Below are 55,423 nucleotides of genomic sequence, written 5' to 3' on the forward strand. Positions count from 1 at the left end.
CCGTATCTCGCTCGCTCCGCCCTGCGGCGGACTTTCGTCAATCGTAGGCGAATGGCCGCATCGCCCTGCCCAGGTCGGTGTCGCCCCCTGCCCCTGCAGCTCTTGACGGAAACCGGTGCCTCCTGTTTGAGGGTGACCAGGACGTTTGCTGCATGGGGAGATGGGCAAGGGTGGGCAAACAGTGAAGCGCGTTCTTCGGATGCTTGCCGCGGCGATCATCGCGTCCGGGGCGACCGGCTGCACGAGCATTTCCTACTACGCGCAGTCGTTGCAGGGTCACGCGCAGATCATGGCCGCCCGCAAAAATATTGCAAAACTCATCCGTGATCCTTCGACGCCTGAAGCATTGCGCGCCAAATTGACGTCGGCCAGCGCCATAAGACGGTTTGCGACAGATGAGCTGGCACTGCCCGAAAACAACAGCTACCGCAGCTATGTCGACATCCATCGCGATGCCGTGACCTGGGCCGTTTTTGCCGCGCCGCAATTCTCGCTTGCGCCACGAACATGGTGCTTTCCGGTCTTCGGCTGCGTTCCATACCGGGGTTATTTCTCCCGGAAATCCGCGACTGAGAACGCAGTCGAACTTCAAAGACAGGGGCTGGACGTCTATGTCTCGGGCGTCACCGCCTATTCCACGCTTGGCTGGTCGAGTGACCCGCTGCTGAGCACCATGCTGCGTCAGGACGACACCTATCTCGCCAGCCTTGTTTTTCATGAGCTGGCGCATCAGCGCCTCTATGTGGATGGCGATTCCGCATTCAACGAGGCGTTCGCCGTTGCCGTCGAAACCAGCGGCGTCAGGAAATGGCTCCGCGCCGCCGGCGACCGGGCCGGATTGCGCCGCTACGAAGCCGATCGCAAGCGCAGCGCCGATTTTCTTGGACTGGTGGCGAAGACGCGCGACGAGCTAAGGCAGGTCTATGGTAGTCCCCGCACCCCGGAAAAGATGGCGACTGCAAAGAAAGCCGCGATCGAGAGGATGCGGGCGCGCTACCGGCAGATGCGCGACAGGCACTGGGCGGGATACCGGGGATACGACGCCTGGTTCGCTGCCCCGATAAACAACGCCAAGCTCGCGGCAACTTCTGTCTACGGTGAACAGGTTCCGGCCTTTCTTCGCTTGTTCGACCTGTGTTCGGGCAACTATCCAAGGTTTTACGCTTCTGTCCGGCGGATCGCGGATTTGCCCAAATCGTCCCGCGCCGAAGCGCTCAAGGCTGCTGACACGTGCAATTGACTTGAACAAGCACAGGCAGGTCCTGACGATCACCCCAGCGACAGTTCCTTCGTCTGGTGTCTCAAAACGAGGCCGACCGCGCCCAGCAAGGCATCGTTCTCGGTGTGCTTGCCAACGATGATGCGCGTGCGCAGGGCGGGAGCGATATCGCGGGACTTGATCAGCGTATGGCGTTCATAGGACGCGATCAGCGGCGTCAACAGAATGTCCCCTGCCAAAGCCATGTGGCCGCCGATGATGATAAGCGGCGGATTGAGCACCGAGCCGATCAGGCCGAGACCCCGGCCGGCGATCTCGGCGGTATCCTCGATCATCCGCAACGCCCTGACGTCGCCCTGCTCGGCCATGGCGATGACATCGTCCATGGTGACTTGCCGCCCAACGACACGCGAAATCTGTTCCAGCGGCCGGGTAAAACTCGCGTAGAGCTCCAGGCATCCGCGATTGCCGCAGCGGCAAAGGTCGCCGCCGGGATCGATGCTGATGTGCCCGAATTCGCCGGCGCCGCCGGCGACGCCCGTCACCAGCCGGCCATGCTGGACAATGGCGCCGCCGACACCCAGATCGATCTTGAACAGCACGAAATCGTCCTGGCCGACGGCCGCACCCCACATCAGCTCGGCAATGGCCGCGCAGTTGCTCTCGTTGTCGGCGAAGATCGGCTGTTCCAGGACGGGTCCGAACACATCTCGTATGTTGACGCCGGCCCATGTTGGAACCATGCTTGCGCGCAGCACCACTCCATCGCGGCTGACAGGGCCGGAGACGGAGACACCAACCCCCAGGAGCCCCGCCATCGGCAGACCATTTTCCCTGTAGGATTGGGCAATCGCCGATTTGACCGCCTGGGCCGCCTGTTGCGGCTGGTAGTCCAGCGCCATCGGAATATTTTGTTCGGCAATGACGGAATGCGAGACATCGGCGACGATGAGCCGTATCTGCTGAAGAGCCAGGTGAATGCCGACGCAGGTGCCCGCTGTCGGATTGAGCGTCACCGCCGCGGCTGGCCTGCCGATGCCTCTGATGCCGTCGCGGCTGGTCGGGGCTTCGATCACCATTCCAGACTTTTTCAAGCCGTTAAGCGCGGTTGACACCGTCGAGCGCGCCAGACCGGTGGCGCGTGCGATCTGCAACGCCGAGAGTGCGCCGCGCTCGCTCAGGCAGCGCACGATCATGCTCTCCGGCGACGCGGAGGGTCTGTCGATCAGCCAGGTTCTAAGCGAAGGTTTTGTCATGGCTCAACATAAACATCGTTGACTGATAGCTCCAATATGTCATCTTGGAAAGAACTCGAGATTGACGCATCTCGCCGGCGGCGGCTTCAAACCGCGGCCATAAGCGGTCGAGACGAACCGTGCAACACGATATGGGAGTGAAACGATGAAGTCCGTCATGACCGCGCTTGCGGCCGCTGCTGCGTGCACATTTTTCGCCGGGGCAGCCTTCGCCGAACCCAAGACGAACCTTTTGCACCAGTGGGCGACCGGATCGGACGCCCAGGCGATCGCCAAGCTCGGCGAGATGTTCACCGCCAAGGGCGGCAAATGGGAACAGACCTCGATCGCCGGCCACACCGCCAATACGCTGGCCAAGCTGCGCGCCGACGTGATCGCCGGCAATGCCCCGCCTGCCGTGCAGCTCAAGGGCCCGGAAATCGCCGAATGGAACGAGACCGGCATGACCGCCGATCTCGACGAGTTGGCGGCCTCGGAAGGGTGGGAGAAAGTGGTGGCGCCGGAATTGCTTCCGGTGATGAAGCCGACCGGCAAATGGGTCGCCGCGCCCATGAACATCCACCGCATCAACTGGCTCTGGGCCTCGCCCAAGGTCATGCAGGCGGCCGGCGTGGCGGAAATGCCGAAGACCTGGGCCGAGTTCAATGCGGCCTGCGACAAGATCGTCGCCACAGGCAAGATCTGCATCTCGCATTCGACCGCCGACTGGACGGATTCGACGGTGTTCGAGGTCGTGCTCTACGGCCAGGACATCGATCTCTACCGCAAGGCCTTCGTCGAAGGCGATGTCGAGTCCATGCGCAGCCCGGGGATGGTCAAGGCCTTCACGCAGATGCGCCTGATGACGAGCAAGTACATGGATCCGGGCATGGTCGGCCGCGACTGGGATTCGATGTCGGCGCTCGTCGGCAAGGGCGACGCGGCGTTCCACATCATGGGCGACTGGACGATCGGCCTTTTGACCGCCGCTGGCTTCAAGGAAGGCACCGACTATGTCTGCGCCCAGGCGCCGACCGATTGGGGCAAACCCGGCTTCATCCTCAACTCGGACTCGGTCGTGTTCTTCAAGCAGAAGGACCAGGATTACATCGACGGCCAGAAGCTGCTGGCCAGCCTGATCCTGTCGCCCGACTTCCAGACGGTCTTCAACCAGGCCAAGGGCTCAATCCCCGCACGCCTGGATATCGATCTGTCGAAGGGCTTCAATCCGTGCCAGCAGCTCTCGCAGAAGGATCTGCAGGCTTCGATCAAGGAGGGCACGCTGGTCCGCTCGATGGCGCACAACATGACCATCCCGCAGAAGATGCGCGGCGCGATCATGGACTCCATTACCGAGTTCGTGGCGACGCCGGACATGTCGCCCGAGGATGGCGCCAATGCGATGGCCGACGCGGCGGAAGCACAGAAATAGATGGCAACGGCCGGGCGCGATGCCTATCCGCCCGGCCGTCCTCCCTTCCAGTCCCGTGCTCTGCCAATTTCCGTGCCCTGAATGTCAAATCACGACCTGATCCTGTCGGTACCGGCACCCGCCCGCCCCTGGCGCGAGCGGCTGGGCTCCGCGATGCCCTTGCTGGTGCTCGGCCCCTCTCTCGTGGCGAGCTTCGTCTACGTCTTCGTGTTCACCGGCTGGACGCTCTACATCTCTGTCTCGAACTCCTCGCTGCTGCCGACCTACGGCTTCGTCGGCCTGGAGAACTACGCGTCGCTGTGGGCGAACCGGCGCTGGAACATCGCCTACAACAACCTGTTTTTCTTCAGTGCTTTCTACATCGTCGGCTCGATGGCGGTGGGACTGCTGCTGGCGATCCTGATCGACCAGCGCGTGCGCGGCGAAGCGGCCTGGCGCACGATCTTCCTCTATCCGCTGGCCGTCTCCTTCATCGTCACCGGCACGGTCTGGAGCTGGCTCTACAATCCGACCGACGGCATCCAGGCCATGGTGCGCGGTTTCGGCTGGGCGAGCTTCAGTTTCGCACTCGCCAGCGACCGGCACTATGCGATCTACGCGCTGATCATCACCGGTGTCTGGCAGGCCTCGGGCTTTGCCATGGCGCTGTTCCTGGCCGGCCTGCGCTCGGTGGATCAGGACCTCGTCAAGGCCGCGCAGATCGACGGCGCATCGACGTTCCGCATCTATCGCAAGGTGCTTCTGCCAACCATTGCGCCGATCTTCCTGGCGGTCGCCGTCATCCAGATCCAGTTCGCCATCAAGACCTTCGACCTCGTGGCGGCCCTGACCAAAGGCGGCCCGGGGATCTCGACCACCTTCCCCGCCATCTACGTCTATGACCTGATGTTCCAACGCGGCCAGATCGGCGAAGGTGCGGCCGCCGCCATCATGATGCTTGCCGCTGTTGCCGTGGTGCTGGTGCCCTATTCATTCTGGGTGGTCTGGCGCCGGCGCAAGGAAGCCGGCCATGGCTGACGTCTCCCTGGACCAGTCGCTCGACCGTCGCGCTGCCGCAGTCGCGTCGCGCCGGCATTTTCTCACCCGCTTCGCCATCTATGGGCTGCTGGTCGTCTTCGCGGCGATCTACCTGGTCCCGTTGCTGGTGGTGGTGCTGAATTCATTCCGCGACCAGCAGGAGATCGCGCGCAACGGGTTGATCTCGCTGCCGCGCAGCTTCCGCCTCGATGCCTGGGGCCAGGCCTGGAGCACATATTGCATCGGCGGCACCTGCGAGGGCATGCAGCGCAACTTCTACAACTCCCTGAAGATGACGATCCCGGCCACGATCATCTCGACGGCGGTCGGCGCGATGAACGGTTACATCCTGTCGAAATGGCGCTTCAGGGGTTCGGAAGCTTTGTTCACCTGCATGCTGCTCGGCGTCTTCATTCCGGGCCAGATTTCGTTGATGCCGTGGGCGTTCATCCTCGGCAATCTCGGCCTCAGCAATTCGGTCTACGGGCTCGTCCTCATCCACGTCATCCAGGGCATTTCGTTCACCACTTTGTTTTGCCGCAACTACTACGTCAGCATCCCCGACGACCTGATCAAGGCGGCGCGCATCGACGGCGCCGGCTTCTGGCGCATCTTCCGCAAGATCATTCTGCCGCTCTCCTCACCGATCCTGATCGTCACGGTGATCTGGCAGTTCACCGGCATCTGGAACGAATATCTGTTCGGCGTCGTCTTCACCTCCGGGCAGCAACAGCCGATCACGGCAGCGCTCGTCGCGCTGACGGCAAGCGGCACCAATGTGCGCGCCTACGATGTCATGAGCGCCGCCGTGCTGATCGGCGCGCTGCCGCCGCTGCTGATCTATCTCTTCGGCGGCAAGTATTTTGTGCGCGGCCTGACGCAAGGTGCCATCAAATGAGGCGCGATCAAGTGAAGGGCATTGCATGTCGACATTGATCATCCGATCGCTGCGCAAGAACTTCGGCGCGGTCGAGGTGCTGAAGGGCATCGATCTCGAAGCGCGGAACGGCGAGTTCATCGCGCTGGTCGGACCGTCCGGCTGCGGCAAGTCCACTCTGCTGGCGATGATCGCCGGGCTCGAATCCGTTACCTCCGGCGAGATCCGCATCGACGGGCGGCTGGTCAATTCGGTGGCGCCGAAGGACCGCGACATCGCCATGGTGTTCCAGTCCTATGCCCTGTACCCGACGATGACGGTGCGCGAGAACATCACCTTCGGCATGGAAAGCCGCCGCGTCCCGAAGCCGCAGCAGGACGAGGCCGTCAAGCGGGTTGCCGCCTTCCTGCAGATCGAACCGCTGCTAGGGCGCAAGCCCGGACAGCTTTCGGGAGGCCAGCGCCAGCGCGTCGCCATGGGCCGGGCGCTGGTGCGCGATCCCAAACTGTTCCTGTTCGACGAGCCGCTCTCCAATCTCGATGCCAAGCTGCGCGTCGACATGCGCACCGAAATCAAGAAGCTGCATCACCGCGTCGGCAAGACCACGGTCTACGTCACCCACGACCAGGTCGAGGCGATGACGCTGGCATCGCGCATCGCCGTGATGCACCAGGGCGAGGTCCAGCAATTCGACGATCCCGCCACGATCTACAACCGTCCGGCCAACATGTTCGTCGCCGGCTTCATGGGGTCGCCGGCGATGAATTTTTTGGCCGCCGAACTGAGCCAGGAAGGCGGTCGCGCCACTGTTGTGTTGCAGACCGCCGACGGCAAGACGGCCAGCCTGCCGATGGTCCAGGCGCTCCCATCCGACACGCCGCGACAGCTCGTGCTCGGCATCCGTCCCGAGCATATCTACCGCTTCGATCCCGACCTTGCGCGCCGCAAGCCGGGCATCGCGCAGATCAATGCAGTGGTCGAGCTCGTCGAGCCGACAGGCGCGGAGGCCATGGCCGTCCTGCGCCTGGGCGGCAAGGAGATCACCGGCCGTTTCGACCCCGACGGCACGCCGCTTATGGGCGAGACGGTGACGCTCGGCATCGACATGGCGCGGGCGTGCCTGTTCGACCCGACGACCCAACGCCTGATCTGACCCGATCTGACCGAAGCTTGATCTGAAAAGAGTTCCGCCTTGTCCTTCGCCACCTATCCGAGCCTGTCCGAGCGTGTCGTGCTGATCACCGGCGGTGCGTCGGGCATCGGCGCCGACACGGTCCGCGCCTTCGCCGCCAATGGCGCACGAGTGGCGTTTCTTGATCTGCAGCAGGAGGCCGGCGAGGCGCTCGCGCGGGAACTCGCCGCCGCGGCAGCGCACGCGCCCCTGTTCCTGCGCTGCGATGTGACCGATATCCCCGCCCTGCAGGCCGCGATCGGCACGGTGCGCGACCGCCTCGGGCCTGTCGCAGTGCTGGTCAACAACGCCGCCGATGACAATCGCCAGCCGGTCGCCGACGTGACCCAGGCGACATGGGACCATGCCCAGGATGTGAACCTCAGGCACCACTTCTTTGCCGCCCAGGCCGTGCATCCGCACATGCAGGAAGTGGGCTTTGGTTCGATCGTCAATTTTTCCTCGATCGCCTGGCGTTTCGGCGCGTCAGAGATGGCGCCCTATGCGGCGGCCAAGGCTGCGGTGGTCGGGCTGACCTTCGCGCTGGCGCGGGCGTTTGGCCCCGACAACATCCGCGTCAACGCCATCGAGCCGGGCGCCGCCATCACCGACCGGCAGCGGGAGCTTTGGTACAAGACCCAAGGTTCGGTCGACCAGGTCGTGCAGCGCCAGGTGATCCGCAAGGTTCTGCTCGGCGAGGAAATCGCGCGCACGGTGCTGTTCCTCGCCGCCGACGACAGCCGCATGATCACCAAGCAGTCGATCACCGTGGATGCCGGCCTGCGATGACCACACCTGACTCAAAGGATCGCTTCATGCTCGAGGTCGGCCTGAACCCCTACGGCCTGACCTATCATCTCGGCCTCCAGGGCCGCGGCACGCCACGCGCCAATCCTAGATCTGCGGGGCTCGAAGGTTTCATCGCGCTCGCGACCGATCTCGGCGCGCGCGTGCTGGAGATCTGGGTGCCATGGCTGACCGAGCTTTCCGACGACGCGGTGATCGCGCTGCGCGAACGGCTCGCCGGCCTTCGCATCGCGCCGGTCGTCAGCGGCGGCCTGCTGGTGGGCGAACCGCTCGACGATGCGTTTCGGGCCGCGCGCCTGCTCAACGCCAAAATCATCCGGACGGCGCTGACGCCGGTTCTCTGCGGCGACCGCAACGCGGCCGGCGAAAAATGGAGCGAGTACGTCGGCATCATTCGAGAGCGATTGGTGGAATGGGGTCCCCGCGCGAATGCCGAAGGGTATGTCCTTGCGATCGAAAACCACCAGGACTTTACCAGCCGGGAACTCGTCGATTTCTGCGCCCTCGGTGGTGACAGTGTGGGCGTCACCTTCGACACCGGCAACACGTTCCCGGTCGGCGAAGCGCCGCTCGATTTTACGAAGGTGATCGCCCCCTATGTCCGCCATGTCCACCTCAAGGATTACCGCGTGCAGTTCACGACCGAAGGTTACCGGCTGATCCGCTGCGCCATCGGCGACGGTGCGGTGCCGTTTGCCAAGCTGTTCGCCATTCTTGGCCAGCACCACGATCGCATGACCGCCGTTCTCGAACCGGGCGCCTTGGAGGCCCGGCATGTCCGCTATCTCAGCGACGACTGGTGGCGTGGCTATCCCCCGAAGACGGCACGCGAATTTGCCGCCTGCCTGGCGGCCGCGCAGCGCAACCGGCTGCCCGACGATGCCGACTACCGCACGCCTTGGGAGCGCGAAGCCGACGTCTCACTGGTTTCCTATGAGCTCGACATGATCCGGCGCAGCGCCGCCAACATGCGCAAACTGATGGAGAATATCCGATGACGGCACGTGAACTCGATGGATTGACCGCCTTCGTAACCGGCTCCGGCCGTGGCCTCGGCCGCGTGATGGCCGAGCGCCTGGCCGAACTCGGCGCCAATGTCGCGATCCACGACATGGACGAGGAAGCGCCGGCCAAATATGGCGAGTTCGCCAATCTCGGCGAAGTGGTCGAACGCCTGAAGCGGCACGGCACGAAGGTCACGTCGGTAACCGGCAACATTGGTGACCAGAAGGCGGTGGCCGAGATGAAGCGCAAGATCGAGGCCGATCTCGGCGACGTGCATGTGCTGGTCAATTGCGCCGGCGGCGACATCGGCGCCAAGGGCGGCAAGCCGAACCCCAACAACGCCCTCGACATCGAACTGGACGACATCCGCGTGCTCACCGAGAACAATCTGATCGGCACGATGCTGGTCTGCCAGGCCTTCGTGCCGCCGATGAAACGGCGCGGCGGCGGCTCCGTCATCAACATCGCGTCGGCGGCGGCACATCTCGGCTGCTCGCCCGAGGTCGTCTACTCCACCTTGAAGGCCGCGGTCGTGCATTACACGCGCTGTCTCGCCAAGGAACTGATCGACGACGGCGTGCGCATCAACGCGGTCAGCCCAGGCGCCACCAAGACGGCACGCTTCCAGGCGACCCGCGTGGTCGATCCGGAGCGCATGGATTCCAGCCGCAAATCGCTGAACCGCTATGCGGAACCGGAAGAGATCGCGGAGGCGGTGGCGTTTCTGGCTGGCCCGCGGGCGCGGTTTATCAACGGGCAGGTGCTGCGGGTGGATGGCGGGTTTACGATCTTTCCGGGGTGATGGGGGAGGCCTCGAATTTCAATTTCAGGGCCGAAAGCGGAAGGTCCGTTTTCGGGATTCCTGGGTTAAATTGCCCCCTCACGCCTCGAGCTTTTCGCAGCGTCAAAACGGCTGTGGAGGGATTGGCAGGCTATACCGCTGACGAAGCGCACATGTGACGCACCGATGATAAGTAACCCCGCTTGGTCACGAGGGCGCTGCCGACCGGTTGGTCGAAACTGGCGCTGGCACTCGCTATTCACGAAATTGCCGATCACCCTGACGAGGCCCACTAAGCAATGGTGAACGTCATTTCTGAAGTCGCAAGCAACTCGGCCGCCCTACTCCATTGAGGTCAGCCATGCCTTCGCGGAGCCGACGCAAGCTCTGCTGGAGCCTGCATGCTTCTTCAGGCGCGAGCGCTGTGTCTCAGTGCGGCATGAATCCTTTTCTCAGCCAAGCCAATATCTTGCTCCCATTGAGGACCCTGCGGACACGCCCGGCGGCCCAGCCAGCCTGCATGGTGGCGCCGGTGTGGCAACTGCAGACGATCTCATGCAACTGCCAATCGGAGAGTTCGAAGAAGCGTCTGGCTTCCCCGTAGGTATCCGATTGCATGCCCGATGCACGCAGCAGTGGATCGTCAAAGGCGACACTGATCGCCGATCCGACCGCGCGCGCTTCTCCGCGGACAGAGGGATGCAGATGCTCAGTCCCGGTGAGAGCCACAAGGGAGCGCGTCGGATTTCGATAGAGCAGTTCCGCCCACCGCTCTATCCGTTGCGTCCTTGTAGCCAGCAGAGCCGGCGATAGTGGACTGATGTCCGCGACTGACTGGAGTTGATCGAGTGTCTGGTGCTTCATGACTGCCTCCTGTTGGTCGTTCCAATCCCAAGGCCTTTGCTGCAGGATTGGCTCACACGCTAAGCCGCCTCGTAAAGGAGCGGCGGCCGATCAGGTGTTGCCACCAATCGCCCACAGGCACCACGCGGCGGCATCTGCAGCGACCCCAACTGCATTCCTTCGCCAATGTTCCAGCGGGATGAAAAAAACTGTGCGGCCGGCCGACCCGACGGACCCGGCTGGCGCACGCAGGATCCTGAACTGCTGGACGATGATGACGCAGGCCTGGAAAGGCGGCTAGGTTGGACCTTGCTTTTCAGGCTTGACCATGATGTTTCACTACCCGCTCGGTCATCGCGGGAAGGCCAGGAGCAGAGCCGCTGGCAACGGTGAGTTGCGGACGAGGGCGGGCGGTGGAGGACGACGCCCTTGGGCCGCCAGGTCACTGAAGGACCAACCGAAGCGGCGCTTCGGGCGTAAAAGCGATGTCCTTGTAGGTCTGCAATGTCTGCTTATGGAGTAACGGCGGCAAGGCCTCTTTGACCGGCATGGGGCGCATTGCTGACCGGCAGATTTTCGGCCGACAGCAGACCCTCTGCTGCTTGGGTACCCAGCACGCAAGCTGACATGTGAGACCTCGGTGCGAAGGCCGGGACCAGGCCCACTGCGAACGTACGTGTTGGTTCGCATGTTGGCGCTGAAGCGCCTTATCGTTCAGCCTCGCGGCACATAGATCATATGAACCGTATCGTCATCGATCAATGTGCTCGACACCAGTTGCAGCGGAGGCCTTGCCTCGTGGAAGAAAGGCTTGCCCTTGCCGAGCACGAACGGCCTCACGTGCAGGTGATATTCCTCGATCAGGCCCAGCCCGGTCATAAGACCGGCCAGTTCCGGACCGGAAACGCTCAGGATACCCTCCGTGCGGGCCGCGATCTCGCGAATCTGCGTTTCAATATCGCCGGAGATGAGGGTGGCGTTGGGGCCGACCCGTGAAAGTGTGCGCGAAACGACCCATTTGGGCAGCTTGCGCCAGAGTGTCGCGAACTGGCGAAGCGAAGCATCCCATTCCGCGCGATCATCGTCCCAATAGCGCATGACCTCGTACATCCGGCGGCCATACACAGCGCCGGCATGGTTGCGAATCGTCTCGATCCAGTACTCGAAGTGCTTCTGGCTTGGTGCGCCCATGACCAGATTTCCGGCAAGGTCATCGACATAGCCATCGATGGAAACGTTCATTCCCGAGATAAGTTTGGCCATAAGCAGCGCCTTCACATAAGTCGGCTCACGGATTAACCGCTTGTAATTTGCAAGCAGTCAGACGCTATAGCAACTGATTGCAAGTCGCAAGCAGCATGGAAGGAAGCGTTCGTTCCGCAAACGAGCCCTGCCTTGTCCCATCAACCCTGCATCCCGGCTATCGCCCTCTACGCCTGCCTTCCCGAATCAAGCTGCACCCCAAGTCGCTCGTTCCGTCTCCACCGCACCACGGCGCGATAGCTGGTATGATCGACAGGCACGTGAAGGACGAAACGGTCGGGGATTGCGATATCGGCCTTCACCCGCAGCTCCGCACCGTGAGCGTGCTGGTTGCAAACCAGACAATTGATACTGGCGTCGCCAACGCGGATTGTCGCTTCCTTCAGAACAAGATCACGGATATGCGACCGTCGCTCTATCGGTGGGTCAGCCGGCATTGCCTTATCCCTCTGATTTGACGACCTGAAACTCTTCTGAACCCGGAATGAAAAGCGCACTACCGGCCCAGCGGTTGCCTCGAAAGACTGACGAGCTCGGCTTCGTCGACCACGCCGGCCATATAGTTCGCGATAATCCGGGATGCGATGGCGTCGCGTGCTTCGGGCGACTGACCGTCGCGCTTAAGCTGCTCGAATACACGGCCCAACAGCTCGAGTTCGGATGGCTGCAAAACGCCGGCCTCCGTGGCTTTGCGTCGAATGGGCATTTGTGATCCTCCACTGCGGTCAACAACATACGACCGCGGCAGGGAAACTCAACTCACCTGTCGAGGGCGCCGCGCAGGCGGCGCCGACCACAAATCCCGTTTACCCGAGCGGGGAGTTTTTCACTCAAAGCCACAGTGATCTGGCGTCCATACAAAGCCCGCCAGCAAAGCCGGCGGGCGCAATAGTCATAAGATACGCCGCTAGAACCAGCTTCGGTCGCGTTCGTGGCTTTGCCCGAGCAGCATGCCGATCAACAACCCGGCAATGCCGCCAAGCACGAAAGCGCTGCTGATGGTGCCGGGATTTTGCTGGACGGCTTCGGACACCGTCTGCGCCTGCGATCTCAGCTGCTGCGTTGCCCGTGCCGCGCGCTCGGTCGCGCTGCCATACCAGCCGCCGGCTTCGCCAACGGCATCTTCTGCGCGCTCGGCAAGCGTCCGGTTGATCTTGCTGATCTCGCGCTTCAGCGATGCGACCTGCTTCTCCAGGGCCTCCTGGGCATCTCGGGCGGAAATCTTCGGGGTGTCCTTCGGGGTGTCCTTCGGGGTGTCGTTCTCGGCCATGGCTGTTCCTTTCGTTGAGGCAGGGGGAACGGCCAACGGACAAGGATGGTTCCGCTGCCTGCCGTCACGGTCATTCGCCGGGCCGGCCGCCAACTTTGGGAACACTCTCCCGATCCAACGGTTGTGGCTGATGGAGGGCACGCATTTGTCGAATCGATCGAGCCATACTGAAACGCTGCGGACGGTCTCCGACCTGCTCCACCGCGCCCGCCGTGTCATTCGCGACGGCGGCCATGCGGCGGCGATGTTCGAAATAGACACGCTGCTGCAGGTCGCACAAACAGAGGTTGCGCGCCGCCTCGAACGCAACGATCGCTGAACCTCGATAGGCCACCGCGGGCGGTGTTCATTTGCGGGCGGCGAAGGCCTCGTTTCCCTTTGCGATGGACTTGCAAGGCGCCCATCGAGCGGGTCGCCGTCCGCGCCACGCGTCGACATCGCAAAGGCGCAAAAGCCGAGGATGAGGGGCCATCATCGCGGCATCGGCCCTCCCGGTTATAACGCTTGGGCGGCGGAACAAAGCTTGGCCGCACTGGTTAGGCTCACAGCACGATGTGTGCCCCAACGAGGATCTCTGTCCATGAAAACACGTGTTCTTCTAGCTTCGCTGGCCACCGCCACAGCCATGGTCTTCGCCCTGCCCGCCTTCGCCGCCGACAGTGCTCAGGACTTTGTCGACAAGGCTGCCATCGGCGGCCTGTTCGAAGTGGACTCCAGCAAGATCGCAGAAGGCAAGGCCCAGGATCAAGGCGTCAAGGATTTCGCCAAGAAGATGATCGACGATCACGGCGCCGCCAACGCCAAGCTTGCGACCATCGCCGGCGAACAGAAGCTGAAAGTGCCGACGGAGCTGGACGCCAAGCACAAGGCCGATCTGGAGGCTCTGCAGAATGCCAACGATGCCGTCGACAAGCCCTATGTCCAGATGCAGCGCGATGCGCATTCGGAGGCGGTCACGCTGTTCGAGAGCTATGCCAAGGACGGCGACAACGCGCAGTTGAAGACCTTCGCCTCCGAGACCTTGCCGACGCTCAAAATGCATCAGGAAATGGTCGAGAAGATCGCTTCCACCGACAATGCATCGTCGACCACCAGCTCCACCACCCCGGCCGTGAGCACGACCGAAACCACCAATCCGGCCGCCCCGGTCCCGGGTGCCAACAGCTTCACCGAGGATCAGGCGAAGAGCCGCATTCAGGATGCCGGCTTCTCCGGCGTGTCCAAGCTGACCAAAGACGACCAGGGCATCTGGCGCGGTCAGGCCACCAAGGATGGCAAGACCACGACCGTGGCGCTCGATTATCAGGGCAACGTCGTTGCCGGCGCCAACTGAACCTCTGAACCAGATCGAGGAGATCAAGACCATGAAAACCGTAACAGGACTTTTCGACAACTACGATGATGCCTCCGATGCCGTCGGCGAACTGGAGGCAATCGGCGTGCCGCAGGCCGACATCAGCATCGTCGCCAACAATTCGGACGACTGGTACGACGATGGCGACACCTCCAACGCCGCCGAGGATGCAGCCGGCGGCGCCGGTCTCGGAGCCGTCATTGGCGGCGCCGGCGGGCTTCTGACAGGGCTCGGCATCATGGCCATTCCGGGCGTCGGTCCGGTCGTGGCCGCAGGATGGCTGGCCGCCACCGCGGTCGGCGCCGTTGGCGGCGCGGTCGTCGGTGGCGCTGCCGGCGGCATCGTCGGGGCGCTGACCGAGTCAGGCGTCCCCGAAAGGGATGCGCATGTCTATGCGGAGGGCGTTCGCCGCGGTGGCACGATGGTGACCGCCAGGGTCAGTGACGAACTCGCCGACGAGGCCGAGCGTATTCTTGGCGAATCCAACTCGGTCGATCTGCAAGACCGCCGACGCGCCTATGAAGCCGGTGGCTGGACCGGCTTCGATGCCAATGCCGACCCCTACACCGACATCGAGGCCGAGCGCGACAAAACGCGCAACGCCAGCCCACTCTGATCATCGAGCCCCGTCGCCGCACGGCGGCGGGGCCGAAGGTGCTGTCGGCGCAGCAAGCGGCGTTCAAATTCGGCCATAAGGGGCGGTTCTCTTCGGACCTGCCCCTTTTCGCTGTTGCCTTGGCTTGACCGGCTCTTGCCGTGTTAGCATCGAGCCAGCGAAACCAGCCCCAGGAAGGCATGAGCCCGTCCCCGCAACTGATTGCCGAATGGCCGTTGTCGCCGTCAGCGACACTCGGGTCCGCCGTGCGCTCCAAGGGGATCGAACGTGAAGTCAGAGCCCGCCTGCCATGGGCAGTCAGGAAGCACGTCAAGGCCGAGACGGGGCGCATCGCATTGCGAATGTCGAGATCCGAAGCGGAAGCGTTCAAGGCCGCCTCTGCCAGTATCTCCAAAACACTGGAGGGAGTGGAGGCGCTGCCTGTGCTTCCACGCGAGGTCGAGGATATCCTTACGATCTCTTCGCGCGAGCGCCACAAATGGCTCAAGGACGGTCGGCTGCAAAGCACCGGCACACGCACGGTCAAGATGCGTGGGCGATCAAAGTCTGTCACCTTCCACGTTTTCGACCCACGCCACATCGAGGACGTCCTGGACCGCGATCTGGCAACCGTGTGGAGAGAGCAGGATGTCCAGGAAGTCGCCGAGAACAGGCGGCGCGGCGCGGGCAAGGCCGCGTTGACGCGCGCGGGAAAGGGCACCGACCAGGCTCGCACTGCGAGGAAGGCCCGGGACACGGACGGCCCGGCGCCCGGATTGAAGGGCTGGGATGCGTTCGAGGACGAAGGCCTGCTGCGATAATGATGCTGGCGCTTGCCCTTGTATTTTGGGCGTGTGCGGGGCGAGCCTCAGCCTCAGCGCATCAATCCCGCTGCCCGCAGCGCGTCCTCGATGACCTTGGTAATCCCGCCCGCCGGACCGCCTGGCGGATTGACAGGCTCCGGGGCCGGATCGACACGGACGGCTCGCGGTTTTTCCTTCGGCGAGAAAGGCTGCAATGCAGTGCCTGAAGCGGCCTCGGCTTTCGCCGTGCGTCGTACCTCTGGCTTCGTCAGCCCCCAGAAACGGGCGATGTGGCGCGTCGAGGAAATCCCGACATCCAACATGAACGGCCCTGCTTTGCCGAGAGCATTGTCGCCGCTCGCCTGCAATGGTGTGCCATGGCCCATGCCGGCAATGCTGTATGCCTCGACCACGTCGCGGCCTTTGCCATCGGACCAGACTTTTCGGCTCTGACCGTCGACCTTTTCCGTGCGTGTCGGTGCTTGAGCGAGGCCGTGCACGCCCTGCCATTGCGCCAGCACCGCGTCGGCATTGGAAGGCACCACGGTCGTATCGGCCGAGCCCTGCCAGACCGAAATCCTCGGCCACGGCCCCTTGTGCGGCGAGGCCTCCCGCAACAGACGCTGCAGCTCGGATCTGGACGGTCCGCCATGGCCACGCATGCGGTCGAAGGCTTCGGGGATGGTCGAGGCGCTGCCATAGGCAAGCCCGGCAATGATCGCGCCACCGGCAAACACGTCCGGGTAGGTCGCCAGCATCACCGCCGCCATGGCGCCGCCGGCGGAAAGGCCGGTGACGAATATCCGCTTGCGGTCGAGACCGTGGGTGACCACCGCCGCCTCGATCATCTGGCGGATGGACAGCGCCTCGCCGCCGTCGCGGCTTATATCGCCTGGCACGAACCAGTTGAAGCAAAGATTGGCGTTGTTGGCGCGCTGCTGCTCGGGGAAAAGCACGACAAAACCCTGCTCGTCGGCGAGCTCGGTCCAGCCGGAACCATGATCGTACGCGGCTGCAGTCTGGGTACAGCCATGCAGCACCACGACCAGCGCCGCCTGCTTCGGCAGGTTTTCAGGGAGATAAAACCGCGCGCGCAAGGCGCCGGGATTGGACCCGAACCCTGTCATCTCGGACAGGTGGTCGTCCTTGCTCAGCCCTGCACCGGCTGGCCGGCCGCGCATCGCGCTCAGCCGGGCGATCGTATCGGATATGTCTCGCAAATCGCTATCCTTGCGCGCCGGATGGGCAGACTCGTGCACACAACGCACACGCAGCAATATCGTTGCTGCACTGCACAATAACAAGCGGCGCGACCGATTAAATGACCCGGTGAATCACAGGATCCGCTGCACAGCTTGTAACGACGAGCGCAATTTGCGCCCGGCCGACCTCTTGTCAGTCAGCCGGTCGAGGCCGGCAGGCGCTGGTTACCAGCGCTGATGCACGTAGGGCTTGATGTTCTCATCATAGACCGCCTTCACCTTGGCCATCAACTCGGAGGAAAACGGCGCAAGCTCCGCCGCTTCCGCATTGGAAACCGCCTGCGCCGGATTGCGGGCGCCGGGAATGACAACCGTCACAGCGTCGAACATCAGGATCCAGCGCAGAGCGAATTTCGCCATGGTGGTGTCGCCTGACACCAGCGGCCGCACCTTCTCGACCGCCGCCAGCCCGACCTCATAGGGCACGCCCGAAAACGTCTCGCCGACATCGAAGGCTTCGCCATTCCTGTTGAACAGGCGATGGTCGGTGGTCTCGAACTTGGTGTCCGCCCTGAACTTGCCGGACAGCAGGCCGCTGGCCAGCGGCACGCGGGCGATGACGGCGACATCGTTCTTTTTCGCCTGGTCGAAGAACAGCTCGGTCGGGCGCTGGCGGAAGGCGTTGAAGATGATCTGCACGCTGACGACGCCGGGATATTGCATCGCCTTCAGCGCCTCTTCGACGCGCTCGACGCTGACGCCGTAATTGCGGATCTTGCCCTGCTCGGTGAGCTTGTCGAGACGCTCGAACACTTCCGGGTGGTAATAGAGATCGGTCGGCGGGCAATGCAGCTGCACCAGGTCGAGCGTGTCCGTCTCTAGGTATTTCAGGCTGCGGTCGATCCAGCCGGTGAGGTTCTCGACGCTATAGCCTTCGACGCTCTGCTTTGGCAGCCGCCGTCCGGCCTTGGTGGCGATGAACGGGCGCGCGCCGCCACGTTCCTTCATCACCCGTGCGATCAGTTTTTCCGAACGGCCGTCGCCATAGACGTCGGCCGTGTCGAGGAAGCTGACGCCGGCATCGAGCGCAGCATGCAGGGCGGCGACCGCATCGTCATCATTGACCTCGCCCCAGGCGGCGCCGATCGCCCAGGCGCCGAAGCCGATCTCGCTGACTGATCTGCCGGTCCGGCCAAATTTCCGTGACTGCATTTTGCTTCCTGACTTGCGGCTTTGATGACGGTTCTGATTTCGGGAGCCTCATACCGCATGGCAACGCGATTGACATCCCTCTTCCCTGGATTTACCAGATCACAGGGTTGTATGACAACCCGGTAAGATTGCAACGATTTCGAGCCGGAGGAACATGTCGCTGATTCGCGAACTCGATCTCCGACGGGGTCGCCGGATGAGCAGTCCGTCAACCGTGGTTGGCCCCCTAATCGTGAACAGCTTTTTCGCGCAGATCCTCGAAGCGGGCATAGCTCTTGGTCAGATGGCTGCGCATGGCGCGCCGCGCGGCATTGACGTCCCTGGCTTCGATGGCCCCGAGAATGGCGCGATGCTCGCGCTGCATGCGGTCGAGATATTTTTCCCGCTCGGCCTCCGTCATCCGGTCGAGCCGCGTCCAATGGCGCGGGACCATGGCGCTGCCGAACGTGTCAAACAGCCGGGTGAAATTCGGGTTCTGCGTCGCGGCGAGAATGGCGCGGTGGAAGCCGAAATCCTCTTCCGAGCCGGAGCCGCCGGCACGCACCGCCGCCTCCAGCGCGTCGAGCCGCGCGCTCATCTGTTGAAGCGCCGCCTCGCTGCGCCGTTGGGCAGCGAGGCCGGTCGCCTCCACCTCGATGCCCATGCGCAGTTCGAGCACGCGCAGCACCTCGTCGATCGATTCGAGATCGTCGGGCAGCACGGAAAACGTCTTCGGCGGCGGATCCTTGGCGACGAAGGCGCCGAGCCCCTGGCGCGTGGTAATCAGCCCGCGCGCACGCAGCGCCGCCAGCGCCTCGCGCACCACGGTGCGGCTGACGCCTGTGGCAGCAACAATCTCCTGCTCGGTCGGCAGCCGCTGCCCCGGCGCAAGGTCACCGGATTCGATCTGCGCAATCAGCGTGTTGACCAGACCCGTCCGCAGGTTGGGCGCCTGCGGTATGGCGTCGAAAGTCATGGGCTCCGCCATCAGCGCGACTCCGGTTCGATTCTTGTTCAAAGGATTGCATCGACGGGTGCCCGCCGCAAGGTGACGAAAGGTGAGCCCGCCGGTGTGGGTCCAAGGAGAATTACATGAAAGAACCCGAGGATTGCATGAAAGAACGCATCGGCTTCATCGGCCTGGGCAGCATGGGCGCCGGCATGGCCGACAATCTGTTGCGCAAGGGCTGGCCGCTGACGGTCCATGTCCACCGCAGCCGCACCGCCGCAGACCGGCTGATCGCCGCCGGCGCCACCGAAGCGCCAAGCCCGCGCGAACTCGCCGCCGCCTGCGACATCGTGATCCTGTGCGTCACCGGTTCGCGCGAGGTCGAAGCGCTGGTCAAGGGCGCGGACGGGCTTGCTGCGGCCAAGACGCCGCTGCTGATCATCGACTGCTCGACCTCCAACCCGTCATCGACGACAGCGCTTGCCGCCGACCTCGCGGAGCAAGACATAACGCTGATCGACGCGCCGCTGGCGCGCACGCCCAAGGAAGCCACCGAGGGCAAGCTCGACGTCATGGTCGGCGGTGCGGCCGAGATCGTCGCCCGCGCACGGCCGGTGCTGGAAGCCTTCGCTGCGAGAATCGTCCACACCGGCCCGACCGGCAGCGGCCACACCATGAAGCTGCTCAACAACTTCGTCTCGATGGGCTATTCCGCGATCTATTCCGAAGCGCTGAGCCTGGGCGCCAAGGCCGGGCTGACGCCGCAGGTCTTCAACAGCGTGATCTCCGGCAGCCGCATGGATTGCGGCTTCTACCAGGCCTTCTTCGATTTCGTCCTCAACCGCAACGAAAACGCCCAGCGCTTCGCCATCGCCAACGCGCTGAAGGACATGACCTACCTCGCCTCCTTCGCCCAGGCCGCCGGCATCGCCAACCCGATCGGCGCCGCCGTGCGGAATGGATTTGCCACGGCGGTTACCACCGGTCATGGCGAGAAGTTCGTGCCGGCGCTGTCGGATATTGTGGCTGGGCTGAATGGGGTGTCGCTGGTGGAGACGGCGGAGTGAAATCGACCTTGGCGTGAAATCGCGTAAGGCGCTCCCCCCACTCCTTCTCGGCTTCGCCGAGCCACCTCTCCCCACTTTGTACCCACTTTGTGGGGGCGAGGAACCCAGGTTTTTCGGTATTATGGAGAAAACTCACCAAATATGATGACGTTTGCCATTAATTGGGAATCAGCGTAGCGTCTCTGTCGGCACATGAAGGGAGGTGCCGAGCGATGCAGTATAAGAACCTGGTAGCCTTAAACGCGGCCGGCGAACATCAAATTATCGTTTGGGCTTTTCGCGGCGAGTTCAAAGATATGAACGCCGAGAATGGACATGGCTGGGAAGCTAGCAGCGGTCGCTATTTCTTGGGCGATATCGATGGCCCGGAAGTAAAGCGGGTCTCTGAATTAGCTATCGAAAACCCTGCGACGGGCGACATGTTTTCATTGGTAGCTTCTGCCTAGTGATACATAGCACCGCCGCTAAGGATTTCCCGTCGCTGGCGCGCTCGTGCTGGACTGCGTTGGCTGGAATATGAACAGCTTGTCCAGCGTGGATTTTATGTATGGGGACAGCACGAGCAGCGCCACGGTCGCAATTGTCGTGGCGTAGAGCCTAAAGTTCTTTAGCTCGACGATATCGGCTTTCGCAGTCTTAAGCTGCTCTGCAAGTTGATAGGCCGTGGTAAATTCGCCTGATATGGCAGTTATCATATTGGACGGGATTTTATCGTATCCCGTCTTCCATTCAGTCCTTTGCATTTTCTTATCGAGATCGGCGATCCAAAGGGGGAAAACCCTCTCGCCTCTTCGCAAGTGAATCCGGCTTGGTCCCGCGTTGAAGACAGCAAAGATGAGTTTTCCCTTGTATCCGGGGTCAATATGAAACCCAGAGATATTCACCAATCCCAGAAACTTCACGGAAGCCCGGATGGAGATAAATCCTATCTTATCAAACGGGATACGGACTTCCTCTTCAGTCAGGATGAATGCGAACTGACCTGGCTCAATCGAAAAGTCTTCATTATCCTCGAGTTTTTTGACTTTCTTGCCGTCAGATTGGGTGGATAGATAAACTTCCTCCCCCACTGCCAGAAGGTAGTTGGCCCCATCCTTGTCAATTCCAGCTTGCTTGAACGGCCTTACGGGCGCGTTTGCAATATTTAGGGCCTTCCACGTACCGTCGCTCCAAAAGCCGCTGGTCGGCCCAGGTTCAGTCGGCGATGTAGAATTGTCGACCACGTAGCTCCCCCCGTCGCTGCCGTAGCTGTCCTTCGAGATCGATCTGACGCTCGTCAGCCTGATGGAGAGCCCAAGACATTATGTCCGCGTTCGCCTGATGAGCGATCGGAATGAATGCCTCCATATGGTCAATCTTCTCGCAAGCATCCGCGAAGCGGCCGGCGGCATCGGCGTAGGTCCGCAACGGATCGATCTGCCGCGCTTCCTTCGTCAAGGGAGCCGGCGCTTGCAAATGCTGATGCATCGTATTGGCGGCGCTCAGCGACACCAACACGGTATCGATGACGGTCCGCTCATAGGAGATCGGCTCAGCCGAGCTGCGCGCCAATCGCCCCACATACTTCGCAAAATGGAGCCCGTAGTGCTTCAGACGGTCATTTTTGGATAGGTGAAGGATATCGGTATGGTTGCGCGCATCGTGCCGATACTGATCCTGCTGAAGGCGCAGCATGTCTGCGTCTGTAAACATATCAGCTAAACTCCCCTTGGCCGTCCCTGCCGCCCGGCGTTCGACCTGTATAGCGCCGCGAATCACCGCTTGGCCGTCTACGCGAGGTTTTCCACAAAATAAAGGGCATGGGAATCCTAAGAAATTGTCCACGGCAATGGCCGTGCATCACCTTTCACATAGAGCGGATGCCGAGGAGATCGATCTTTATTTACCGCAAGCGCGTAAAGTTGACCGCCATCCTCCTCGATGTTCCGTACAAGCGTCGTGATCCTGGCTCTGGTATCGGCACGCTTCGCCGCCGGCGGGCTGATGCGCCCCCATGCGGCCACGATAATACCGCCGTCCTTTGAAACTTCGGCGACAACAGACCGAATATGGGCGTCATTCTCTGGCCCGATAGGGTCTTCCGCGTCCCATAGGTCACTTGGATCGGTAGCGATACGCGCCCATGGGTTTATGAAGATGAGACGGCCATAGCCAAGGTCTCGGGCGAATCCGATCCCGCGTCTAGATGTCGGGTCATCATTATCCACCCCAGCTGTGCTGGGATTATGGAGGATAAAACCGAGGGGCGGCCCATCGCCAATTCGGCGATCAAGCCGGTAGCGATAGCCCCCGCATTCAGAAAAGATTGCACTCATGCTTCAAGGCTTACCTGTCGGACTCCGATCACATCCATGCACATCATGAAGAACGCGGCGGTGAAGCTGCCTCGGCTTATTTTGTTCGCCAAATTGCGCTCGTTCTCGTGGGCGCCCTTCTCGGTCAGCTTCTCGGCCAACGCTGCATAGGTTATGCCGCGCCGCTTCAACTCGCCTTTCAGTATGTTCTTGGCCTGCTCCTCGTAAGGCGAGGTAATAGAATTGTCCGCCATCATCGTTTCTCCTGAAAAAACATCACAAACGATGATATATACCCTTGCACGTGCGGATTCAACGTCCTATATCCGATGCACAACATCATCCGATTTGATATGTCCCAGCATTTCCTCCTCCCCGCAGCCAAGACCCTCTCTGCCGAAGGTTGAGCCGGCGAATCGCCCATGCTATAAACGAAACGGGCGACTTACGCCGCCCGCCCGTGGTTACGATATTAACTTCCTTGGAACCGATCCTGCCGGTGGTGCGGCAGTCCGGATAACGCCAAGGCGCGGTTTCGTAGTCATCTTACCTCCACTCTCCCGGCATTCGCCATCGTCGGGGTTGGCTGCCCTTGCAAGCAGATAGTTGACCCTGAGGTCTGGAAGGCATTGGCGCCTTCCGGACCTCACGCACTTTTTGGCGCGCACAATCTTTATCGGCAGATTCCGCAGACCTGTCAAGCGTCTGTCTGCGGATGTTTCATATTCCGCAGACAAGAGCCTTGCATTTGCCAAAAGTTCGCTATATGTACTTCTGCGAACGATCCACAATTTTGGCGGAGGCATTCCATGGAAACGGATAAGGTCGGGCCTATCACCGAAGGTGAGAGTGACGCAGGCGATCAGAATGATCCGCGCCGGGAGCGCTCGACAATCGAGTTCCCCTATATGGATCTGGCGATGGCTACCGAAATTGCCGCAGGCGTGTACAACCGAAACGGCGGCGGCGAAGTTCAGGCGGATGAACTCGCAGCTCATTTGAAGCTGAGTTCGAATAGCTCCGGTTTCCGGACCCGGATCGCAACGGCAAAGACCTTCGGTCTTGTTCAGTCCGCGCGAGGGTCTGATAACATTGCTCTCACTGATCTCGGACTGAAGATCGTGGACGGCAAAACGAACCGCCGCGCAAGAGCGGACGCCTTCCTTCAGGTTGAACTTTTCCGGACCATTTATGAGAAGTACAAGGGCGCCCAGCTTCCCCCAGCGGCGGCACTGGAACGCCGCATGATTGAGTTTGGAGTGGCCCCCAAGCAAGCAGAGCGCGCCAGGCAAGTTCTTGAACGGTCGGCAGAAACGGCTGGGTATTTCGAAAGCGGCCGCGACCGCCTAGTCCGCCCCGCCAACATAGGTGTTGAGGATGCCGACAAGCAAAAAACCGGAAATGGTGGCGGCGGCAATGGCCAAGGGGGAGATGGCGGTTCCGGCGACAATGGCAAGGGAAAGCTCCAGCGCGAGATTCATCCAGCCGTGCTAGGGATTCTGGAAATCCTCCCGCCTGTCGGATCACCGTGGCCGATCAGGCAGCGCGCGAAATGGCTTTCCAGTTTGAATAATGTCTTCGAACTCATCTATACCGACGAGGATAGCGCAGAGGTCGAAATCTCGACTGTCGAAATCAGAGATTGAAAAAGGGGCGGCCTACTGGTCGCCCCTTTTCAGTTTCCATAGCTTGTACGGGCCGAATGCGTCTGATCGTCGGTCCAGCCGCAATCCTCGACCAGCCCTTGGACCGACACAGACCTTTATGCAAGCGCCGATGCGCTTCCTTATCGTGGTGACGGTCGCCTCGTCGGCGGCTAGGCCACGGTCAGCAACCCATAGTTCGGTGATCTGGCGCGACGTGAGCGGCGTGGTGGCTTCCCGCATGGTGTTGAGTGCAAAACGCTTCACAGAACCTTTCTCGGCGCGGTGCTTGGTGACGTACGCTTTCAACGGGAAGTGTCGGCGTCTGGGTCAAATAGCCTGATGGCCGCGTCCTTCCATGTCAAACCGCAAGATCGGTCGAGCGCGGCATATCCCGAAGAGCCTATCTGGTGTCGTCACGGAAGAAACACGCAGGATGAAGACGCCACTTGAAAACTACCAAGCCCGGATGCAGCGGGTGCTGGACCACATAGACCAGCATCTGGACGACGATCTGGGCCTGGAAGCGTTGAGCGGCGTCGCGGCGTTTTCGAAATTCCATTTCCACCGGCAGTTCACGTCCACCTTCGGGTTGTCCGTGCATCGCTATGTCCAGCTCGCGCGCCTGAAGCGCGCTTCGTACAGGTTGGCCGAGAGCGGCGCCCAAAGCGTCACCGACATAGCGATGGATGCCGGTTACGACGCACCGGATGCCTTCGCCCGCGCCTTTCGGCAACGGTTCGGGCAATCGCCTTCGTCGTTTCGGAAATCTCCCGACTGGGGGCCGTGGCTCATGGCATTCGGGCCGCTCGACAAAGCAAGGACCACGCTCATGCAGATAATCTTCGAACCCGGCGACGTGATGATCCGCGACGTGCCGCCGACGCCGGTGGCGATCCTGGAGCATCGCGGCGATAGGGCGACGCTTCCTGACACCATCCAGCGCTTCATCGCCTGGCGCAAGGCCGCCGGCCTGTCGCCCGAGACAAGCTCGACTTTCAACATCTTCCGTTCCGAAAGGCAGCCGGCGAATCCGGCCGATTACAGCATGGACATTTGTGCCGGAACCGAGCTGCCGGTAGAGGGCGGGCCGATCGAGGACGTGCAGATGAAGGCCGGCGTCATCCCCGGCGGACGCTGCGCGGTGCTGCGCTATCCCGGCAACACCAACAATCTCGAGCCGGCAGCGCTCTACCTGTACCGCGAATGGCTTCCGGCCAGCGGCGAGGAGGCGCGCGACTTTCCGATCTATTGCCAGCGACACTTTTCGTCGAACGGACCGGTGCGCGAGGTGGTGCTTGAGCTGTTTTTGCCGCTGAAATAGCGCGGTGGGTGGCGGCCTATCTCCGGCCCTGAGCTGGTGAGCCGACGACCGAGTGACATCTGATATGGCGCTCCCCCACTCCGTCTCGGCTTCGCCGAGCCACCTCTACCCCACATTCGTGGGGGAGAGGAAACCCAAGCTTTTGAAGGGCTGCGATCTCGGAGATTGGCATTTCCTCATCCCCATGAAATGGGGGGTCCGAAGGACGGGCGAGACCCGTGGCTCGCCCCGGCAAGGTGGCTCGGCGAAGCCGAGACGGAGTGGGGGTCAGCGCCGCCATAGGCGATTGGCCCAGCGCGCGGACAAGGCAAGGCTATCCCTAAGCCTGCCCGCGCACAGCCTTCCGCAACCGCGAATGCCGTACCGGAGACGCTGCCTCGGGCCCCGGCGCTATCTCCGCAGCTTCCCCCTCATGCAACCCCACCCGCAGCGCCGCGCCCGCCAGATGGTCGCGCATCGCGGCTTGCGCCCCTTCGGCGTCGCCGGCACGGATCGCTCTCAGGATGCGCTCATGTTCGCCGAGCGTGATGCGGGCCATGTCGTCCGACTTTTGCTGGTTGCCGGCGGCGAGAATGCTTTCGCGCACCCGCTCGGACACGAAGACCAGGAATTGGCCCATGTAGGAATTGCGCGTCGCCTCGGCGACGGTGCGGTGGAATTCGAGGTCGCTGCGCAGCCAGGCGACGCTGCCATAGGGGGCGGGGCGCATGCCGGACAGCGCATCGCCCATGGCTTTGAGATCGGCGTCGCTGCGCCGTTTTGCGGCAAGGGCCGCCGCCTGCACTTCGAGGATGCCACGCAGTTCGAACAGATTGCGAAACGAGTCGGCGCGCTGCAGCGTCTCATGGTCGATGGTCAGCACCGTCGGGTTGTTGCTCTCGACCACGAAGGCGCCGCGCCCCTGCTGCGACCAGATTCGGCCTTCCGAGCGCAGCCGCGCGATCGCCTCGCGCACCACGTTGCGGCTGACCCCGAAAGTGGTTGCCAGCGCCGCCTCGGTCGGCAGCTGGTCACCCGGCTTCAGCCGGCCTTGCGCGATCTCGCGCGAGATGGAACTGGCCACCAGAGTGGAGAGGTGTGGGCCGCGATTGACCTTGTCGAGTTTCAGCGTCATCGCTCACCTATAGTCGACGGCGGATGCGGACGCCAGAATGCGGCCGTTGCTGAGAATGTAGCGCGGGTCGAATGCGTCCTTGATGCCGGCGGCGAGGTCGAGCGTCACCGGATCGATGCGTTCGAGGAACGCCTTCTGCTTGACCCGGCCGATGCCGTGCTCGGCGCTGATCGAGCCGCCATGGCGATCGACGACGGTGAAGATCTCGGCTTCCGCCTGCTCGAACAGATGTTCGATCGCCTTGGTGCCCATGCCTTCCGGCGGCACGACGTTGAGGTGGATGTTGCCGTCGCCGACATGGCCGTAGGTGACGGCCAGCGCGTCGGGCCGGGCTTTCTCCAAGGCGGCCAGCGCATCGGTGACGAAATCGGCAAGCCTGGAGATCGGCACCGACACATCGGTGCGCAGGTAGCGCCCGCCCCTGCCCTGCCGCTCGACCATGATCTCGCGGTAGAGCCACAACCGCTCACCTTGAGCCCTGGTCGAAGCGATGACGCCGTCCTCGACGATGTCCTCGACGCTGCCGAGAAACCCCAGCAGCATGTTGGAGAGGTCGATCAGCCCGCCGGAGGACACCTCGATCAGCACATAGACGGGATAGGGCTGGCTGAGCGGATCGGGAAAATCCTGGCCTTCGCGCATGGTGATCTCGATGCCGCCGCGCAGGATCAGTTCGAAGGCGGTGAGCAAATCGCTGCAATCGCGCCGCGCCCTTGCATAGAGTGCCATCGCGTCCTCGACGGAGCGCAGGCCAACCAGCGCGGTTTCGATCTGCGTCGGCTTGGGGAATAGTTTCAGCGCCGCCGCGGTGACGATGCCTAGCGTGCCCTCCGAGCCGATGAAGATCTGCTTCAGATCATAGCCGCGGTTGTCCTTGCGCAGCACTTTCAGCCCGTTCCAGATGCGGCCGTCGGCCAGCACCACTTCGAGGCCAAGCACCAGATCCCGCGTCATCCCGTAGCGCAGCACGTTGAAGCCGCCGGCATTGGTGGCGACATTGCCGCCGATGCGGCAGCTGCCCTGCGCGCCGAAGGTGATCGGCAGCAGGCAGTCGCTCGCTTCGGCCGCGCGCTTGGCGTCCTCGAGGATGCAGCCGGCCTCGACCACCATGGCAAAGTCGATCGGGCTGATCGAACGGATACGGTTCATGCGCTCCAGCGAGATGACGATCTCGCCTCCATCCGCCGCCACCGCAGCACCCACAAGGCCGGTCAACCCGCCTTGCGGCACCACCGGAATGCGCTCGGCATGGCAGAACCTCATCAGCGCCGACATTTCCTCCACCGAAGAGGGCCGCGCCACGACCAGCGGCCGGCCGAAATGGTCGCCCGACCAGTCGCGGCTGTAGCGCGCCAGATCCACTTCCTCGGTCAGCAGCCCGCCATTTGGCAGCAGGCCGGCCAGGGCTGCGATCTGCGATGCGGAGGGTGGCGGCACGGCATTCATGGATTGGCTCTGGGCCCCTCGGCAAAACGGCTGGACAAATACCGGCGTTGTCGTGTTATCATACAACCCTGATTGAGAACATCAAGCGAGGCCATCTTGCCGCCAAGCGTTCGATGTGGATGATCAGACCCGCAAATCACAGAATTCGGAGGACTTCCCCAATGAGCGACGCCCCGGGCTTTCGCTATATGCACACCATGATCAGGGTGCTCGACCTCGACAAGTCGATCGCCTTCTACACCGAGGTGCTCGGCATGACCCTGCTGCGCCGCGACGACTACCCCGGCGGCAAGTTCACCAACGCCTTTGTCGGCTATGGCCCCGAGGACAAGGAAGCCGTCGTCGAGCTGACGCTGAACTGGGGCCGCGAGGAACCCTACGAGATCGGCACCGGCTTCGGCCATCTGGCGCTCGGCGTCAACGACATCTACGCCGTCTGCGCCGAACTGGAAAAGCGCGGCGCCAAGATCCCGCGCAAGCCCGGCCCGATGCAGCACGGCACCACCCACATCGCTTTCGTCGAAGACCCCGACGGCTACAAGATCGAGCTGATCGGCCTCGACACGATGTGATCCGATCGGGCCGGACCGCATCGGCCTCGCGCCGATGCGGTCCCGTCCTGTCCGCGCTTGCCTGGGAGGCGGGATCACTTGATGACCGCGATCTTGCTGCGGTCGATGGTAATGGCGACGGCAGCGATCAGCACCGCGCCGAACACCATGTTTTCCAGGAAGATATTGACGCCGACAAAGGTCATGCCGATGCGCACGATCGAGATGATCAGCGCGCCGACCGCCGTGCGGGCAACGCCGCCGAGCCCGCCGGTGATCGCCGTGCCGCCGACGATGACGGCGGCGATGGCCGGCAGCAGCAGCTGGTTGGCCAGCACCGGCGAGCCGCTCGACAGCCTGGCTGCCAGCACGACGCCGGCGATGGCCGCGAGCATACCCGACGCGGCAAAGGCGATGATCTTGGTGCGGTCGACATTGATGCCCGCCGCCCACGCCGCCGGCTCGCCGGCGCCGACCGCAATCGCCTGGCGGCCGAAGCGTGTGTAGCGCAGCGCCAGAAAGGCGGCGATGCCGATCACCGTCGAAATCAGCACCACCACGGGAATGCCGGCGACAGTGGCGTTGATCCAGGCGGTGTTTTCGCGACCAGCCTCCTCGATGGTGATGGCGCGGCCATTGGAGACCCAGAGCGCCAGGCCGGTGACCACGCCGCCGGTGGCGAGCGTCGCGACGAAGGACGGCACGCGTAACTTGACGTGAACGACGCCGCTCAACACGCCGAAGGCGAGCCCCGACAGGATCGCCACCGGAAAGGCGGCAAGGCCGAGCGAAGGCAGCAATTGCGCCAGGATGACGCTGGCCAGCGATGCCACCGCCTGGATCGACAAATCGATGCCGCCAAGCAGGATGGCGAAGGTGACGCCGGTCGCCAGGATGAACAGCACGGCAGTGTTGGCAAACAAAAGCGCCACGGTCTCGCCGGTCAGGAAGCCGGGCGCGGCGATCTCGATGATCAAAAGCAGGCCGACAAGCAGCACCAGCGGAATGGCGCCTTGCGTCCACTTGCCTTCGAAAACCCGCCTGATGGAGAACGCTTCATTCATCGGCTCACACCATTGCCCTGAGAAGATCGACCTGGTTCGGCTTGTTGCCCGGACTGGCATCGAAGCGCGCGGTGATTGCACCGTCGCGCATCACCAGCACCTGGTGCGACAGGCCGATCGTTTCCTCCAGCGTGTCGGAAATCAAAAGAATCGCCACGCCTTGCGCGGAGAGATCGCGCACTAATTCGTAGACCTCTTCCTTGGCGCCGACATCGAGCCCGCGTGTGGGATGGTCGAGCACCAGGATGCGCGAGCCCGCCGTCATCCAGCGCGCCAGCACCACCTTCTGCTGGTTGCCGCCGCTGAGCTTGCGGCAGGCGGCATCGGGACCGGGCGCCTTGATGCGCAGCCGCTTGATCCAGTCGGCGGCAAGCCGGCGCTCCTTGCCATAGTCGATGGCGCCATGGCGCATGACGCTGGAGAGATCGGCCAGCGAAATGTTCTCCGCGATCGACAGGAACATCACCAGCCCTTCGAGCCGGCGCTCGCGCGGGACATAGCCGATGCCCTTGCGCACCGCCGGTTCCGGCGAGGAGAAGCGCACGGCATCGCCGGCGATTTTCATCTCGCCGGCATCATGCTGGACGAAGCCGCCAACGGTGCGCGTCACCTCCTCGCGGCCGGAGCCGACAACGCCGGCAATGCCGACAATCTCGCCGGCCCGGATCGAGAGATCGACGCCGTGATAGTAACCGTTGGCGCCAAGCCCCTTGGCCTCGACCATCACGATATCGCGCGGCGCCAGCTGGCGAGCCTCGCGGTAATATTCGGCCTGCAGGCCGCGCCCGACCATGATCTCGTGCAGCTCCGGCGCGGTGACTTCAGCTGCGCGGTGCTCGGCGACGACCGCGCCGTCCTTCATCGTGTAGACACGGTCGGAGATGTTGAGCACCTCGTCGAGGCGGTGCGAGACGAACACAAAACTGGCGCGGGATTTAAGCGAGCGCACCCGCGCGAACAGCACCTCGATATCAGCGGCGTTGAGCACCGAGGTCGGCTCGTCGAGCAGGATCAGCAACTGCCGCTCGACCACTTCCTCCAAGGTCAGCGCCTTGGCGAGCTCGACCATCTGGCGTGCGGCGAAGGTGAGTTCGGAGGTGCGCGCGGTGACGTCGATGTCGATGCCGATCTTGGCCAGTTGCCGCCGCGCCGCCGCGTTCATGGCGCGCCAATTGACGAGGCCGAAGCGGGTGAAGCGGTCCTCTTCGCCGAGATAGATGTTTTCGGCAACCGTCAGGTTCAGCACCAGCGACTGCTCCTGGAACACCATGCCGATGCCATGCCTGGCCGCATCACGGGCGTTGCGCATGCGCAGCTGTTCGCCATCCAGCGTCAGCGAGCCGCTATCCGGCCGGTAGCCGCCGGCCAGCACCCGCATCAGCGTCGACTTGCCGGCGCCGTTCTCGCCGATCAGCCCGACAACTTCATTGGGCCGCACCTCGATGGAGACGTCGCGCAGCGCCTGCACGCCGGGGAAATTCTTGATGATGTTGGACGCCTGCAGCATGGCGTTCACTTGACGATTTTCAGGCGGACACGGTCGAGCGACAGCGCCACCGCGGCGATGATCATCAGACCCTGCACCGTCTGCTGGATGTAGGGCGAGATGCCGAGCAGGATCATGCCATTGGCAAGCACGGTGACGATCAGCACACCGATCAGCGTGTTGACGACGCCGCCCTCGCCGCCGGTCAAAGCGGTGCCGCCGACGACCACTGCGGTGACCGCTGCAAACAGCCTGCCGTCACCGATCACGGCGTGCGACTGGCCGAGCTGTGCTGCGGCCAGCACGCCGGCAATGCCGAAGAAGAACCCGGCCAGCGCAAAAGCGGTGATGCGCACGCGCACGACATTGACGCCGGAGAGCTTGGCGACATCCTCATCACCGCCGATCGCCAATATGTGGCGGCCGAGCTTGGTGTGATACTGGATGACAGTGGAGAGCAGGAAGGCGCCGAACGCGACCCAGACCGCCACCGGAAGGCCGAGGAAACGGTGCAAGGCCAGGTCGCGGATCGAGGCGTCGTTCAGCTTGATGGCCGTGCCGCCCAGCATATAGACCGACAGGCCGAGGCCGATGAACCACATGCCGAGCGTGCCCATGAAGGACGGGATGCGCAGCATGGTCTGGACGAGACCGCTGACGAAGCCCATGGCGGTGCCGGCGGCGATGGCAGCGAGCACCGCCCACCAGCCATAGTCGTTGCCGTTGCCGTCATTGGCGGCGAGCAGCACAAGCACCATCGCCGCCACCGAAAGCGTGCCTTCGACTGCAAGGTCGATGCTGCCCATCAGGATGATGAAGGTCAGCCCCATGGCCAGCGTCAGCGGCACGGCGGCGGAATTCGCAAGCCGCACCAGATTGCGCAGCTCGATGAAATTGGGATTGGCAATGGCGATGAGTACGCAGAGTACAATCAGCACCGCCAGCGGCGCCAGGCTGCGCCAGCGCCTGCCGCCCAGGAATGTCGCGATGCGGCCGGGGAACGATGTCATGGGCGTCGTCCGCTCGATGTCCGAAACGGACTTCAGGGGTTCTGTATGGATTGTCAAGAAACCGCTTCCCGTCTGCTGGTGACAGCCGTCGCGACAAGGGGATCGCGACGGCTGCGGGAGGAAGCGGGCCGCCAGGGAGGTGCAGCCCACTCCGATGGATCAGGTACGGATTGCTCCGGTGACCCGGCCCCACAGATCGTTCCAGTCGATCTCGGGCTTCGCATCGACATTGGTCTTGTAATATTCCTCGACATTGTCGTGCGAGATCAGCACCGCCTTGCCGTAAAACTCACGGTGCTCCGGCGGCTCCTTGGTCGGGTCGAACTTGCCGATCTTGGCGTTGTAGCCGATGGCGAGACCCATGCCGCCCTGCCAGAACGGATCCGAAGTGACCGTGCAGGCGAATTCGCCGGTGCGCACCGCATCGACCGCCGTCTTGATGCCGTCGACGCCGACGATCGGCACCTTGCCGGCGAGGTTTTCGGCGCGCAGCGCTTCCAGAGCGCCCGAGCCCATATCGTCATTGGCCGCCCAGATGCCCTTGATGTCGTCGCCGAAGCGGGTGAGCAGATTGCCCATCAGGTCGAAGGCTTCGGTCGACTTCCAGTTGGCGACCTGGAAGTCGAGCAGCTTGATGTCCGGGTTGGCGGCAAGCGCTGCGTCGAGGCCCTTCTTGCGTTCGATCGCCGCCGTGGTCGAGATCAGGCCGCCGAGTGCGACGATGCCGCCCTTGCCGCCAATGGTCTTGAACAGGATCTCGGCGATGGTCTTGCCGCTGTCGATGCCGTCGAACTCGATATGCGAGACATAGTTCGGGTTGAAATCCTTCGGGTGCAGATCCCCCGGCTTGTTCCACTGGGTCACCACATAGGCGCCGGCCTTGGCGCAGGCCTCGACGATCGGGCGCGCATCGGGCGTGTCGTTGGGATCGGAATTCAGCACCATATTGCCGCCGGTCTTGGCCAGCATCGCCTTGATGTCGGCAATGCCCTTCTCGCTGTTGCCTTCCGAAACCAGCGTGACGTGCTCCAGCCCGGCCCATTTGGCATACGCTTCGGCGCCGGTCTTCCACACCGCGTGATAGGGGTTGGACAGCGAGCGGATCGATGTCACCAGCGTCGGCTTGTCCTGCGCGCGCAGCACGCTCGGCATGGCGAGTGCCGCCACGCCGGCGGTGGCGCCCATCATCAGCGTGCGCCGGTTGACTGCAAAATTCTTCGTGTCGTTCATACCTCGAAACCTCCCGATTGAATTCTGTTCCGCCCGGCATCTTGCGCAGGGAGCGCGGCCGGGACCTCCTGGTGAGGATCGTCAAGCTCCTCCACTTGTACGACAACCCTTCAACACGATAACCATATCCTTTCTCTTGACGTGGCACAAGCGACTTGAGATCGTCGCGCGCAAGAGGAAGGGGCGGTGATTTCATCGCCCGCCGGAGCATGATCCCTAGAAGTGGGAACCGGTTTTCTCGGACAAATCGAGAAACCGTTTTGTCCGGAGATCATGCTCCAACAAAGAGAACCCGGGAGTGGAAATGACGGATTACATCATTGTCGGCGGCGGTTCGGCTGGCTGCATTCTGGCCGCCCGGCTGAGCGAGGACCCGGACGTGTCCGTCGTGCTGCTCGAGGCCGGTCCGCCCGACACCGACCGCTACATCCATTTGCCGGTCGGCTTCTTCAAGATGACGTCGGGGCCTCTGATCTGGGGCTATGACACCGCGCCCGGCAAGGAGATCGACGGCCGCACCATGGTCTATCCGCAGGCGCGTGTGCTCGGCGGCGGCTCCTCGATCAACGCCCAGGTGTTCACCCGTGGTTGCCCGCAGGACTACGATGGCTGGGCGACCGACGATGGCTGTGCCGGCTGGAGCTATGCCGACGTGCTGCCCTACTTCGTCCGCTCCGAGGGCAACGACACTTTTGCCGATGCGCAGCACGGCACTGACGGCCCGCTCGGCGTCTCCAGCGGCGCGCCGCATCCGCTGACCCGCATCTTCGTCAAGGCGGCGCAGCAGGCGGGCCTTCCTTTCCGCGCCGACTTCAACGCCGGTGAGCAGGCGGGCGCCGGCTTCTACCAGACGACGACGCGCCGGGGGAAACGCTCGAGCACGGCGGTCGCCTATCTGAAGCCGGCGCTCGGCCGCAAGAATCTGACGCTACGCACCGACGCCTCCGTCAGCCGCATCGTGGTCGAGAACGGCCGCGCCATCGGTGTCGAGATCATCGTCAATGGCCGCACCGAACTGCTCCGCGCCGAGCGCGAAGTCATCGTCGCCGCCGGCGCCATCGGCTCGCCGAAATTGCTGATGCTGTCCGGCATCGGCCCGGCCGTGCATCTCGGCGAGCACGGCATCAAGGTGGTCCACGATTCCAAAAACGTCGGCCAGAATCTGCACGATCACATGGACGTCGATGTCGTCGCCGAGCTCAACGGACCGCACGGCATCGACCGTTACAAGAAGAAGCGCTGGCAAGCGGTCGCCGGTCTTGAATATGCGCTGTTCGGCAAGGGGCCGGTGGCCTCCAACATCGTCGAGGCCGGCGGCTTCTGGTGGGGCGACCGCGCGGAGAAGACGCCGGACATCCAGTTCCATTTCCTGCCCGGCGCCGGCGTTGAGGAAGGCATCGGCTCGGTTCCCGGCGGCAATGGCTGCACGCTGAACTCCTACCATGTGCGCCCGCGTTCGCGCGGCAGCGTCATGCTCAAGTCCGCGGACCTGCGCGATGCGCCCATCATCGACCCCAACCCGTTCGCCGAGCGCTATGATCTCGAACGCGCCATCGACGGCATCGAGATCAGCCGCGAAATCCTGTCGCAGCCAGCCTTCGCCAGATACATCAGCCGCGAGCATCTGCCCGGCAAGGCGATGCAGGGGCGCTCAGCACTCGAAGCCTTCGCCCGAGAACATGGCCGCAGCGCCTATCACCCAGTCGGCACCTGCCGGATGGGCGGCGATGCCGACAGCGTCGTCGATCCCGAGTTGCGCGTGCGCGGTCTGCAAGGCCTGCGTGTCTGCGACAGCTCGGTCATGCCAAGCATCGTGTCCTCCAACACCAACGCCGCCGTGGTCATGATTGCGGAGAAGGCGGCGGATCTGATTGCGGGGCGGATGCTGCCGGTGGCGTAAGCAGGACAATGGCATGTGGTGGCGCCATGCGATTGCCCTGCCTTGAGCACCTGTCGCTGAGCGCATAGCACTCGAACCCCACTAAAAACGACAGCCTCCCGCAGCGCCTTCAACCGGCGCTTGCGCAACCCACCAACCGACCGGAAACCCCCGGTTGCGGGCTCGTTGCCGACGCCTGCGCGGGGATGTGAAAGCGCTTTTGCGCCAGTCCGCGATCACACCATATGAACCGATCCAACCTCTGCTAGCTTGTGGGCGTGGGACTTGTCCCGCTTTGGCCGGTGCTTCAGGCAACCCCATCCCAACCCCCCGCCCCCTGCGGTACCGGCCATCCCCTCCCCCTTTTGGCGGGCTTCTCGACCTGCCATCCTCAGCCGTCCCTGCCAACTTCGAGGTCGACGAAGAGGCTTGATGCGTTGCATGCAAATCCAAACCATCGCGCAGCGTATCGAGGAATTTCACATCGGCTGTCTGGACGACCTCCTGAAAGGCGACCAGATCCGGGTCGAGCCGCCTCAGCTCCCGGTTGATGGCCGCCAGGCGCTCCGGTTCGCCTTCCGTGTTGCAGACATTGAGAGTAACGAGGCGTAAGCGCATCAGCGAACCACCGCCGCGATGCGTTCCAACGTGGTGCGCGAAACGGCTCGGCCATCGGCGCGGTTCGGCTTGCCAAATGCCGCCATGCCGCCCATACACGGCTTGAACAACCGCCCCGAGGGTCCGCGCCCATTTTGCCAAAGGATACTCTCCGATGTCTGTGACGCCGTCCCCCTGGTCAAAGCCGTGACGGCCTCCCTCGCAAGCCTGGGCTGGACGGATTTCTTCGGCGACCAGCTTGAAGCCGATGAGGCAGACCTCGTGCCGACGCGCATCGCCTCGGTGCACCGCGACCGCCTGGCCGGCCTGTCCCGGGCAGGGCCAGTGGATCTGACGCTGCCGGCCAATGCCAACACCGGCGACTACGCCGTCGGCGACTGGGTGCTGGTCGAGCAGCATACACATCTGCTGCTCCGCCGGCTGACCCGCAAGACGGTGCTGGAGCGCCGTACCCAGGGCGGCAGGATCCCGCAGCTGGCCGCGGCCAATGTCGACACGCTGTTCATCGTGACGTCCTGCAATGCCGATTTCAACATCGCCCGGCTCGAGCGCTATCTGGCGCTGGCCAACGAGGCCGGAACGACGCCGGTGATCCTGCTGACCAAGGCCGACACCGCTGACGATGCCGAGAGATACCAAAGCCAGGCTGCCGCCCTTCAGCGTGGTTTGCCCGTAGTGACGCTGAACCCGCGCGTCGCCGATGCCGCAGCGGCGCTTGCTCCCTGGTGTGGCGCAGGGCAGACGGTGGCGCTGGTCGGCTCCTCCGGCGTCGGCAAATCGACGCTGGTCAACACGCTGGCCGGAGCGGCGCAGCAATCGCCGCAACAGACTGCGGGCATTCGCGAGCACGATGCCAAGGGTCGCCACACCACCACGGCGCGGTCGCTGCACCCCATCGCCGGTGGCGGCTGGGTAATCGACACGCCGGGCATGCGCACGCTGCATGTCAGCGACGTCGCATCCGGCATCGACACGCTGTTTGCCGAAATCACCGAGCTCGCACCGCTGTGCAAGTTCCGCGACTGCACCCATGTCCACGAACCGGGCTGCGCGGTGCAGGCTGCGTTGAAGGCGGGTACGCTCGACCCTGAGCGCCTTGCCCGCTGGCGCAAGCTGTCGGAGGAAAACCAGGGCAACACGCCGGTTCAGAGCGGCCCGCGCGGCAACAAATCGCCTGCCGGGCGCCCGAAGCGGCGTTGAGAGGATAGGAATTGCGGAACGAGACATCGGAGGCCCGGCATGTGCCGGGCCTCCCTTTTTTTCACTCTCCGCGCATCGTTGCCTGGAAGGTCGGCAGGTGCTTCTGCTGCGCCTCCAGCATGCGCTCGCGGTAGACGCCGTAGATGACGTCGGTGTCGTGCAGCGTCACGCCGGCAATGGTCGGCGAGGCGAAGACCGGCAGTTCGATGCCGCGCTTGGCGAGCTGCTCGGCGGTGCGCGCGATCAGCTCATGCGCCAGGATCATGGCAAGCACCGTCGATGAGCCCGACACCGGCCGGCTCCAGCCCTCGACCGGCACGATGGCGTCCTCGATCGGCGAACAGGTGTCGATGACGAGGTCGGCGGCATCCGCCAGCCGCTTGCCGGACGAGTGCGTCGCCGGCTTGTCGAGATTGTTCTTGCTGGTGACAGCGACGACGAAGATGCCGCGCTTCCTGGCATAGAGCGCGGTGTCGATACCGGACGAGTTGCGGCCGCTATGGCCGAAGATGATGATCGAATCGCCCTTGTTGAGCGGCTGGTGGTCGAGGAATTTTTCGGCGTATTTTTCCGTACGCTCCAGCCACAAAAGCTCGCGGACGCCGCCGGCGCCGAGCACATTGTGCCACATCACGCGCGGGTCGGTCAGCGGGTTGAAGCCGACATAGCTGCCATAGCGCGGAAACACTTCCTGCACCGGCAGCACCGAATGGCCGGAGCCATAGAGATGCACCAGCCCGCCGCCCTCGAGCGAGTCGGCAAAGCGGCTGGCGGCCTGGCCAAAGGCCTCTTCATTGACTTTCGCAGCCTGGTCGATGAGGGCGGCGAGACGGTGGATGTAGAGATCGGACACGTGGGTACTCCTGTTTGCTGTGTCGGTCTGGAATGGATCAGCTTCTCGGGTTCAGCGGCACGCGTCCGGCGCGCAGCGTCGAGCGGATTTCGTAGCGGTCGCCGCGCATGATCGAGACCGTGAATTCGAACGGGCCGCGCTCGTCGGTGGTGATGCGTTCGACGACGAAGGCCGGGCTGCCGACAGCGAGGTCGAGCAGTTCGGCGTCCGCCGCGCCGACCGCGCCGACCCGGTAGTTCTCCCGCGCGGCCACCGGCACGATGCCGTAATGGCGCTCCAGCGCCTCGTAGAGCGAGCCCTGCAGCAGGCCGGCATCGAGGAAGCCCGGCACGCGCACGGCCGACAGCTGCGCCGTCTGGATGCCGATCGGCTCGTTGTTGCCGAGCCGCAGCCTGCGAATGCGCACCACCGGATCGCCCTCTTCGATCTCCAGCGCGCCGGCAGCCGCCGCGTTGGCGGTGGTCAGGCTGCAGTCGAGCAGACGCGAGCCCGCGACCACGCCCATATTGCCCATCTCCTGGGTAAAGCTGGTCAGCTCACGCGTGCCGGCGACCAGCGTGGTCGAGCGCACGAACGTGCCGCGGCCATGTTCGCGCCTGAGCAGCCCGGCCTCCTCGAGATTGCGCAGCGCGTGGCGCAGCGTGATACGGCTGACGCCGAACAGGGCGCACAGCCTGTCCTCCGCCGGGATCTGGTCGCCCGTTGCCCATTCGCCGCTCTTGACGATGGCGCGGATCGCCTCTTCGACCTGATACCAGAGCGGCTCCGGCCGTCTGCGGTCCGGCTGCTGAAAGCTTGCTTCGCTCATCGCACCTGCCTCCACCCTTGCCCAACGGCGCCGGCCAGCGCCGCGCCGACGAGGCCGGCGCGGGGACCAAATTTTCCGGGCTTGACGTCGATGCCGCGCAGATGCGGCGGCAGTTGGCGTCGCAGCGCTGCAAGCAGCGGCGGCCGGATCACATCCAGCGCCTCCGCCAAACCACCCGAAATCAGAACCGCTTGCGGATCGAGCAGCGCGACAGCGCCTGCAAGCGCGGTGCCGAGCTGTCGCGCCGGCAGTTCAAGCAAGGTGAGTGCGGCCAGTTCGCCGGCCTGGGCAGCGGCGATCAGCTGGCGGCCGTCGGCAAGGCCGATCTGTCCGGCAAGGGCATCAAGCGCCCGGCCCGACGCGACGCGCTCCAGCCAGCCGCTGCGCTCCTCGCCAGGATCTTTGACGTCGGCGCAGGCCCAGCCGAACGAGCAGGCGCCGCCATGCGCGCCGGCAACGATGCGGCCATTGGCCAGCACCGCCGAACCGATGCCGGTGCCGATGGCGAGCAGGATCGCATCCGACATGTTTTTCGCACTGCCTTCGACAGCCTCCGCCAGCAGCGCAATCTGCGCGTCATTGCCGAGCGCTACGCGCAGTTTGGGAAACAGCGGCTGGATATCGACGCCGTCGAGGAACGGCAAGTTGGGGATCCAGCGGCAGACCGAGCCCTCGACCAGTCCCGGCACCGCGATGCCAAGCGCTTCGGCCGACCCGGCCTCGGCGCACAGCGCGTCGATGCGCGCAACGAAGGCATCAAGGGTTGCCGGCGCCGGCTCGCTGCCCAGCGCCTCCAACGCACCGACATCGCCCGTAGACACGGCAGCGCGCAGATTGGTGCCGCCGAGGTCGATGGCGAGTACCCGCCTCATCGACCGGACCCTTTGCCGAAGGGGAGCGAGAACAGGCCGCTGCCGGCATTCCACGAATGCGACGCCGCCGCGAAGGCCTGCGCATGGCGCGTGCCGCGCAGGCAGCCGCGCAGCCGGTAGAGCGAACTGTAATAGTCGACATAGGGGAAGCTGCTCAGGCCGCGCGCCAGCTCATACTCCATGACCGCGTCGCGCCAGGCCTCGAACCCGTCGCTGACATCGACGAGATGCTCGGGCCGGAAGCCGTCATCGTCCTCCCAGTTCTCGCCGAACAGCAGCAGTTGCGGCGTGTGCGCCGGATGGTCGCTGGCAACGGTCGGCAGTCCGGCGAAGAAGATACCGGTCTTCGTCAAATGCGCGGCGGCGCGATGGTCCTTGTGCCAGCTGCCATGCCAATGCGTGATGACGATCTCGGGTTTCAGCTCGCGAATGATGTCGCCCACTTCGAGCGCCGTCTGATCGTCTGTGGGCAGGAAGCCGTCGCGCAGGCCAAAGCCACGCATGGTGACGCCGAGCCGCTCCGCCGCGCTGCCCGCTTCCTCTTCCTTCTGCACGCAATAATGCGCGGGAACCAGGTACGGATGGCCCTGCTCACCCATGGTCAGATGCAGGAAGGTCACCGTGGCGCCGCGCTTGACGGCAGCGGCCGCCAGCGGCCCAGCCATCACCTCGGCATCGAGGGCGTGTGCGCCGACCACCAGGATGGATTTCGCCGCATAAATCCTGTCTTCGATCATTTCATGCCCCCTCCGGTACCGACGCCTTCGCGAATCTGGCGCGCCAGCAGACAATACATGATCAGGATGGGCGCCATGGAGATCGCCAGCGAGGCGAACACCAGGCCCCAGTCGGTACGGAACTGGCCGACGAAGACGCTGATCGCCAGCGGCACCGTCTTGTAGCGGTCGTCGAAGATGAAGATCAGCGGGAAGAAGAAATCGTTCCACACCGCGATCGCGGTGAAGATGGCCACGATCGACACCGCCGGCTTGACCATCGGCAGGATGATCTGGAACAGGATGCGCACCTCGCCGGCGCCGTCCATGCGCGCCGCCTCGTCCAACTCGGAGGGTAAGACGCGCATGAAATTGGCGAAGATGAACACGGCGAAGGGAATGCGGATCGCCGAATAGACCAGGATCAGCCCGGTCAGCGAATCCAGCAGGCCAAGATTGCGCATCAGCGTGAACAGTTCGACCGAGGCGAGCCGGATCGGCAGCATGATGCCGGACAGGAACAGGCCGAGCATGATGGCATTCCAGCCAAGCTTGTAGCGGCTGAGCGGATAGGCGGCCATCGCCGAGACGACGATGGTGAGGATGACCGCGCCGCCCGTGACGATCAGGCTGTTGATGAAATTCTGGCCGAGATCGGCGCGCGTCCAGGCGTTGATGAAATTGTCGAAGGCAAAGCTTTGCGGCAGGCCGAGCCTGTTGTCGTAGATCTCGGCCGTGGTCTTGAAACAGGAGACGACAAGGATGTAGAGCGGCAACAGCACAGCCGCCGTCCATGCGATCAGCACCGTCCAGCCGGGCAGCCGCGCCAGCTGCCGAGAGATGGCCGGTCTTTGCGAAATCGCCAGCGCGCTCATAGCTGCACCGTGCGGCGGTCGAAGAAGCGCAGCATCATGAGCGTGCCGATGCTGAGGATCAAAAACAGCACGGTGCCGAGCGCCAAAGCCAGACCGATATCGGTGATGCCGACAGCGCCTTCCGCGCCGAAGGCCAGCCGGTAGAAGTAGGTCACCAGCGTGTCGGTCGAATAGCTCGGATTGCCCTGCACGCCCTGCATGACATAGACGATGTCGAACTGGTTGAAGGTGTTGATGAACGACAGCGTCGTCAGCGTGCCCAGCGCCGGCATCAGCAGCGGCAGCGCGATCGAGAACAGCATGCGCGCATTGCCGGCGCCGTCAAGTTTTGCCGCCTCGAAAATCTGGCCGGAAATCTGCCGCAGACCTGCCGTGTAGATCAGCACCGGCAGGCCCATCCAGTTCCAGGCATCGACGGCGATCAGCATGGCGAGCGCGGTGTGGCTGTTGCCGAGCACAGTCAGGCTGCCCTGGTGCAGGCCAAGCCCGTTCAGCGCCCATTCGACGACGCCGCCCGGTGCCAAAAGCAACCGCCACAGCGCGCCGACGATGACCGGGCTCAGCACCGCCGGAAAGAAGAACACCGACTGGAAGAACGCAGCACCCCTGTCGCGCAGGAACAGCAGCCAGGCGAACAAAAGCCCGATTCCGTTCTGGAACAGCATGATGCCGAAGAACCAGGCGGTGTTGTGCCACAGCGCGCCGTAGATCCGCGCGCCGCTGGGGAAAACGAACAGCCTTGAGAAATTCGACAGGCCGGCGAACTCGACCATGCGCAGCCCCTTCCAGACGAAGAAGCTGCCCCACAGCGACATCCCCAGGGGATAGAGGACGAACAGCGCATAGACCGCCAGCGCCGGCAGGATGAACAGCACGGCCATGCGCTGCTGCGTGCGGCGAAGGCTGCTGGTGCGGCGAAGGGTGCTCATGCGCTTTTCTGGTCCGTGAGAGGCCGGCCGCTTTTGCGACCGGCCGCGCCTACTGCTTCGGCTTGAACCAGGTGGCGACCGCGGCCTGCATGTCGGCCGCCAGCTTCTCCGGCGCGATGTTGCCTTCGACCATGTCGATGATCTCCGACTGCAGCACCGAAGACGCCGTCGGCGACTGCCAGCGGAAGCCGACCAGCGTCAGATAGGGCGTCGAATTCTTCGCCATCTCCATCATCGCGGCCAGCACTGGATCCTTCACCGTCACATCCGTGCGGGCCGGCGGCCAGCCGAGCTCGTCGGCGAACATCTGCGCGAACTCTGCCGAAGCCATGAAGCCCAGCACCTTGGTCGCGGCTTCCTTGTTTTGGCTCTCGGAGACCAGGCCATAGGAGCCGTCGGAGAAGGCCGAGGTGTAGAGCTTTGCCCCGGCATCGTCGGCGGGGAACGGGAAGATCGAGAATTTCAGTTTCGGGTTCTGCGCCTTGAAGCTGCCGTTCTCGAACGAACCGCCGAGGAACATCGCCGCCTTGCCGCCGATGAACTGCTGCGTGGCGGTGGTGTAGTCGATGCCGGCGAAACCATCGGGGAAATACGGCTTCAGCTCGGCAAAGCGCTTCAGCGCCGCGACATAGCGCGGATCCTCGAAGGTCGCCTTGCCGCTCATCATCTCGTCGTAGAAGCCGGGACCATAGACGGTCGGGCCGACGACGCCGACGGCGATCTCCAGCTCCCAGGCCGAGCCGTTGGCGCCGCCGGTGGCGATCGGCGTGATGCCGGCCGCCTTCAGCTTCTCGCAGACAGCGGTGAAATCCTTGTAGGTCTTGGGGATCTCGATGCCTTGGGCGGCGAAAATATCCTGGTTGTAGAAGACGCCCATCATCGGCACCGAGTAGGGCACGCCATAGAGCTTGCCGTCGCTGCGGCCGCGCGCGCCGCCAAGCGCCGCGTCCTCCATGTTCTTCAGCTCCGGCACGCTGTCGTCCAGCGCGTCGAGATAGCCGGCCTCGACGAAGGGCTGCAATTCGCCATAGGCCTTGAGCTGCGCGATGTCGGGCCCGCGCCCGCCGCGCAGCGCCGTGCTCAGCCGGTTCTGGTAGTCGGCATCCGGCGTGAACTGGATGGCGACCTTGATGCCGGGATTCTTCGCCTCGAAGGCATCGAAGATGCGGCGCATCGCCGCCTCGTCCTCGGTGCGCCAGCTCCACAGCGTCACCGTGCTGTCGGCGGCTCGCGCCGGCAATGAGGCAAAGACGCCGGCGCAGGCGGCGGCAAGGCCGCCGATCAGCCTAAGCGCTGCGCGCCGGTGAAGTGAAAGCATGCTCATTGCCAGTCTCCCATTGTTCTCTGTGCTTGGCGTCCCGCGGCGTTCCCGTGCCGTGAGAAGTCATTGGTTCGGCAAAAGTCATTATAACGACATAGCGGTATTCGCAAGAGGTCTGCTGCGCCTCAGGAATGGCGGCGTTGGCCCCCTCACGACATTGCAGTACCTGCATCCATTTGTTACCTAACGATAAATATCCACATTCAAGCGCCGCAAAGAAATCTGTGACCGTACCATGTGAGACTTTTTCGCCAGCAAGCCCTTGCGTCGCCGCGCTGACTTGTCATAACGTCATTGTGAACCGATAGGAGGATGAGGAATGTCGTTTGCCTGGACGTCGAAACTGGCACTGGCCGCAGGCCTCGCCATCCTGCCCACCACCGGCTGGGCGCAATCGGTCAACATCTCCTATCTCACCCACTGGTCGCCGGAGACGGTCGCGCTGCTGGAAGCGGCGGCCAAGGATTATGCCAAGACCAATCCGGATGTCAGCGTCACCGTGCGCGCCGTCCCCTTCGGCGACCTCCTGACCACGCTGCGCTCGCAAGGCGGCGGCGCGGACGGCCCGACGATCGGCGGCATCTACGATCTCTGGTTGCCGGAACTGGCGCGCGACAAGCTGGTCGCGCCCGCCCCCGATGCGGTGGCCGGCGAGGTCAAGGGCGCATGGCCGGCGGGCATCACCAGCGCCGCTTCGGCCGGCGGCACGCTCTACGGCATCCCCAACGAAATCGACGTCTACGCGCTGAACTACAACCAGGCGCTGTTCAAGCAGGCCGGCATCGCGGCGCCACCCAAGACCTGGGACGAGTTCAAGGATGCGGCCAAGAAGCTGACCAACCAGGATGCGGGACAGCAAGGCTTCGGCATGATCAACTCCTGGGCGGCCGGCGTCGTCCACCCCTTCGCCTCGCTGCTGGTCTCCAATGGCGGCGACCTGGTCAAGGACGGCAAGCCGGTGCTGGACAGCCCGCAGGCCGCCGAGACTTTCCAGCTCTATGAAGACCTGATCAAGTCGGGCGCCAGCGTGCCTTCGATGGCGACAGCCGACGCCAACACCACCGGCCCCTTCCTCGACAATTTCGTCTCCGGCAAGACCGGCATGATCATCATGGCCAATTGGTGGGAGAGCGCGCTGAAGGCCGGCATGGGCGACAAGTTCGCCGACATTGCAACGGCGCCGATTCCCGTCGGCCCGAGCGGCGACAAGCCGCATTCGATATCCTACTCCTGGATGACCGTGGTCAACGCCAATGCAGGTGCCGCCGAGCAGAAGGCGGCGTGGGACTTCCTCGCCTGGCTGAACAATCCAAAGTCCGGCAAGAACGGTGCTTCCGCGATGTCGGATATCCTGATGTCGATGGGCATCCTGCCCTCACGCCTCTCCGACATCGAGGCGCACAAAGACAAGCTCGGCTCGGAATTCCTCTCCGGCTATGTCAGCGTGCTCACCGATGCCAAGCCGTTCCCTGTCGTGCCCGGCGGCCAGGAATTCTCGGAATCGCTGCAGCAGACGCTCGAGGCGTTGCAGTATGGCCAGGTCTCGGCCAAGGATGCGCAGGCGACGGCGCAGGCCGACGCCATTTCGATCCTGGAGCGCGCCGCCAAATAATGATTCAGAGGTACCGTGCCTCGGCGGGCATCATGCTGGCGCCCGCCGTGACGCTGATCGGCATCTTCGTCCTGTTGCCGATGCTGCTCACCGTCTGGCTGTCGTTCCAGGACTGGTCGACGCAGACACCGTTTTCCAGCGCCGGCTTTATCGGCCTCGACAATTTCCGCGAGATTTTTGGGGTCTCCTCGGTCGGCCGCGACTTCAAGGGCGCGCTGGCTAACACCGCGATCTACACCGCGCTCTCCGTCATCCTCATCCTGCCGCTGTCGGTGGCCTTTGGGCTGATGGTCTACCAGCGCGATGTCGCCGGCGGCACGGCGCTGCGCACGGTGCTGTTTGCCACCTACATGGTGCCGATGATCGCCGTGGCGCTGGTCTGGTCGAAACTCTATTCGCCGAGCGAAGGCCCGCTCAATCAGATGCTCGGTCTAATCGGCGTGGGACCACAGCCCTTTCTGTCGTCACCGCGCTCGGCGCTGATCTCCATCGTCTTCCTCAATGTCTGGCAGCAGGTCGGCTATTTCACCGTGCTGGCGATCGCCGGGCTGACGCAGATCCAAGGCAGCCTCTACGAGGCGGCGAAGCTCGATGGCGCCAGCCGCTTCGAGCAGTTCCGCTTCATCACCCTGCCGCTGATGCGGCGCACGCTTCTGTTCAGCGCCGTCATCGCCATCATCAACGCCGTGCAGGTGTTCGAGCCGGTTGCCCTGATCACGCAGGGCGGGCCGGTCGGCTCGACCAATGTGCTCACCTACCACATCCGCCGCGTCGGCATCGAGCGTGCGCAGGGTGGACTGGGTTCGGCCATGGCGGTCATGCTGATGCTTTCGCTGATTGTCGTCGTCTGCGCGCTGTTTGCCTTCGCCAACCGGAAGAACGACGAATGAGCGCGGGATCGTCGAGCCGGCTGTCGCGCCGGCGCCCGTCCGGCCGCAAGGCGCTGCTGGCGACGCTGATGCTGCTGGTCGCCGTCGCCTCGGCCTTCCCGCTGGTATGGATGGTGCTGTCGAGCCTCAAGACGCCGGCCGAGAGCATGCAGGTGCCGCCGGTGTGGATCCCCCTTACGCCGAGCTTCGACGCCTATGAGAAGGTGTCGGGCGTGGTCAATGTTGGCCGCTCGATGTGGAATTCTCTGGTCATCGCCTCGATCACCACCGCCGGCATTCTGCTGACCAGCATGATGGCCGGCTACGCCTTCGCCAAATACCACTTCCCCGCCAAGTCGCTGCTGTTTTCTGTGCTGATCGCCACCATGTTCCTGCCGCCGATCGTGACGCTGATCCCGCTCTATCGCCTGGTCGGCTCGATCGGCCTCAACGCCAGCCTCGCCGGCATCATCGTGCCCAATCTCGCCAATGCTTTCGGCATCTTCCTGATGCGCCAGTTCATCTCCGGCGTGCCCGACGAGCTCATCGACGCCGCGCGCATGGACGGCGCCTCGGAGTTCTTGATCCTCTACAAGATCGTCGCGCCGAGCGTCGCCCCCGCAATCGCGGCTCTGGCCCTCTTCGCCTTCGTCTATCACTGGAACAGCTATCTGTGGCCGCTGACCGTGCTGCAGGGCAATGCCGACGCCTATCCGATCGTCATCAGCCTGAGCCGGTTGCTGAGCTACAACAGGGGCGCGGTCAACACCGGCCTGGTGATGGCCGGCGCGACGCTGGCCGTGCTGCCGCCGCTCATCCTGTTCGCCGTCCTGCAGCGCTTCTTCGTCGATTCCATCGTCGGCTCGGCGATCAAGGGATAGCTGCACCAAGCCTTCAAGCGCTCGGCCTGGTTCCGCCACAGATCAGATAGTAGCACTCGTCATAGCGCATGTAGTCAGCCGCGCCCTTGTCCGGCCATTCGCCCGTGTCGAAACGGATTTTGAGTAGGCTTCTGCACTGCGCCACCTTCGCTGCATTGCTGTCCGGGAACAGGGTGACGAGCAGGCCTTGCGGAGCGCCGAAGGAAACCGCCGAGAGAACGAGGCAGCCGAGGCTGGCAGCAAGGAAGAGAGACAAGTTGCGCATTGTTACCGAATACGGCTGGGCCGATGCTCTGACAATGAACAACCCATATCATGATTAACACATGCATAGCAGCGTTTTGCCCAGTAAAGCGACCGAAGAGTACTTGGCGCCCCGCCGCTGCCAGGTCTGCTGCGGCGGCGGTAGCGCCTTCGGCAGGTCAATCCCTTAGGGCAGCGTCAGTCCCCCACTCCGTCTCGGCTTCGCCGAGCCACCTCTACCCCCATGTTCATGGGGGAGAGGAAACGCCAACCGCCGGAGTCACTGCATCGAAAGACTTGGGTTTCATTTCCCATCAAAAAGCTTGGGATTTCCTCTCCCCCACGAATGTGGGGGAGAGGTGGATCGGCGAAGCCGAGACGGAGTGGGGGACCGCCCTAGGCGGCTGGCCTCTACATCCGCATCAGCCCCTCACCCAAACCGCGCCGAAGTCCATGTCCCACCCGCCGCATTCGACTCCACCGCCGCAGCAACAAACTTCACCCCGCGCGCGCCATCCACAACGTCGGGCACCTGCGCCGCACGCGCCGGATCGACCACCCCACCAGAGCGATGGGCGCGAATGATATCGGCGGCGTCGCGGTAGAAATTGGCGAAGGCCTCGATATATCCCTCCGGATGCGCCGCCGGCATGCGCGACACGCGCTGGCTCTCAGTGGTCGAGCCATGGCCGCCGCGCACCAGCGTGCGGGTCTCCTCGCCGTAGATGGAGAAGCGCAGTTCTTCCGGCCGGCCGCCCGACCATTCGAGCCCGGCTTTGTCGCCATAGATGCGCACCGAGAGATCATTGTAGTGGCCGGGCGAGGTCTGGCTGGCGAGGATCGTGCCGCGCGCCCCGCCGGTCCAGCGCACCAGCACATGCGCATTGTCGTCGAGCCGGCGTCCCGGCACGGCAGTGAACAGATCCGCCGACACCGTCTCGGCCTCACAGCCGGAGATATAGCTTGCCAGGTTGAAGGCATGCACGCCGATATCGGCCAGCACCGCCGACTGCCCGGCGCGCGCCGGATCGGTGCGCCACTCCGCCTGCTTCTGGCCCTCGGCGTCGATCGGCTTGGTCAGCCAGTCCTGGATGTAGGCGCCATGCACGGACACCATGCGGCCAAGCGCGCCCGCCGCCACCATCTCGCGCGCCTGGCGGACCATGGCGTAGCCGGTGTTGTTGAGCGTGACGACGAAGCGACGCTTTTTCTCCCGCGCCAGCGCCACCAGCGCCTCGGCCTCATCCAGCGTCGTCGACAGCGGCTTGTCGCAGATGACGTTGATGCCGGCCTCCAGAAAGGCCGTGGCGATCGGCGCGTGCAGATGGTTGGGCGTGACGATGACCACCGCCTCGATGCCGTCCGGCCGAGCAGCTTCCGCCTTTGCCATGACATGGTAATCGGCATAGCTGCGCTCCGGCGCGATGCCGATCTCGGCGGCCGACGCGGCGGCGTTTTCCGGGTCCGACGACAGCGCGCCGGCGACCAGCACGATCTGGTCGTCGAGGCGCATGGCCAGCCGATGCACGGCGCCGATAAAGGCATTGCGGCCGCCGCCGACCATGCCGACCCGCAGCCGCTTGCCGGCTGATCCGTCCGATGTTGCGTAGACCATTTTCAAGCTCCTCCCGGCACACCGCTTTCGAATACGATTTCCAATTTTCATATTGTAAAACGATCGTATCGCGCTAGCCTGAAATCATGAGTGGGGCAAGCAAGGCATCCGGACGGTCCAGCACCGACGAGGCGGCGACGCGCAAGCGCGGACGCTCGCTGGCCGCGCTTGGCTACATCCAGCCGCAGACCTATGAGGAGCTACGCGCGGTGCTGTCGTCGGGCACGGTGCATTTCCCCAAGCGGCTGCGCCAGGTGGCAATCTTCCTGTGGCAGCACCCGAGCGACGTCGCGCTCGGCACCATCGCGCAGGTTGCGGCACAGGCCGGCGTGCAGCCCTCGACGCTGGTGCGCTTTGCCCAGATCTTCGGCTATTCCGGCTTTTCCGATTTCCAGGGCCTGTTCAAGGAGCACATCAAGGGCTCATGGCCGGAAGGGCGCGGCGAACCGCGCACCGAGACGGAGCCCAATCTGCATTTCCTGCACGGCATGGTCGGCGCATCGCAGGCCTCGCTTGGCCGCATCGAAGCCGGCTTCGACGTCGCGAGTTTCGACAAGATGGTAACGCTGCTGGCGGCCGCCGAGCTGATCTATGTCATCGGCTCCAAGCGCGCCTTTCCGGTCACCGCCTATCTCTCGCTGACGCTCTCGCAGCAAGGCGTGCGCAACGTGCTGGTCGACAATGTCGGGTCCTCCGCACTCGACCAGATCGGCTGCATCGGCGGCCGGGATGCCGTGCTCGCTGTCTCGTTTAGCCCCTACAATTCGATCACGCCCGATCTCGTCGCGGTGGCGCATGAGCGCAAGGCGCGTATCGTCACCGTCACCGACAGCACCTTCAGCCCGCTGATCCCGCTCTCGGACAGCTGGCTGGAAGTGGTGGAATCCGACTTTGCCGGCTTCCGCTCACTGGCGGCCTCGCTCGCCGTTGGGATGGCGCTGGTCCATGGCGTGGCGGCGCGGCGCGACGAATGAGGCGTCACTGGTCCAATTGACTATCGGGAATTGCCGTTCCATATTTCTCAAAATAGAAACTTTATTCCCGGGAGGAGGAATGGAGATCCGGCTTGACGGCAAGGTGGCTCTGGTCACCGGGTCGACGCAAGGCATTGGCCGCGCCATTGCCGAGACGCTGGCGCGTTCCGGTGCCGCCGGGCTGTTGGTCACCGGGCGCGAGAGGGCGCGTGGCGAGGCCGTGGCGGCCGAGCTTTCGCAATTGGGCACGCCGACCATCTTCGTCGCCGCCGACCTTGCCGATCCTGACGCCCCCACCCTTCTGGCGCAGGCCTGCATCGAGCGCTTCGGCCGCATCGATGCGCTGGTCAACGCCGCCGGCCTGACCGATCGCGCCTCTTTCCTCGACGCCAGCCTCGACGACTGGGCGTCACTGTTTGCCGTCAATGCGCGCGCGCCGTTCTTCCTGATGCAGGCGGCGATTGCCGACATGAAGCAGCGCGGCCAAGGTGGCGCCATTCTCAACATTCTGTCGATCAATGCCCATTGCGGCTCGCCGGAGCTTGCCGTCTATTCCGCCACCAAGGGCGCGCTGGCGACGCTGACCAGGAACGCCGCCAACGCCCACCGCTTCGACCGCATCCGCGTCAACGGCATCAATGTCGGCTGGACCGACACGCCGGCCGAACGCATCATGCAGGCGGAGACATTGGGCAACGGCCCCGGCTGGCTCGACAAGGCCAATGCCGCGCAGCCTTTCGGGCGGCTGCTGACCCCGAACGACATCGCCAGCCTCGCCGTCTTCCTGCTGTCCGACGCCGCCGGCCCGATGACCGGCGCGGTTGTCGACCAAGAGCAGGCGGTGATCGGGGCGAACCGGTGAGCGCTTCCATCGAAACGCTTGGGCCGGCGCTGCTCGATCGCTTGCCGGCATCGGTGCAGACACCTTCCTATGACCGTACGCTCCTCTCGCCCGGCATGGCGCATCTCGGCGTCGGCGCCTTCCACCGCTGCCATCAGGCCGAATACACCGACGATCTCATCTCGCTGCGCTTCGACCGCTGGGGCATCGTCGGCATCAACATCCGCCCGCCCAGCCTTGCCGACACGCTGGGACGGCAGGGCGGGCTGTACACAAGGCTGATCCGCGAGAACAGCCACATCGAGGCGCGCGTCATCGGCAGCATCGTCCGGGTGGTCGACAGCCAGGAGAGTGCGGCACCGGCGCTCGGCGTGCTGATCTCACCCGATATCGAGTTGGTGACGATGACGGTGACCGAAAAAGGCTATTGCCACGTCCCGTCCAGCGGCGAACTCGACCTTGGCCATCCCGACATCGTCCATGACCTCGCCAACCCCGAGACGCCACGCAGCGTCCCCGGCCTGTTGGTGCGGGCGCTGGAGCAGCGCAGGGCCACACATGAGCGGCCCATAACGTTTCTCTCCTGTGACAACATCCCGACCAACGGTACTATCCTGAACAATGTCGTGCGGACGTTTGCCGAACGACGGAGCAAAGGGCTGGCCCGCTGGATAGAGGCCAATGTCGCCTTCCCCGCGGCCATGGTCGACCGCATCGCGCCGGCGGTGACGCAGGATGACCTCGATAGTGTCGAGCAGTGGTTCGGCTACCACGATGCCGCCGTCGCTGTCGGTGAGCCGTTCCGGCAGTGGGTGATCGAGGAAAAATTCGCCGGCCGCATGCCGCGCTGGGATCTGGTCGGCGCCACCTTCGTCGACGACGTCACGCCGTTTGAGCATCTCAAGATGCGGGTGCTGAATGGCGCCCAGACGGCACTCGCCACGCTCGGCGTTCTGGCTGGTCTCGAGCACACATCGGATGCCATGGCCGACCCGCTGCTGTCGGACTTCATCCGGCGCATGCTGGTCGAAGAGACTGTGCCGACGCTGATGCCGGTGCCGGGCATCCTGCCGCTTGCCTATGTCGAGCAGAGCCTTGCCCGGCTGAAGAACACTGCGATCCGCCACCGCAACCACCAGGTCGCAACCGACGGTTCGCAGAAGATCGTCCAGCGCCTGCTCAACCCGATCCGCGACCGGCTCGCAATGGGCCAGAGCATAGGCCTCCTGTCGGTGCCGGTCGCCGGCTGGATGGCCTATCTCATCCAGGCCTCGGGACGTTTCGGCAGACGCTGGCCGGTGTCGGACCCCTATGCCGGCAAGGTCGCCGCAATCGCCGACGCGACCGGTCACGATGCCAGCGCGCTGGTGTCCGCCATCCTTGCCATCGACGGGATATTCGGCCCCGGCCTTGCCGCCGACGATACGTTCCGCGCGGCGGTGATATCGGCGCTGGGCGACCTGCTGTCGGACGATCCGATGGCGGCTGTCCGGCACAGTCTCGAACAAGATGAGGTCGCGAGGTTGAAGCGATCCAAACAATCGGCATTATAGTCGTCGGTCTAGGGAGGCAGAATGAAACTTGGAGTGCTTACAGCACCGTTTGCGGAGACGCCGCTTGGCGAGGTCGCCGACTGGGCGCACTCGGCCGGCTTCGAGGCGCTGGAAATCGCCTGCTGGCCGAAGACATCCGGCGCGACGCGACGCTATGCCGGCACCAGCCATATCGATGCCGCTTCCACCTCGCCCGCGCAGGCCAAGGAGATCGTCGCTTCGCTGACGGAGAAGAAGCTGACGGTCTCCGGCCTCGGCTACTATCCCAACCCACTGCATCCGGACCCTGCCCATGGCGAGGCCGTCATCGGCCATCTGAAGAAGGTCATCGTGCTGGCCGCCAATATGGGTGTGCCGGTGGTCAACACCTTCTGCGGTGGCGATGCCTCGAAGACCGTCGACGTCAACTGGCAGGACGCGCTGAAAGTCTGGCCCGAGACCGTCGCCTATGCGCGCGGCCACGGGGTAAAACTCGCCTTCGAGAACTGCCCGATGATCTTCAGTTATGACGAGTGGCCGGGCGGGCACAACATCGCCTATTCGCCCTACATCTGGCGGCGCATCCTCGAGGCCTGGGGCGGCGAGGTCGGCATGAATTTCGACCCCTCGCACCTGGTCTGGCAGATGATCGACCAGGGCCGCTTCATCAAGGAGTTCGGCCCCTACATGCTGCATGTCCACGCCAAGGATTTGATGATCGATCATGATGGTTTGTATGAGCGCGGGATCCTTTCCGCCGGGATAGGCTGGCAGGTGCCGCGCATGCCGGGATTGGGCGATGTCGACTGGAGCGGCTTCTTCTCCGGCCTCTACCGCGCCGGCTATGACGGCTCGGTCATCATCGAACATGAGGACAGGCGGTTTGAAGGCAGCGACGATGCGGTGAAGCGGGGCTTCCTGCTCGCCCGCGACGTGCTGCGCCCCTTCGTCAAATGACGAGGTGAATGACTTGGTCTGAACCTGCCGAAGGGTCTGACCCTGAGACGAAAAACAACAATGTGGAGGAGTACTGACATGAAGAAAATACTGACCATGGTCCCGTTGCTTGCGGGCGCTGCCTTGCTGGCATCGATGGGCGTGTCGTCGGCCGAAGCCAAATATACGATCGGCATTTCCAACACCGTGCAGGGCAATGGCTGGCGCGAGGAAATGGTCTGCGCCATGAAGGCGCAGGCGCTGGCTTCGGGCGAAGTGACGAAGCTCAACATCGCCCACCGCAACACCGATGCCGCCGGCCAGCTCGAAGACATCCGCAATCTGATCAGCGCCAAGGTCGACGCCATCGTCGTCAACCCCGCTGATCCCGCGGGCATCAAGGCGGGCCTGGAAGAAGCCACCAAGGCCGGCATCGTCGTCGTTGCCGTCGACCAGGCGGTGACCGAACCGTCGGCCTACATCATCTCCAACAACCAGGAACAGTATGCCTATCTCGGCGCCAAATGGCTGTTCCAGCAGATGGGCGGCAAGGGCGAAGTGTTCTACATGCGCGGCGCCGCCGGCGCCTCGGCCGATAGCGATCGCGACAAAGGCTTCAAGAAGGCGCTGGCCGAAAACCCCGGCGTGAAGGTGGCGCAGGAAGTCTTCACCGGCTGGCAGCAGGATCAGGCCAAGCAGCAGATGCTGTCGTTCCTGGCCACCGGCACGCCGTTCAACGGCGTGTGGACGTCGGGCATCGACAACGTCATCGTCGACGCGCTGGTCGAATCGCAGGCGCCGCTGGTGCCGGTGGTCGGCGCCGACAATGCCGGCTTCGTCGGCCAGCTGAGCTCGGTGAAAGGTCTCGTCGGTGCAGCCGTCACCAACCCCGGCTCGATCGGCGGCGCGGGCGTGACGCTGGCGCTGCAGATCCTCGACGGCAAGAAGCCAGCGCAGCAGACCGTGCTGGTCGACCCGCAGCTGTGGGACAACGCGACCGACGAAGGCAAGGCCAAGCTGAAGGCAGCCGCCGACCCGTCGCTCAGCCCGGAATGGCCGGTCTCGATCTCGATCCCGGAGTGGACGACCTACACGAAGGACCAGATCGTGGCCTGCAAGGGGCCGGGGGAGTAAGCCTGGTTTGAATGAACTGGCGAGGACGGCGAACGGCCGTCCTCGTCACACAGATTAGCGCTCTACGGCGCCCCCTTTGTCCTGCCGGACATCTCCCCCACAGGTGGGGAGATTGGCTGTCATCTCGGCTTTCGCTAATTTTCTACGTCGCAAGACGAGGGGCGGCGCCGGAACTGCCAATCTCCCCCCAAGTGGGGGAGATGTCCGGCAGGACAGAGGGGGGCGCCGTAGAGCGCCGACATTAGTTTCTGGAACCATCAATTTTGACAACAAACCATTTGACCACCAGCCCTCTCCTCGACGCCACCGGCGTCGCCAAGAACTACGGCGCGGTTGCAGCGCTTCGCAACGCGTCGCTCTCCGTGCTGCCGGGCGAGGTCCACGCGCTGATGGGCGCCAACGGCGCCGGCAAGTCGACGCTGGTGAAGATCCTGACAGGCGCCATTCCGGCGAACTCCGGCCGCATCCTGATCCGCGGCGAAGCGCGCGACATTCGCTCGCCGGCCGCCGCGCGCCGCGCCGGGCTGCTGCCGGTCTACCAGGAGCCGTCGCTGATCCCCGATCTCGACGTTCTGTCCAATCTCAGGCTCACCGGCACGCCGGTCGAGCCGTTCCGCGCCTGGGTGCGCGAGCTCGGCATTCTTGACCTCGATCTGCGCGACACCGCGCGCGACATCCCGCTCGCCGTGCTGCGCGTGCTCGACCTGGCGCGGGCGCTCGCCGTCGAGCCGGACGTGCTGCTGCTCGACGAGATGACGGCGGCCCTGCCCGCCAACCTTGCCGAAAAGGTGCTGGAAGTGGTGCGCCGCCAGGGCGATTCGGGCCGCGCCGTGATCTTCATCTCGCACCGCTTCGTCGAAATCTCGGCGCTGTGCGACCGCGCCACCGTGCTGCGGGACGGCGAGACCGTCGGCGTCGTCGACATCGTACCCGGAGTCGAGGAAAAGATCGTCGAGCTGATGCTCGGCACCCGCGTCGTGAAAACCCATGTCGCTGCCCGCAGTGCCGCCGAGAAGGCCGCGCCCGCAACTGCCCGGCCGCGCATCTCCGTGCGCAATCTCCGCGTCGGTGCCAAGCTCAGTGACGTCTCCTTCGATCTTGCCGACGGCGAAGTCGCCGGCGTCGTCGCGCTCGAAGGCCAGGGCCAGGACGAGTTGTTCGCCGCCCTTGCCGGCTCGATCCGGCCTTCCGGCGGCACGATCGAAGTCGATGGCCAGCCGGTGAAATTCGCCCACCCGATCGACGCCATCCGCGCCGGCCTAGCCTATGTGCCGGGCGACCGCTCCGAGGCGCTCGCCATGCAGCGCTCGGTGCGTGAAAACATCGCCCTGCCCTTCAGTGCCGCGCTGCGCAACTGGGGGCCGATCAACATGCGCCGCGAGCGCGCGACCGTGCTCAGCGCCATCGAGCGGCTGCAGATCGACACCCGTGCACAAGGCGAAGTGCAGCGCCTGTCCGGCGGCAACCAGCAG

General features: G+C 63.7%; 57 protein-coding genes (1 of these 57 cut by a window edge). 29 read left to right on the forward strand and 28 right to left on the reverse strand.

Annotated features, from left to right (window positions below; genetic code table 11):
* The first annotated feature begins 199 nt into the window (after positions 1-199).
* Positions 200-1,240 (forward strand): aminopeptidase, encoded by a 1,041-nt coding sequence (locus NKK52_RS19685; protein WP_033000351.1) that lies wholly within the window; start codon positions 200-202, stop codon positions 1,238-1,240.
* 29 nt (positions 1,241-1,269) lie between these two features.
* Here NKK52_RS19685 and NKK52_RS19690 read toward each other — a convergent pair whose 3' ends face one another.
* Entirely contained in the window at positions 1,270-2,475 is a 1,206-nt protein-coding gene (locus NKK52_RS19690; RefSeq protein ID WP_023683166.1) for an ROK family transcriptional regulator, read from the reverse strand.
* A 145-nt stretch (positions 2,476-2,620) separates the two neighbouring features.
* Between NKK52_RS19690 and NKK52_RS19695 the strand changes: the two genes are divergently transcribed.
* The 7 genes from NKK52_RS19695 to NKK52_RS19725 all read left to right on the forward strand — a co-directional run bounded on the left by NKK52_RS19695 (position 2,621) and on the right by NKK52_RS19725 (position 9,565).
* Positions 2,621-3,886, forward strand: coding sequence for an ABC transporter substrate-binding protein (locus NKK52_RS19695; RefSeq protein WP_023683165.1), 1,266 nt, complete (start codon positions 2,621-2,623; stop codon positions 3,884-3,886).
* A gap of 81 nt (positions 3,887-3,967) precedes the next feature.
* Entirely contained in the window at positions 3,968-4,903 is a 936-nt protein-coding gene (locus NKK52_RS19700) for a carbohydrate ABC transporter permease (protein ID WP_023683164.1), read from the forward strand.
* The gene (locus NKK52_RS19705; RefSeq protein WP_023671100.1) at positions 4,896-5,801 is read left to right on the forward strand and encodes a carbohydrate ABC transporter permease; all 906 of its coding nucleotides are present in this window, start codon (positions 4,896-4,898) and stop codon (positions 5,799-5,801) included. The genes NKK52_RS19700 and NKK52_RS19705 overlap by 8 nt, the downstream gene beginning before the upstream one ends.
* Before the next feature lie 25 nt (positions 5,802-5,826).
* Positions 5,827-6,933 carry an ABC transporter ATP-binding protein gene (locus tag NKK52_RS19710; protein WP_023683163.1) on the forward strand — a complete coding sequence of 369 codons (1,107 nt, stop codon included), beginning with the start codon at positions 5,827-5,829 and terminating at the stop codon, positions 6,931-6,933.
* Between the two features lie 39 nt (positions 6,934-6,972).
* The gene (locus NKK52_RS19715) at positions 6,973-7,740 is read left to right on the forward strand and encodes an SDR family NAD(P)-dependent oxidoreductase (RefSeq protein WP_023683162.1); all 768 of its coding nucleotides are present in this window, start codon (positions 6,973-6,975) and stop codon (positions 7,738-7,740) included.
* 26 nt (positions 7,741-7,766) lie between these two features.
* Positions 7,767-8,756: a sugar phosphate isomerase/epimerase family protein gene (locus tag NKK52_RS19720; protein ID WP_031197617.1), complete on the forward strand. Its 990-nt coding sequence runs from the start codon at positions 7,767-7,769 to the stop codon at positions 8,754-8,756.
* Positions 8,753-9,565 (forward strand): SDR family NAD(P)-dependent oxidoreductase, encoded by an 813-nt coding sequence (locus NKK52_RS19725; RefSeq protein ID WP_023671096.1) that lies wholly within the window; start codon positions 8,753-8,755, stop codon positions 9,563-9,565. Before NKK52_RS19720 ends, NKK52_RS19725 begins: the two co-directional genes overlap by 4 nt.
* Positions 9,566-9,973: 408 nt before the next feature.
* Here NKK52_RS19725 and NKK52_RS19730 read toward each other — a convergent pair whose 3' ends face one another.
* The 5 genes from NKK52_RS19730 to NKK52_RS19750 form a co-directional block, all read right to left on the reverse strand.
* Entirely contained in the window at positions 9,974-10,408 is a 435-nt protein-coding gene (locus NKK52_RS19730; RefSeq protein ID WP_023671095.1) for a hypothetical protein, read from the reverse strand.
* Between the two features lie 693 nt (positions 10,409-11,101).
* Positions 11,102-11,650, reverse strand: coding sequence for a dihydrofolate reductase family protein (locus NKK52_RS19735; protein WP_023683158.1), 549 nt, complete (start codon positions 11,648-11,650; stop codon positions 11,102-11,104).
* A 167-nt stretch (positions 11,651-11,817) separates the two neighbouring features.
* The gene (locus NKK52_RS19740; protein WP_023726509.1) at positions 11,818-12,087 is read right to left on the reverse strand and encodes a PilZ domain-containing protein; all 270 of its coding nucleotides are present in this window, start codon (positions 12,085-12,087) and stop codon (positions 11,818-11,820) included.
* Positions 12,088-12,146: 59 nt separating this feature from the next.
* Positions 12,147-12,356: a hypothetical protein gene (locus NKK52_RS19745; RefSeq protein WP_023671091.1), complete on the reverse strand. Its 210-nt coding sequence runs from the start codon at positions 12,354-12,356 to the stop codon at positions 12,147-12,149.
* A 201-nt stretch (positions 12,357-12,557) separates the two neighbouring features.
* Positions 12,558-12,920 (reverse strand): hypothetical protein, encoded by a 363-nt coding sequence (locus NKK52_RS19750; RefSeq protein ID WP_023683156.1) that lies wholly within the window; start codon positions 12,918-12,920, stop codon positions 12,558-12,560.
* Between the two features lie 130 nt (positions 12,921-13,050).
* Between NKK52_RS19750 and NKK52_RS19755 the strand changes: the two genes are divergently transcribed.
* The 4 genes from NKK52_RS19755 (at position 13,051) to NKK52_RS19770 (ending at position 15,690) form a co-directional block, all read left to right on the forward strand.
* A complete protein-coding gene (locus NKK52_RS19755; protein WP_023683155.1) occupies positions 13,051-13,239 on the forward strand; it encodes a hypothetical protein in 189 nt (62 codons plus the stop codon).
* A gap of 261 nt (positions 13,240-13,500) precedes the next feature.
* Positions 13,501-14,253: a DUF4142 domain-containing protein gene (locus tag NKK52_RS19760; protein WP_023683154.1), complete on the forward strand. Its 753-nt coding sequence runs from the start codon at positions 13,501-13,503 to the stop codon at positions 14,251-14,253.
* Between the two features lie 31 nt (positions 14,254-14,284).
* Entirely contained in the window at positions 14,285-14,890 is a 606-nt protein-coding gene (locus NKK52_RS19765) for a general stress protein (protein ID WP_023671087.1), read from the forward strand.
* A 179-nt stretch (positions 14,891-15,069) separates the two neighbouring features.
* Complete coding sequence (locus tag NKK52_RS19770; protein WP_023714076.1) at positions 15,070-15,690, forward strand: hypothetical protein; 621 nt, start codon at positions 15,070-15,072, stop codon at positions 15,688-15,690.
* A gap of 53 nt (positions 15,691-15,743) precedes the next feature.
* On the opposite strand, the gene NKK52_RS19775 is transcribed toward NKK52_RS19770, so the two are convergent.
* The 3 genes from NKK52_RS19775 to NKK52_RS19785 all read right to left on the reverse strand — a co-directional run bounded on the left by NKK52_RS19775 (position 15,744) and on the right by NKK52_RS19785 (position 19,053).
* On the reverse strand, positions 15,744-16,892 hold the full coding sequence (locus tag NKK52_RS19775; RefSeq protein WP_023683152.1) for an extracellular catalytic domain type 1 short-chain-length polyhydroxyalkanoate depolymerase: 1,149 nt from the start codon (positions 16,890-16,892) through the stop codon (positions 15,744-15,746).
* A gap of 207 nt (positions 16,893-17,099) precedes the next feature.
* Positions 17,100-18,086, reverse strand: coding sequence for an aldo/keto reductase (locus tag NKK52_RS19780; RefSeq protein WP_023683151.1), 987 nt, complete (start codon positions 18,084-18,086; stop codon positions 17,100-17,102).
* A 226-nt stretch (positions 18,087-18,312) separates the two neighbouring features.
* Positions 18,313-19,053 carry a FadR/GntR family transcriptional regulator gene (locus tag NKK52_RS19785; protein WP_023683150.1) on the reverse strand — a complete coding sequence of 247 codons (741 nt, stop codon included), beginning with the start codon at positions 19,051-19,053 and terminating at the stop codon, positions 18,313-18,315.
* Positions 19,054-19,178: 125 nt separating this feature from the next.
* On the opposite strand from NKK52_RS19785, the gene NKK52_RS19790 reads away from it, so the two are divergent.
* Together NKK52_RS19790 and NKK52_RS19795 are read left to right on the forward strand one after the other, a co-directional pair.
* Positions 19,179-20,081 carry an NAD(P)-dependent oxidoreductase gene (locus NKK52_RS19790; RefSeq protein WP_023683149.1) on the forward strand — a complete coding sequence of 301 codons (903 nt, stop codon included), beginning with the start codon at positions 19,179-19,181 and terminating at the stop codon, positions 20,079-20,081.
* Between the two features lie 212 nt (positions 20,082-20,293).
* Positions 20,294-20,527 carry a hypothetical protein gene (locus NKK52_RS19795; RefSeq protein ID WP_023683148.1) on the forward strand — a complete coding sequence of 78 codons (234 nt, stop codon included), beginning with the start codon at positions 20,294-20,296 and terminating at the stop codon, positions 20,525-20,527.
* 18 nt (positions 20,528-20,545) lie between these two features.
* On the opposite strand, the gene NKK52_RS19800 is transcribed toward NKK52_RS19795, so the two are convergent.
* The 4 genes from NKK52_RS19800 to NKK52_RS19815 all read right to left on the reverse strand — a co-directional run bounded on the left by NKK52_RS19800 (position 20,546) and on the right by NKK52_RS19815 (position 22,632).
* Positions 20,546-21,304 (reverse strand): dCTP deaminase domain-containing protein, encoded by a 759-nt coding sequence (locus tag NKK52_RS19800; protein WP_198031493.1) that lies wholly within the window; start codon positions 21,302-21,304, stop codon positions 20,546-20,548.
* On the reverse strand, positions 21,276-21,773 hold the full coding sequence (locus NKK52_RS19805) for a hypothetical protein (protein ID WP_050591968.1): 498 nt from the start codon (positions 21,771-21,773) through the stop codon (positions 21,276-21,278). The genes NKK52_RS19800 and NKK52_RS19805 overlap by 29 nt, the downstream gene beginning before the upstream one ends.
* A 116-nt stretch (positions 21,774-21,889) precedes the next feature.
* A complete protein-coding gene (locus NKK52_RS19810; RefSeq protein ID WP_023683145.1) occupies positions 21,890-22,396 on the reverse strand; it encodes a DUF1643 domain-containing protein in 507 nt (168 codons plus the stop codon).
* Complete coding sequence (locus NKK52_RS19815) at positions 22,393-22,632, reverse strand: DUF6471 domain-containing protein (RefSeq protein ID WP_245263084.1); 240 nt, start codon at positions 22,630-22,632, stop codon at positions 22,393-22,395. The genes NKK52_RS19810 and NKK52_RS19815 overlap by 4 nt, the downstream gene beginning before the upstream one ends.
* 552 nt (positions 22,633-23,184) lie before the next feature.
* Between NKK52_RS19815 and NKK52_RS19820 the strand changes: the two genes are divergently transcribed.
* Together NKK52_RS19820 and NKK52_RS19825 are read left to right on the forward strand one after the other, a co-directional pair.
* On the forward strand, positions 23,185-24,021 hold the full coding sequence (locus NKK52_RS19820) for a hypothetical protein (RefSeq protein WP_023683143.1): 837 nt from the start codon (positions 23,185-23,187) through the stop codon (positions 24,019-24,021).
* A gap of 433 nt (positions 24,022-24,454) precedes the next feature.
* Positions 24,455-25,342, forward strand: coding sequence for an AraC family transcriptional regulator (locus tag NKK52_RS19825; RefSeq protein ID WP_023683142.1), 888 nt, complete (start codon positions 24,455-24,457; stop codon positions 25,340-25,342).
* A gap of 319 nt (positions 25,343-25,661) precedes the next feature.
* Here NKK52_RS19825 and NKK52_RS19830 read toward each other — a convergent pair whose 3' ends face one another.
* Together NKK52_RS19830 and NKK52_RS19835 are read right to left on the reverse strand one after the other, a co-directional pair.
* On the reverse strand, positions 25,662-26,456 hold the full coding sequence (locus NKK52_RS19830) for a FadR/GntR family transcriptional regulator (protein ID WP_023683141.1): 795 nt from the start codon (positions 26,454-26,456) through the stop codon (positions 25,662-25,664).
* A gap of 3 nt (positions 26,457-26,459) precedes the next feature.
* Positions 26,460-27,902 (reverse strand): FAD-binding oxidoreductase, encoded by a 1,443-nt coding sequence (locus NKK52_RS19835; RefSeq protein ID WP_023683140.1) that lies wholly within the window; start codon positions 27,900-27,902, stop codon positions 26,460-26,462.
* Between the two features lie 161 nt (positions 27,903-28,063).
* Here NKK52_RS19835 and gloA point away from each other — a divergent pair, with 161 nt between their 5' ends.
* Complete coding sequence (gene gloA, locus NKK52_RS19840; RefSeq protein ID WP_019856614.1) at positions 28,064-28,474, forward strand: lactoylglutathione lyase; 411 nt, start codon at positions 28,064-28,066, stop codon at positions 28,472-28,474.
* 74 nt (positions 28,475-28,548) lie between these two features.
* Here the strand turns inward: gloA and NKK52_RS19845 are convergent, their stop codons facing one another.
* From NKK52_RS19845 to NKK52_RS19860, 4 genes are all read right to left on the reverse strand, one after another.
* The gene (locus NKK52_RS19845; protein WP_023683139.1) at positions 28,549-29,517 is read right to left on the reverse strand and encodes an ABC transporter permease; all 969 of its coding nucleotides are present in this window, start codon (positions 29,515-29,517) and stop codon (positions 28,549-28,551) included.
* Between the two features lie 4 nt (positions 29,518-29,521).
* Positions 29,522-31,024, reverse strand: a complete 1,503-nt coding sequence (locus NKK52_RS19850) for a sugar ABC transporter ATP-binding protein (RefSeq protein ID WP_023683138.1) — start codon at positions 31,022-31,024, stop codon at positions 29,522-29,524.
* Positions 31,025-31,029: 5 nt separating this feature from the next.
* Complete coding sequence (locus NKK52_RS19855; protein WP_023683137.1) at positions 31,030-32,013, reverse strand: ABC transporter permease; 984 nt, start codon at positions 32,011-32,013, stop codon at positions 31,030-31,032.
* 159 nt (positions 32,014-32,172) lie between these two features.
* On the reverse strand, positions 32,173-33,243 hold the full coding sequence (locus tag NKK52_RS19860) for a sugar ABC transporter substrate-binding protein (RefSeq protein ID WP_023683136.1): 1,071 nt from the start codon (positions 33,241-33,243) through the stop codon (positions 32,173-32,175).
* Between the two features lie 304 nt (positions 33,244-33,547).
* On the opposite strand from NKK52_RS19860, the gene NKK52_RS19865 reads away from it, so the two are divergent.
* From NKK52_RS19865 to rsgA, 3 genes are all read left to right on the forward strand, one after another.
* Complete coding sequence (locus NKK52_RS19865) at positions 33,548-35,143, forward strand: GMC family oxidoreductase (protein WP_023683135.1); 1,596 nt, start codon at positions 33,548-33,550, stop codon at positions 35,141-35,143.
* Between the two features lie 420 nt (positions 35,144-35,563).
* Entirely contained in the window at positions 35,564-35,734 is a 171-nt protein-coding gene (locus NKK52_RS19870) for a hypothetical protein (protein WP_023683134.1), read from the forward strand.
* Positions 35,735-35,914: 180 nt separating this feature from the next.
* On the forward strand, positions 35,915-36,940 hold the full coding sequence (gene rsgA, locus NKK52_RS19875) for a ribosome small subunit-dependent GTPase A (RefSeq protein ID WP_023683132.1): 1,026 nt from the start codon (positions 35,915-35,917) through the stop codon (positions 36,938-36,940).
* A gap of 61 nt (positions 36,941-37,001) precedes the next feature.
* Here rsgA and NKK52_RS19880 read toward each other — a convergent pair whose 3' ends face one another.
* Genes NKK52_RS19880 through NKK52_RS19910 form a run of 7 tightly spaced genes read right to left on the reverse strand, consistent with a single transcriptional unit; the run spans position 37,002 to position 43,317 of the window.
* Positions 37,002-37,793, reverse strand: coding sequence for a sugar isomerase domain-containing protein (locus tag NKK52_RS19880; RefSeq protein WP_023683131.1), 792 nt, complete (start codon positions 37,791-37,793; stop codon positions 37,002-37,004).
* A 37-nt stretch (positions 37,794-37,830) separates the two neighbouring features.
* Positions 37,831-38,601, reverse strand: coding sequence for a GntR family transcriptional regulator (locus NKK52_RS19885; RefSeq protein WP_023683130.1), 771 nt, complete (start codon positions 38,599-38,601; stop codon positions 37,831-37,833).
* The gene (locus NKK52_RS19890) at positions 38,598-39,473 is read right to left on the reverse strand and encodes an ROK family protein (protein WP_023683129.1); all 876 of its coding nucleotides are present in this window, start codon (positions 39,471-39,473) and stop codon (positions 38,598-38,600) included. Before NKK52_RS19890 ends, NKK52_RS19885 begins: the two co-directional genes overlap by 4 nt.
* On the reverse strand, positions 39,470-40,210 hold the full coding sequence (locus NKK52_RS19895; RefSeq protein ID WP_031202142.1) for a PIG-L deacetylase family protein: 741 nt from the start codon (positions 40,208-40,210) through the stop codon (positions 39,470-39,472). The genes NKK52_RS19890 and NKK52_RS19895 overlap by 4 nt, the downstream gene beginning before the upstream one ends.
* Positions 40,207-41,064, reverse strand: coding sequence for a carbohydrate ABC transporter permease (locus NKK52_RS19900; protein ID WP_023683127.1), 858 nt, complete (start codon positions 41,062-41,064; stop codon positions 40,207-40,209). The genes NKK52_RS19895 and NKK52_RS19900 overlap by 4 nt, the downstream gene beginning before the upstream one ends.
* Entirely contained in the window at positions 41,061-41,993 is a 933-nt protein-coding gene (locus tag NKK52_RS19905) for a carbohydrate ABC transporter permease (protein ID WP_023683126.1), read from the reverse strand. The genes NKK52_RS19900 and NKK52_RS19905 overlap by 4 nt, the downstream gene beginning before the upstream one ends.
* A gap of 49 nt (positions 41,994-42,042) precedes the next feature.
* Complete coding sequence (locus NKK52_RS19910; RefSeq protein WP_023683125.1) at positions 42,043-43,317, reverse strand: extracellular solute-binding protein; 1,275 nt, start codon at positions 43,315-43,317, stop codon at positions 42,043-42,045.
* Positions 43,318-43,633: 316 nt separating this feature from the next.
* Here NKK52_RS19910 and NKK52_RS19915 point away from each other — a divergent pair, with 316 nt between their 5' ends.
* The 3 genes from NKK52_RS19915 to NKK52_RS19925 are packed head-to-tail and all read left to right on the forward strand — an operon-like array spanning position 43,634 to position 46,676.
* Positions 43,634-44,926, forward strand: coding sequence for an ABC transporter substrate-binding protein (locus tag NKK52_RS19915; RefSeq protein ID WP_023683124.1), 1,293 nt, complete (start codon positions 43,634-43,636; stop codon positions 44,924-44,926).
* Positions 44,926-45,816, forward strand: a complete 891-nt coding sequence (locus NKK52_RS19920; RefSeq protein WP_023683123.1) for a carbohydrate ABC transporter permease — start codon at positions 44,926-44,928, stop codon at positions 45,814-45,816. Before NKK52_RS19915 ends, NKK52_RS19920 begins: the two co-directional genes overlap by 1 nt.
* Entirely contained in the window at positions 45,813-46,676 is an 864-nt protein-coding gene (locus tag NKK52_RS19925) for a carbohydrate ABC transporter permease (RefSeq protein WP_023683122.1), read from the forward strand. The genes NKK52_RS19920 and NKK52_RS19925 overlap by 4 nt, the downstream gene beginning before the upstream one ends.
* A 13-nt stretch (positions 46,677-46,689) precedes the next feature.
* On the opposite strand, the gene NKK52_RS19930 is transcribed toward NKK52_RS19925, so the two are convergent.
* A complete protein-coding gene (locus NKK52_RS19930; RefSeq protein WP_023683121.1) occupies positions 46,690-46,941 on the reverse strand; it encodes a hypothetical protein in 252 nt (83 codons plus the stop codon).
* 408 nt (positions 46,942-47,349) lie between these two features.
* Positions 47,350-48,534: a Gfo/Idh/MocA family protein gene (locus tag NKK52_RS19935; protein WP_023683120.1), complete on the reverse strand. Its 1,185-nt coding sequence runs from the start codon at positions 48,532-48,534 to the stop codon at positions 47,350-47,352.
* A gap of 86 nt (positions 48,535-48,620) precedes the next feature.
* Here NKK52_RS19935 and NKK52_RS19940 point away from each other — a divergent pair, with 86 nt between their 5' ends.
* The 6 genes from NKK52_RS19940 to NKK52_RS19965 form a co-directional block, all read left to right on the forward strand.
* Positions 48,621-49,508 (forward strand): MurR/RpiR family transcriptional regulator, encoded by an 888-nt coding sequence (locus NKK52_RS19940; RefSeq protein ID WP_023683119.1) that lies wholly within the window; start codon positions 48,621-48,623, stop codon positions 49,506-49,508.
* Between the two features lie 79 nt (positions 49,509-49,587).
* On the forward strand, positions 49,588-50,370 hold the full coding sequence (locus NKK52_RS19945) for an SDR family oxidoreductase (protein ID WP_023683118.1): 783 nt from the start codon (positions 49,588-49,590) through the stop codon (positions 50,368-50,370).
* Positions 50,367-51,902 (forward strand): mannitol dehydrogenase family protein, encoded by a 1,536-nt coding sequence (locus NKK52_RS19950; protein ID WP_023683117.1) that lies wholly within the window; start codon positions 50,367-50,369, stop codon positions 51,900-51,902. Before NKK52_RS19945 ends, NKK52_RS19950 begins: the two co-directional genes overlap by 4 nt.
* Before the next feature lie 21 nt (positions 51,903-51,923).
* Positions 51,924-52,838, forward strand: coding sequence for a sugar phosphate isomerase/epimerase family protein (locus NKK52_RS19955; RefSeq protein ID WP_023683116.1), 915 nt, complete (start codon positions 51,924-51,926; stop codon positions 52,836-52,838).
* 78 nt (positions 52,839-52,916) lie between these two features.
* Complete coding sequence (locus tag NKK52_RS19960) at positions 52,917-53,951, forward strand: ABC transporter substrate-binding protein (protein WP_023683115.1); 1,035 nt, start codon at positions 52,917-52,919, stop codon at positions 53,949-53,951.
* Positions 53,952-54,229: 278 nt separating this feature from the next.
* Positions 54,230-55,423: the 5' portion of a sugar ABC transporter ATP-binding protein gene (locus NKK52_RS19965; RefSeq protein WP_023683114.1), read on the forward strand. 357 nt of this gene lie beyond the right edge of the window; the window shows 1,194 of its 1,551 coding nt (coding positions 1-1,194); its start codon is at positions 54,230-54,232; the stop codon falls past the right edge of the window.

It is taken from the genome of Mesorhizobium sp. C277A (assembly GCF_040324395.1).
In the GTDB taxonomy this organism is placed as follows: domain Bacteria; phylum Pseudomonadota; class Alphaproteobacteria; order Rhizobiales; family Rhizobiaceae; genus Mesorhizobium.

Excerpts from the sequence above, each read along its gene's own strand:
- NKK52_RS19685 (WP_033000351.1), top strand. The coding sequence starts at position 200 with ATGCTTGCCGCGGCGATCATCGCGTCCGGGGCGACCGGCTGCACGAGC.
- NKK52_RS19690 (WP_023683166.1), bottom strand. The coding sequence starts at position 2,475 with ATGACAAAACCTTCGCTTAGAACCTGGCTGATCGACAGACCCTCCGCG.
- NKK52_RS19695 (WP_023683165.1), top strand. The coding sequence starts at position 2,621 with ATGAAGTCCGTCATGACCGCGCTTGCGGCCGCTGCTGCGTGCACATTT.
- NKK52_RS19700 (WP_023683164.1), top strand. The coding sequence starts at position 3,968 with ATGTCAAATCACGACCTGATCCTGTCGGTACCGGCACCCGCCCGCCCC.
- NKK52_RS19705 (WP_023671100.1), top strand. The coding sequence starts at position 4,896 with ATGGCTGACGTCTCCCTGGACCAGTCGCTCGACCGTCGCGCTGCCGCA.
- NKK52_RS19710 (WP_023683163.1), top strand. The coding sequence starts at position 5,827 with ATGTCGACATTGATCATCCGATCGCTGCGCAAGAACTTCGGCGCGGTC.
- NKK52_RS19720 (WP_031197617.1), top strand. The coding sequence starts at position 7,767 with ATGCTCGAGGTCGGCCTGAACCCCTACGGCCTGACCTATCATCTCGGC.
- NKK52_RS19725 (WP_023671096.1), top strand. The coding sequence starts at position 8,753 with ATGACGGCACGTGAACTCGATGGATTGACCGCCTTCGTAACCGGCTCC.
- NKK52_RS19730 (WP_023671095.1), bottom strand. The coding sequence starts at position 10,408 with ATGAAGCACCAGACACTCGATCAACTCCAGTCAGTCGCGGACATCAGT.
- NKK52_RS19735 (WP_023683158.1), bottom strand. The coding sequence starts at position 11,650 with ATGGCCAAACTTATCTCGGGAATGAACGTTTCCATCGATGGCTATGTC.
- NKK52_RS19740 (WP_023726509.1), bottom strand. The coding sequence starts at position 12,087 with ATGCCGGCTGACCCACCGATAGAGCGACGGTCGCATATCCGTGATCTT.
- NKK52_RS19745 (WP_023671091.1), bottom strand. The coding sequence starts at position 12,356 with ATGCCCATTCGACGCAAAGCCACGGAGGCCGGCGTTTTGCAGCCATCC.
- NKK52_RS19750 (WP_023683156.1), bottom strand. The coding sequence starts at position 12,920 with ATGGCCGAGAACGACACCCCGAAGGACACCCCGAAGGACACCCCGAAG.
- NKK52_RS19755 (WP_023683155.1), top strand. The coding sequence starts at position 13,051 with ATGGAGGGCACGCATTTGTCGAATCGATCGAGCCATACTGAAACGCTG.
- NKK52_RS19760 (WP_023683154.1), top strand. The coding sequence starts at position 13,501 with ATGAAAACACGTGTTCTTCTAGCTTCGCTGGCCACCGCCACAGCCATG.
- NKK52_RS19765 (WP_023671087.1), top strand. The coding sequence starts at position 14,285 with ATGAAAACCGTAACAGGACTTTTCGACAACTACGATGATGCCTCCGAT.
- NKK52_RS19770 (WP_023714076.1), top strand. The coding sequence starts at position 15,070 with ATGAGCCCGTCCCCGCAACTGATTGCCGAATGGCCGTTGTCGCCGTCA.
- NKK52_RS19780 (WP_023683151.1), bottom strand. The coding sequence starts at position 18,086 with ATGCAGTCACGGAAATTTGGCCGGACCGGCAGATCAGTCAGCGAGATC.
- NKK52_RS19785 (WP_023683150.1), bottom strand. The coding sequence starts at position 19,053 with ATGGCGGAGCCCATGACTTTCGACGCCATACCGCAGGCGCCCAACCTG.
- NKK52_RS19790 (WP_023683149.1), top strand. The coding sequence starts at position 19,179 with ATGAAAGAACGCATCGGCTTCATCGGCCTGGGCAGCATGGGCGCCGGC.
- NKK52_RS19795 (WP_023683148.1), top strand. The coding sequence starts at position 20,294 with ATGCAGTATAAGAACCTGGTAGCCTTAAACGCGGCCGGCGAACATCAA.
- NKK52_RS19805 (WP_050591968.1), bottom strand. The coding sequence starts at position 21,773 with ATGTTTACAGACGCAGACATGCTGCGCCTTCAGCAGGATCAGTATCGG.
- NKK52_RS19810 (WP_023683145.1), bottom strand. The coding sequence starts at position 22,396 with ATGAGTGCAATCTTTTCTGAATGCGGGGGCTATCGCTACCGGCTTGAT.
- NKK52_RS19815 (WP_245263084.1), bottom strand. The coding sequence starts at position 22,632 with ATGATGGCGGACAATTCTATTACCTCGCCTTACGAGGAGCAGGCCAAG.
- NKK52_RS19820 (WP_023683143.1), top strand. The coding sequence starts at position 23,185 with ATGGAAACGGATAAGGTCGGGCCTATCACCGAAGGTGAGAGTGACGCA.
- NKK52_RS19825 (WP_023683142.1), top strand. The coding sequence starts at position 24,455 with ATGAAGACGCCACTTGAAAACTACCAAGCCCGGATGCAGCGGGTGCTG.
- NKK52_RS19830 (WP_023683141.1), bottom strand. The coding sequence starts at position 26,456 with ATGACGCTGAAACTCGACAAGGTCAATCGCGGCCCACACCTCTCCACT.
- NKK52_RS19835 (WP_023683140.1), bottom strand. The coding sequence starts at position 27,902 with ATGAATGCCGTGCCGCCACCCTCCGCATCGCAGATCGCAGCCCTGGCC.
- gloA (WP_019856614.1), top strand. The coding sequence starts at position 28,064 with ATGAGCGACGCCCCGGGCTTTCGCTATATGCACACCATGATCAGGGTG.
- NKK52_RS19845 (WP_023683139.1), bottom strand. The coding sequence starts at position 29,517 with ATGAATGAAGCGTTCTCCATCAGGCGGGTTTTCGAAGGCAAGTGGACG.
- NKK52_RS19850 (WP_023683138.1), bottom strand. The coding sequence starts at position 31,024 with ATGCTGCAGGCGTCCAACATCATCAAGAATTTCCCCGGCGTGCAGGCG.
- NKK52_RS19855 (WP_023683137.1), bottom strand. The coding sequence starts at position 32,013 with ATGACATCGTTCCCCGGCCGCATCGCGACATTCCTGGGCGGCAGGCGC.
- NKK52_RS19860 (WP_023683136.1), bottom strand. The coding sequence starts at position 33,243 with ATGAACGACACGAAGAATTTTGCAGTCAACCGGCGCACGCTGATGATG.
- NKK52_RS19865 (WP_023683135.1), top strand. The coding sequence starts at position 33,548 with ATGACGGATTACATCATTGTCGGCGGCGGTTCGGCTGGCTGCATTCTG.
- NKK52_RS19870 (WP_023683134.1), top strand. The coding sequence starts at position 35,564 with ATGCAAATCCAAACCATCGCGCAGCGTATCGAGGAATTTCACATCGGC.
- NKK52_RS19885 (WP_023683130.1), bottom strand. The coding sequence starts at position 38,601 with ATGAGCGAAGCAAGCTTTCAGCAGCCGGACCGCAGACGGCCGGAGCCG.
- NKK52_RS19890 (WP_023683129.1), bottom strand. The coding sequence starts at position 39,473 with ATGAGGCGGGTACTCGCCATCGACCTCGGCGGCACCAATCTGCGCGCT.
- NKK52_RS19895 (WP_031202142.1), bottom strand. The coding sequence starts at position 40,210 with ATGATCGAAGACAGGATTTATGCGGCGAAATCCATCCTGGTGGTCGGC.
- NKK52_RS19900 (WP_023683127.1), bottom strand. The coding sequence starts at position 41,064 with ATGAGCGCGCTGGCGATTTCGCAAAGACCGGCCATCTCTCGGCAGCTG.
- NKK52_RS19905 (WP_023683126.1), bottom strand. The coding sequence starts at position 41,993 with ATGAGCACCCTTCGCCGCACCAGCAGCCTTCGCCGCACGCAGCAGCGC.
- NKK52_RS19910 (WP_023683125.1), bottom strand. The coding sequence starts at position 43,317 with ATGAGCATGCTTTCACTTCACCGGCGCGCAGCGCTTAGGCTGATCGGC.
- NKK52_RS19915 (WP_023683124.1), top strand. The coding sequence starts at position 43,634 with ATGTCGTTTGCCTGGACGTCGAAACTGGCACTGGCCGCAGGCCTCGCC.
- NKK52_RS19920 (WP_023683123.1), top strand. The coding sequence starts at position 44,926 with ATGATTCAGAGGTACCGTGCCTCGGCGGGCATCATGCTGGCGCCCGCC.
- NKK52_RS19925 (WP_023683122.1), top strand. The coding sequence starts at position 45,813 with ATGAGCGCGGGATCGTCGAGCCGGCTGTCGCGCCGGCGCCCGTCCGGC.
- NKK52_RS19930 (WP_023683121.1), bottom strand. The coding sequence starts at position 46,941 with ATGCGCAACTTGTCTCTCTTCCTTGCTGCCAGCCTCGGCTGCCTCGTT.
- NKK52_RS19935 (WP_023683120.1), bottom strand. The coding sequence starts at position 48,534 with ATGGTCTACGCAACATCGGACGGATCAGCCGGCAAGCGGCTGCGGGTC.
- NKK52_RS19940 (WP_023683119.1), top strand. The coding sequence starts at position 48,621 with ATGAGTGGGGCAAGCAAGGCATCCGGACGGTCCAGCACCGACGAGGCG.
- NKK52_RS19945 (WP_023683118.1), top strand. The coding sequence starts at position 49,588 with ATGGAGATCCGGCTTGACGGCAAGGTGGCTCTGGTCACCGGGTCGACG.
- NKK52_RS19955 (WP_023683116.1), top strand. The coding sequence starts at position 51,924 with ATGAAACTTGGAGTGCTTACAGCACCGTTTGCGGAGACGCCGCTTGGC.
- NKK52_RS19960 (WP_023683115.1), top strand. The coding sequence starts at position 52,917 with ATGAAGAAAATACTGACCATGGTCCCGTTGCTTGCGGGCGCTGCCTTG.